Below are 57671 nucleotides of genomic sequence, written 5' to 3' on the forward strand. Positions count from 1 at the left end.
CCTGGTGCACGCCATCGGCAACGCGGTATTCAGGCACAACCCCCGTGCGGTGATCCGCTACGTGCACGTCGAGGACTACTACGCCGACGTCGTGCGCGCCTACCAGCAGAAGAGCTTCGACGCCTTCAAGCGCTACTACCGCTCGCTGGACATGCTGATCATCGACGACATCCAGTTCTTCAACAACAAGAACCGGACGCAGGAAGAATTCTTCCACGCCTTCAACGCCCTGACCGAAGCGCGCAAGCAGATCGTCATCACCTGCGACACCTACCCCAAGGACATCCAGGGCCTGGAAGACCGCCTGATCTCCCGCTTCGACTGGGGCCTGACGGTGCAGATCGAGCCGCCCGAGCTGGAAATGCGCGTCGCCATCCTGAAGAAGAAGGCCGAGGCCCTGCGGGTGGCGGTGGACGACGACGTCGCCTTCCTGATCGCCAAGAACCTGCGCTCGAACGTGCGCGAGCTGGAAGGCGCGCTCAACAAGGTCGTCGCCTATGCCCGCTTCCACGGCCGCCAGATCGGCCTCGAAGTGGCCAAGGAAGCGCTCAAGGACCTGCTGCACGCGCACAACCGCCAGCTTTCGATCGAGCACATCCAGAAGACCGTCGCCGACTATTACAAGATCAAGGTCGCCGACATGCACTCCAAGAAGCGCACCCGCGTCATCGCCCGGCCGCGCCAGGTGGCGATGTGGCTGGCCAAGGAGCTGACGCCGATGAGCCTGCCGGCGATCGGCGAAGCCTTCGGCGGCCGCGACCACACGACGGTGCTGCACGCCTGCCGTACCATTACCGAGCTGCGCCTCGGCGACCACCAGCTCAACCACGACGTCCACGTGCTCACCCAGGTGCTGCGCGGCTGACCCGAAACTGTTTCCTTCCGATCAACTCAACGACCCGATCTGACGCCATGCTCCTGCTCACCACCACCCGCGATGCGCTCCTGGCCCCGCTGCAGTCGGTTGCCGGCATCGTCGAAAAGCGCCACACGCTCCCGATCCTGTCCAACGTGCTGATCGAGAAGCGCGGCGACCAGCTCACGATGCTGGCCACCGACATCGAAATCCAGATCCGCACCATCACCGCCGGCCACATCGGCGGCGAAGACGCCTCGATCACCGTCGGCGCGCGCAAGCTGCAGGACATCCTGCGCGCCCTGCCCGACGGCGTCGACATCAACCTGACGCTCGACGACAAGCGCCTCACCGTCAAGGCCGGCCGCAGCCGCTTCCAGCTCCAGACCCTGCCCGCCGCCGACTACCCGCGCCTGTCGCCGCCGGACGAAGCCGCCGCGCGCATCACCATCAGCCAGCGCAGCTTCAAGCGCCTGCTCGCCCAAGTGTCGTACTCGATGGCGCAGCAGGACATCCGCTACTACCTCAACGGCCTGCTCATCATCGCCGACGGCGGCGAACTGCGCATGGTCGCCACCGACGGCCACCGCCTGGCCTATGCCGCCGCCGACCTCGACGCGCCGGTGGAGCAGCGCACCGAAGCCATCCTGCCGCGCAAGACCGTGCTCGAACTCGCCCGCCAGCTCGCCGACAGCGAAGACCCGCTGGAAATCGTCCTCGCCGGCAACCAGGCAGTGTTCCGCTTCGGCCCGATCGAGCTCGTCACCAAGCTGATCGACGGCAAGTTCCCCGACTACGAGCGCGTGATCCCGCAGGCCCACCCCAAGCTGATCAACTTCGCCCGCCAGCCGCTGCTGGCCGCGCTGCAGCGCGCCGCGATCCTGACCAACGAGAAATTCCGCGGCGTGCGCATGGTGCTCGAGGACGGCCTGCTCAAGATCGTGTCGACCAACGCCGAGCAGGAAGAGGCGATGGAAGAGCTCGAAATCGACTATCACGACGACAAGCTCGACATCGGTTTCAACGTCACCTACCTGCTCGACGTGCTCAACAACCTCTCGTCCGAGACGATGGATTGGCGCTTCAACGACGGCAACTCCAGCGCCCTGATCACCCTGCCCGGCAACGACAAGTTCAAATACGTCGTGATGCCGATGCGCATTTAGTGGAGCGCGAATAAACCTGTTGCGCGGGTCGGCGTCGCCGCTGTGATGCTCGCCATACAGCAGTATGGCTGCGCTTCTCGCGCCGACGCCGACCCGCTCGCTACGGTTTCTTCACGCTCCACTGTGGCAATTTTGTTTCTTAGCAGCAGCGTTCTTTGAATCACCGAGATGACCATGTCCGAACCGCAAAACACGCCGGCCCCGCAAGGGAGCAACGACTACGACGAATCCAGCATCCAGCAGCTCGAAGGGCTGGAGGCGGTGCGCAAGCGCCCCGGCATGTACATCGGCGACACCTCCGACGGCACCGGCCTGCACCACATGGTGTTCGAAGTCGTGGACAACTCCATCGACGAGGCCCTGGCCGGCCACTGTGACGACATCGTCATCACCATTCACGCCGACAACTCCATCTCGGTCACCGACAACGGCCGCGGCATCCCGGTCGGCGTCAAGATGGACGACAAGCACGAGCCCAAGCGCTCGGCGGCCGAAATCGTCATGTGCGTGCTGCACGCCGGCGGCAAGTTCAACCAGAACAGCTACAAGGTCTCCGGCGGCCTGCACGGCGTCGGCGTGTCCTGCGTCAACGCGCTGTCGAAGTGGATGAAGGTCATCGTCTCGCGCGACGGCAAGAAGCACCAGCTCGAATTCGAGCGCGGCAAGCCGCAGAACCGCGTCATCGAAGTCGTCGACGGCGTCGAGGTCAGCCCCACGCGCATCGTCGGCGAAACCAGCAAGCGCGGCACCAAGGTGCATTACCTGGCCGACGACGAAATCTTCGGCACCGTCGAATACCACTACGACATCCTCGCCAAGCGCCTGCGCGAACTGTCCTTCCTCAACAACGGCGTCAAGATCCGTCTCGTCGACCAGCGCACCGGCAAGGAAGAAGACTTCGCCTTCGCCGGCGGCGTCAAGGGCTTCGTCGAATACATCAACCGCGCCAAGACGGTGCTGCACCCCAACGTCTTCTACGCCACCGGCAACACCCGCATCCCCACCGGCCAGGGCCACGACGCCGAACTCACCGTCGAAGTCGCCATGCAGTGGAATGACAGCTACCAGGAACAGGTGCTGTGCTACACCAACAACATCCCTCAGGCCGACGGCGGCACCCACCTCACCGGCCTGCGCGCGGCGATGACACGCGTCATCAACAAGTACATCGAAGAAAACGAGATCGCCAAGAAGGCCAAGGTCGACATCACCGGTGACGACATGCGCGAAGGCCTCGCCTGCGTGCTGTCGGTCAAGATGCCCGACCCCAAGTTCGCCAGCCAGACCAAGATGAAGCTGGTGTCCTCCGAAGCCCGCCCGGCGGTCGAAGAAGTCGTCGCCAGCAAGCTCGCCGACTTCCTGCTCGAAAACCCGATCGATGCCAAGACCATCTGCAACAAGATTGTCGAAGCCGCCCGCGCCCGCGACGCCGCCCGCAAGGCCCGCGAAATGACCCGCCGCAAGGGCGTGCTCGACGGCGTCGGCCTGCCCGGCAAGCTCGCCGACTGCCAGGAAAAAGACCCCGCGCTGTGCGAGCTCTACCTGGTCGAGGGCGACTCCGCCGGCGGCTCGGCCAAGCAGGGCCGCGACCGCAAATTCCAGGCCATCCTGCCGCTCAAGGGCAAGATCCTCAACGTCGAGAAGGCCCGCTTCGACAAGCTGCTGCAGAGCCAGGAAATCGCCACCCTGATCACCGCGCTCGGCACCAGCATCGGCAAGGACGACTACAAGCCCGAAAAGCTGCGCTACCACCGCATCATCCTGATGACCGACGCCGACGTCGACGGCGCCCACATCCGCACCCTGCTGCTCACCTTCTTCTACCGCCAGATGCCGGAACTGGTCGAGCGCGGCCACATCTACATCGCCCAGCCGCCGCTGTACAAGATCAAGCACGGCAAGACCGAGATCTACATCAAGGACGACCACGAGCTCAACGGCCACCTGCTCAAGCTCGCCCTCGACGGCGCCAGCCTGACCCCGCGCGAAAGCGCCGCGCCCATCGTCGACGAAGCCCTCGGCGGCCTCGCCCGCAGCTACCTGCTGGCCGAAGCCGTCATCAGGCGCCTGGCCAACTACATCGACCCCGAAGTCCTGCAAGTCATGCTCGCGCACGACCTGCAGGTCAGCCTCGACGACGAAGCCGCCGCCCGCAGCTCCGCCGACAGCATCCAGGCCCACCTGCCCGAAGGCCTCAGCATCTACCCCGAGTACAACGAAGAAGCCGAAGCCTGGCGCCTCGTCATCGAGCGCCTGCATCACGGTAACCTCAAGTACGGCTGGGTCGAGCAGGAGTTCCTCGCCTCCGGCGACTACCGCAGCATCCGCAACGCCGCCGAAGCCATCGCCGGCCTGATCGGCCCCGGCGCCGAAATCCGCCGCGGCGAAAAGCGCCAGCCCGTCACCCGCTTCGCCGAAGCCATCACCTGGCTGCTGCGCGAAGTCGAACGCGGCCTCACCAAGCAGCGCTACAAAGGCCTGGGCGAGATGAACCCCGAGCAGTTGTGGGAAACCACCATGGACCCTGCGGTTCGCCGCCTACTGCGCGTGCAGATCGATGACGCGATTGCGGCGGATGAGATTTTCACGACGCTGATGGGGGACAACGTGGAGCCGAGAAGGGCGTTCATCGAGGGGAATGCGCTGTATGCGCAGAATATTGATGTGTGAGAAAGAAATTTAAATTTATGCCATGTATGTGAGGTTCTCATAGCGCGGCTATTGAAATGAGCTCCGTAACTGGAGCTCATTTCAATTATTGCCTTCATACCGTCAAGCTAGCTAACCAGGTTACTCAAAGTCAGAATAGCTGCGTCGGCTGCGCGATCTTCTGGAACGGCTCCCCATAGATCGACTGGTAGTCGATCTGTACCTTCAGGCGGTTCAGTCTGGTCATCAGCTTTGTAAACTCTGTCTCACATGTTTCCGATATTGGAGTCTTGAGACCAATCAGCGGCTCATCCACTTCAGGCCCAAAGCTGAGCGATGTTTCAGGGGCGGTCCAACTGGTAGAAAAACAATCTCCGCGAAGATCCAACTTGGTCAGCACCTCCTTCCATCCGCCCAGGGCTGTCGACCCAATCGGCTCATCATCCACAAATAGCTTGAATCCAGTGAAATAGGCCGGTCCAAGGCCGTTGTTGGACAAATACCAACCGTAACGACCACGTTTGGAGTCCGAGTGGAATGCAAGTGTGATTCTAGGTTGGACCGAAATCCGATCGTGCCGTTTGGAGAGCTCGATTTGATAGTATGTGAAAACCAAGGAAATGAGGCCAAGCGCGATACCGCACACGCCAACGACAAGCTCCCAATTAAATTTCCGTGTTCTCATACTTTGTCTCCATCGAGAAAATTCCTCCCCAACTGTATTGCCCCTGCTAACCGCAGCGCATCCGGCAAAAACTCCATGAAATCCTCCTCAAACCCCGCATAGTTCGCCAGCAGTTCTTCCCCCGCCCCCTTCAACTGATTCGGTTGCCGCAAGCGATACTCCCCGATCCGATCGAGCGCCAAAGCCACCGAAGCCGGATCGCGATAACTGGCCAGCCAGTCCTGCGCTGCCATGCGGGCGAACACCTCACGGAACGCCGGCGGCAAGGGCTCGGAATGCGTGGCGATGAGTCGATAGGTGTTGGCCGTGAAACATTCCAGTTCACTTTCCCCAGGCAGATCCTTCGCCAGTTCCGTCCAATGCACCGCGAGGAAATGGTCGTAGAACAGATCGACCATGATGCCGCCGACACGGCGGCGCTGGGCGCTGACGCGAGCGCGGCTGCGCTTGAAGGCGGGGTGGATGTCCGCGTAGGCGTCGATGCGGCGATGCAGGACGAGACCAGCGCCAAGCAGGGGGCCGATGCCCGGCGGCAGTGGATCGAGCGGGCCGCGGACAAAATCGCCGGCAATGCCGCCGACGCGGTCGGAGGACACGGGACCGGCGAGGAAAGCGTGGGCGAGGTAGTTCATGGCGCTATGGACGATAGTGAAAACCGGCGTCAGGCATTGTGCTCCCCATCCTTGCGTTCCTTCGCCTCCGCTGCCAGCAGATGCGGAAACACGTCCATCCTCGCCAGCACCGGAAACAGCTTCATCCACCCACCTGCCACGGCGAGCGTCGCCGCGCCGCCGAACACGACCGCCGGCACCAGGCCGAGCAGGCGCGCGGCCACACCGGATTCGAAGTCGCCGAGCTGGTTCGAGGCGCCGATGAACACCGAATTGACCGCGCTGACGCGGCCGCGGATTTCGTCCGGCGTTTCGTGCTGCACCAGGATCTGGCGCACATAAACGCTGACCATGTCGCCCGCGCCGCTCAAGGCCAGCGCAACGACGGACAGCCACAGGCTGGTGGACAGGCCGAACAGCACCATCGAGACGCCGAACAGGGCCACGCCGCCGAACATCCAGGGCCCGACCTTGTGGCGGATAGGCCGCCATACCAGCATCACTGCGGCCAGCGCGGCACCCACCGCCGTCGCTGCACGCAGCAGGCCGAGGCCAGCGGCGTCGGTATGCAGCACGTCGGTCGCCATTGCCGGCAGCAGCGCCACGGCGCCGCCGAACAGCACCGCGAACAGGTCGAGCGATACCGCACCCAGCACCACCGGGCGCGAGAACACGAAGCGCAGGCCCTCGAACACCGCGCCGGCACCGCGATCACTTTCCTGTGTAGACACGTGGCGCAAGCCGCTGCGCACCCGGCTCATCAGCAGCACCGCGCAGCAGAACAGCGTGGTCGAGGCGATATAAACCGCGTGCGGCCCGCCGAGATAGACCACGCCGCCGAGCACCGGACCGACGATCACCGCGATGTGGAAGGACGAGGAGTGCAGCGCCACCGCCTGGGCGAAGCGCGGCGCCGATACCAGGTTGATCAGCACCGCCTGGCTGGCCGGCATCATGAAGGCCCGCGCGCAGCCGAGCAGCACCAGCACGGCGTAGATCAGGCCGACTTCGCGCCAGCCCGACAGCGTGATGGCCAGCAGCGCGGCCGATGCCAGCCCTTGCAGGGCGAAGCACACGGCGATGATGCGGCTGCGTTCCTTGCGGTCCGCGACCTGGCCGGCGGGCAGGATCAGCACCACGAACGGCAGGAACTGCGCCAGCCCGACCAGGCCGAGCGCGAGCAGGTCGCCAGTCAGTTCATAGACCTGCATGCCGACCGCGACGCTGACCATTTCGGCGGCCAGCGTGACCAAGATCTTTGCGCTCAGGAAGAAGACGAAATCGCGCTCCTGCAATACGTCCAGCCGATCGCCCAGGCTCAATGCCGTCTCCGGGAGTGTTTCTCAAGACCGACGATTATCCCGCAGCGGCTTAGAATTCCGCTCATCGAGTCTCACTCACCGAATCCATTCCCCTGACATGCAGAATTCGCTTTTCGACGATGACGGCGCCGGCCTGCCGCCGGTGGTCGAGGCCGCGACACTAGATCCGGCGCTGCTCGAGCTGGCCGCCGCGCTGCCTCCTCGGCTCCGCTTCGGCACTTCGTCGTGGAACTACCCCGGCTGGGCCGGACTGGTGTGGAAGCGCGACTATCCGGATGCGGTGTTGTCCAGCCACGGCCTGCCGGCCTATGCGCAGCATCCGCTGTTCCGCACGGTCGGGCTCGACCGCAGCTTCTACCGGCCACTGAGCGCAGCCCAGTACGCCGACTACGCCGCGCAGGTACCCGAGGATTTCCGCTTCGTGATCAAGGCGCCGGGCGCCGTGACCGATGCCATGCTGCGCGACTCATCGGGCCGCGGGCGGCAGCCGAATCCCGATTTCCTCGCCACGGAACCTGCGCTGCGGGATTTCATCGAGCCCGTGCTGGCCGGCATGGGCAAGAAAGCCGGCGCGCTGGTGTTCCAGATCAGCCCGCTGCCCACCGACTGGCTGCCGCGGATACCCGAATTGATCGCACGCCTGCACACGATGCTGGCCGCCATTCCCGACCTGCGCACCACTGCGCCCGACGCCGTGGTGGCAGTGGAAGTACGCGATGCGCAATGGCTGGTGCCGGCTTTCACCCAGGCGCTGCGCGACACCGGCGCGACCTACTGCATGGGCCTGCATGCCAAGATGCCGCGCATCGCCGATCAGCTTCCGGTTCTGCGTGCGCTGTGGCCGGGGCCGCTGGTGTGCCGCTGGAACCTCAATCCGCTGCACGGCGCCTTCGGCTACGAGGAGGCGCGCCGGGTGTATGCGCCCTACGACAAGCTGGTCGATCCGGACCTGGACACCCGCGCCGCGCTGGCACGGGTCATTGCCGGCACGGTCGGCGCCGGCCAGAACGCCTACGTCACGCTCAGCAACAAGGCCGAAGGCAGCTCGCCGCTGTCGATACAGGCCCTGGCCGACGCCGTCCGCACATTGCGACACTAAGCGCACGGAGCAGACCGTCTTTCACTGCTCGCGCTTCTTGTTGGCATACATGGCCTGGTCGGCATGGGCGAGCAGGGTCACGCTGCTGGTGCCGTCAGTGGGGAAACAGGCCGCGCCGATGCTGGCGCCGACCTTGAGGATATGCCCGCCATGCTCCAGCGGTGCGGAGATGGCCTTGTACAGCTTATCGATCAAAACCTGGGGCTCGTAGGGCTCATGGAGGTTTTCGGCAATGACGACGAACTCGTCGCCGCCAAGGCGGACCACGGTGTCGGAGCAGCGCACGTTGTTCAGCAGGCGGCGCGCCATTTCCTGCAGCACGGCATCCCCTGCCGCATGGCCATAAGTATCGTTGACCGGCTTGAAGCGGTTCAGGTCGATCAGCAGCACACAGCCGATGGTGTCCTGCCGCTCGGCGCGCGCGACCGCACTCGCCAGTTCTTCTTCCAGCACCAGCCGGTTGCCGAGCTTGGTCAGCGGATCGAGGCGGGCAATTTCCATCAGCATCTGCTCGTTGTCGCGCAGCTTGTCGATCACGCTGGCGAGCTCGGTCATCAATTCGTCATAGGCATACATGACGTCGCCGAGCTCGTCGTTGTGCTTGCGGATTTCGTCGTCGAGCCGCGGAGAGTCCTCGCCGACGAAGTCCACGCCAGTGTGGATGGCAGCCTGGAAGCGCGCCAGCCGCTGGCTGATGGTGCGCCTGAAGACCAGGATCGCACCCGCCATCATCACCCCGAGCATGACGAAGAACAGCACCAGGTAGCGCCACAGCATGTCGAGCGCGGCATTCACGATGGAAGCCGGGCGGAAAGCCACTTCCAATTCACCTACGGCGTACTGGCGTCCCTGCGGGTCGACATAGGTCACGCGCTCGCTGTACTGCTGCTCCTGCGCTTGCTCGGACACGCTCCCGCCAGCCATCAGCGACAGGTTGTTGCAGAAATCCCGCACCTGGGCGCCTGATACCGTCGGCAGCGAAACCAGCGCATCGATCACGCCCTGCGAGGTCGTGCTGTCGCAATCCCACAGCGGCTTGACCATGGCATCCGAAAAGACTCGGACGATTTCCTGCCGGTGCGAAACCTGTGCCGCAAGCTCCACCCGGTAGCCGATGAATACCGTACCGGCAGCAGCCAGCAGGAAAGCAATGACCAGTGGCACCAGCAGCTGGCTGATGAACTGGAGATACAACGGCCGACGAGGCTGTGCGTTGCGCCACGGCGATTCGAGGCTCACTTTGCCCTGTCCTCGAAAAGTAGATGGCGGTATTTCGGCGGAACCAGGTCGTAGCCGTAGAACGGATTGGGGATGTCGATGATGACGCGGTCCTTGAAGACCGAGTTCGGCGGCGGCTTGCGGTACTGCTGCCAGATCTTCAGGAAGCGGCCGTTGGCAGCCATTTTGTCGAAGCCGCGCTGCAGCGCATCGAAGACCTCGTCGGCATCGGGCCTGGGCGACACCCACACGAAGCGGAACCAGGGATAACGCACGATCACGTGCGGATCGATGGTCAGCTGCGGATATTTCTTGCGGAAATGGGGCAGGAAATGGGTGAGCGTCTCTTCCAGCCCGAGCGGAAAAAGGTCGAGAAAGCCGGCCTCCATCTGCAGGGCGAACTCGCCGTCGGCCCAGTCCTTGATTTCCTTGGTCTGGATGCCCGCCGCGCGGTAGATCTCGACATCCATCCAGCCCACGTTCTGCCCCAGGCTGAAGGCCCGCAGGTCTTCCGCGGTGCGGACGCCGGCAAGCATGTCGCGCCGGCTTTCCAGCAGCAGATTGACCCGGTAGCCCAGCAGGCCGCGATCGAGCGGAATCGGGATCATCCTCAGCTTGCCGCTGCGCACCAGCTCGAGACGGATGGGCGTGGCCGGCATCATGTCGATGTGGGTCAGCCCTTCGGTGATCAGGGCCACGTTGCGCCGCTCGTTGCCCTTGGACGCATCGACCAAGTCGACGGTCAGCCCGCCGCTGCGGAGCGCCTCCTGCACCAGCGCACGGGCATGCGCAAGATGGGGTTCGTTCTGCACTGTCAGCGTCGCCGCGGCAGCGCCGGCAGCCATGAACAAGCCGCAGAGGAACAGGCAGAAACGAGTCGGCAAGGCCATGCTCACTTGCTGGTCAGAATGCCTTCAGAAACCTTCTTGCCCTTGGAATAGAGCGCGATCTGGCCGTCCTCGGACTCGACTTCCATGCAGCCGGAGTTGCCTTGCAGCTTGCCGTCCAGCCATTCACGGCAGTAGCGGCCCTGATCGTCCACCCACCAGCGGCCGTTGGCACCCGAAGCGTCGGTCAACTTGCCGTCGGCCCCGAAATTGAGCGTGTAAGCGGATTCGGTGCGCAGATAGACACCGATGAAGGTCGCCCCGCTCAGCATCTTCTCGACTTCGGCCCTGTCGGTGATGATGTTCTGCGCCATTGCGCTGCCCGTGGCGGCAGACAAAGCCGTTGCGGCCAGCAACACACGTCCTGCAGTACGGATATCTAGTTTCATGCCTGTCTTCCTGTTGCCTGGTTTGCTTCGATTCATGGAACCGCGGCTTTCAGCCGCGCGCGCCCAGCTTGCCGACGAGGCCGCGCAGGGTTTCCTGCAGGTCGGCCGGCATCACCACCACCTTGGAGCCGCTGCCTTCACCCAGCTTCTCCAGCGAAGCGATGTACTTCTCGCCCAGCAGGTAGAGCATCGGCGTGGTCTGGTCGCCGATGCTGGCCGACACCCGGCGGATGGATTCGGCAGAAGCCTCGGCCAGCATCACCTGGGCATTGGCGTCGCGCTTGGCCGCCTCCAGCCGGGCCTCGGCCTCGAGGATCGCCGCCTGCTTGGCGCCTTCGGCCTTGGTCACCGCGGCCTTGCGCTCGCGTTCGGCGGCAGCCTGCAATTCCATCGCCTTCTGCATCGACGGCGATGGCTTGATGTCCTGGATCTCGACCGATTTCACCGTCAGCCCCCAGTCCACTGCCTCGTCGGCGATGCTCTCGCGCAGCCTGGCCTTGATCTTGTCGCGCGACGATAAGGCCTCGTCCAGCTCCATTTCGCCGACGATCGAGCGCAATGTCGTCATGATCAGGTTGCGGATCGCTTCGGAGAAGTCGGTCACGCCATACACCGCCTTGACCGGATCGGTCACCTTCACGAAAGCGATCGCATTGGTCAGGATCACCGCATTGTCGCGGGTGATCACTTCCTGCTCCTGCACATCGAGGATGATGTCCTTGGTCACCAGCTTGTAGGCGACGTTGTCGAGATAAGGGATCAGGATGTTGAGGCCGGGCCGCAACGTGGCGTGGTACTTGCCGAGCCGTTCGACCACCCATTCCTCGCCCTGGGAGACGAGCCGCACGCCCTTGGCAATGGTGATGACGATGAAGATCAGGACGGCGAGCGCAATGGCGAGGCCTTCGGTCATGGATGTGTTTCCCGTGGATTGAAACGATCAGGCCTTCGCCACCTTGACGAAGCTGCCCTCGACGCTGACGACACGCACCCGCTCGCCGGCCGCGATCGGGCTTTCTGCCATGCAGGCCCATTCCTCCGCCCCCAGTACCGGGCGCTGGAAGCGTACCTTGCCGCGCTCGAACGGCGCCACCGCACTGACCAGCAAGCCGATTTCACCGATGACTTCGCCCGCCGCGGTGCCGATCAGGGTCTTGTGCTGTGAACGCTTGAACACCTTGAACCACAGCACCGCCATCGCCACCGATGCGGCCGTCCAGGCAACGATCTGAGTCGGCAGGGACAGGTCCGGCACTGCCAGCAGCAACAGTCCGACCAACAGCGCGCCGAGGCCGAACCAGATGACGAAAAAGGCCGGAATCACCAGCTCGAGCAGCACCAGCCCGACACCGACGATTTCCCAATGCCACCATTCGATGAGCGATGTGTAGTCCATGGCGCGACTTTAGCGCAGCTCGGCGGCTGCCGGTTCGATTCCTCAGTACGGCTGGGTATCTGGTGCAGTGGAAAAACTGTGGTCCAGAAGGGGAGGAAACTGTGGACAAAGCCGGTTCTGCTGCACATGGTGTTTTTCATCAACAAAGCATCCAGTGCTTCCAGGCGAACCATGCACGGCCTTATGCAGTACACAAGAAACTGTTTTTAAAGTGATAAAGAAGCTTATCCACAGAAACGGGACCTACATGATGTTTACAGTCTTTTAAATATATAAAACCTGTGTACACCAAAAAGAAAAAGCCCTTTCCTTGCGGGAAAGGGCCTGAAAGAGGTCAGAACGGCGGATCGTCTGCCGCCACGCCTGTTGCTGTTTCAGGAGTCGGCACCTTCATCGCCGGCGTGGCGTCCGGTTTTGCCTCGGCCGGTGTGGCCACGATCTCGCCACCCAGTGCCTGCACGATTGCCGGCAGCAGATGGGCAAGTTCACCGGTCATCAGCGCGAATTCAGCGTTGAACAGCGCTTCGGCGTCATCCTGCTCGCCGTCGATCTGGTCGCGCACGACGTCGAGGAAATCCAGGCGCTTGACCTCCAGCTTCTCGGTCAGCACGAAGCTGATGCGGTCGTCGAAGGTCAGCGCCAGCCGGGTCGGCAGTTTGCCGGCCTCGAGGTGGCCCTTCACTTCCTCGCCTTCCAGGGTATGGCGGACGTAGCGCACCGCGGCCTTGTCCTCGCCGATCGAGCGCAGCTCGCAATCCTGGTCGATGGTGAAGCCTTCCGGCGCCTCGCCGCCGGCCAGCCAGTCGGCCATCGCCGAAGTCGGCGAGCGTTCGGTGCGCAGCAGGCTCAGCGGGAAGCTGTCGAGGGTGTGGCGCAGCTGTTCGAGCACGTCCTCGGCCTTGCTCTGGCTGGCCGCATCGACCACCAGCCAGCCATTGACCGGGTCGATCCAGGCGAACATGCGGCGGCGGCGGGTGAAGGCGCGCGGCATCAGCTCCTGCGTGATCTGCTCGCGCAGTTCCTTCATCTGCTTGCGGCCGAGCTTGTAGCCCTGCTGCTCGGCCATCTCCTCGGCGCGCCCATCGGCTTCCTGCTTGACCACCGCCGAAGGCAGCAGCCGGTGCTCGAAGCCCAGCGACACCAGCCACTGGCCGCCGACGGCATGCACCAGCACCTCGTTGTTCAGCGGCGACAACCAGCCGCGGCTTTCCATGTCCTGGCTGCCGCAGGAATGGAAGGGTTTCTTCGCCAGCTGCTCTTCGAAGCGTTCGGCACTCATGTCCCAGTTGGCTGGCAGGCGATAGATCTGCAGGTTCTTGAACCACATTGCTTGGGGTCTTCCTTGTCGTGAACGAAAACACGCCCGCCACGGCTGCAGCGGGCGCGATGAAAGATGGATTTACTGCTGCAAGCCGCCGGACGCGGCGATCATGCGGATGACACGGACGGTATCGACGTCGGACTGGTGATAGGCCGAGCGCACGAACTCCGCGTAGCGGCCGTCCTCGCTGCCGGCGCCTTCGGGCAGCGTGGTGCGGTAGCGGAAGCGCAGGAACAGCGAACCGGCTTCCGGCTCCTCGATGCTGATCGTCAGGCTGCCGCCGGCGTGCTCGTCGTTGGCTTCGGATTCGAAGCAGATCCACTCCATCGTCTTGAAGCTCACGCGGTCACGGACGATCGCATGGCCGAAATGCAGGTCGCGCACCAGCTCACCCTCCCTGCGCTCGACGATGTTGCAGGCTTCCAGGCCGGGCAGGAAGGCACGCGCGTCTTCCGCCCTGCACAGCAGGCCGAACCACAGCTCCTCGCGTGTCAGCACGTCCTGCTGCGGATCGGCAAGATCATTGACTTCGACCAGGTGTTCGAAATTCACGGGCATCTCCTGAACGGCGAGCGCGACAGTTTACCCCGATGCCCGCCATGGCCGGGATAACATGCGCCCCATGCAGATCGAACGACTCCTCCATTCCCAGGGATTCGGCAGCCGCAAGGAATGCCGCGCCCTGATCCGTGCCGGCCACGTCAGCGTCGCCGGTGTTCCGTGCGAAGACCCTTCCGCCGATTTCGCCCCGGGCAGCAGCGACGGCTCGGCCGGCCTCGAATTCAGCGTCGGCGACGAAAGCTGGCACTACCGGGCCAAGGCCTACCTGATGCTGCACAAGCCCGCCGGCTACGAGTGCTCGCACAAGCCGACCTTCCATCCGTCCGTGTTCACCCTGATGCCGCAGCAGATGCTGCTGCGCGGCGTGCAGTGCGTCGGCCGGCTGGACCAGGACACGACGGGCCTGCTGCTGCTGTCGGACGACGGCCAGTTCATCCACCAGTGGAGTTCGGGCAAGAAGCGCACGCCGAAAGTGTATGAAGTGACGCTGAAGCATCCGGTCGATGAAAGCTTCACTGCCCGTCTGCTCGCAGGCGTCGAATTGCACGACGAACCGGAGCCGATCGCCGCTGCCGCCTGTGTGCTGATCTCGCCGACACAGCTGCAACTGACCATCTGCGAAGGCAAGTACCACCAGGTCAAGCGCATGATCGCTGCCGCCGGCAACCGGGTGGAAGCCTTGCAACGCAGCAAGGTCGGCGGCTTGGCGCTCGATCCGGAACTTGCGCCGGGGCAGTGGCGCTGGCTGGAAGCTGACGATCTGCAGACTTTGGCCGATTTCACCTGAACCACTTCTGGTATGGCGCGTGAGCGCCTTTCCAGCCCTGCCCCGGGCCTTTCACTTTGTTTTTTCACCTGCAGGTCGTGTGTAAGGAAAGGGGGCAGGTTTGTTCTATATGTTTTTCTTTTTATTTAAAGATAAAGATGTAAACAGTCGGACGAAATCTGTGGATAAGTCCATCAAGGCCTTGAGGCCCGCTGCTTCCAGGACTGTAGAACAGCGTGGACAAGGCTGCTGGATCCCTGTGTGCCGATTGTCCATGGTTTTTTCGGTAATGCGCTTTTTCCCCTTTGTTCACAAGCTTTCCCCTTTTTCTGCGCAAAACTATCCACATTCATGAATGCCGCCCATGTAGATTCCGTACCCACGTGGGAGATCTTCTGCCAGGTTGTGGATAATTTTGGGGATATCGGCGTGTGCTGGCGGCTGGCGCAGGATCTGGCGGCGCGTACGGGTGCCGGCGTCCGGTTGTGGGTGGATGACTGGGCGGTGCTGTTGCGTCTCTGTCCGGCAGCCGAAGGCATCGATCCGGCCGTAGGCGGTGTCATTGCTGGCGTGGAACTGCGCCAGTGGACAGAACCCTTGCCTGCGGCTGAAGCGGCCGGCATTGTCGTCGAGGCCTTTGCCTGCGAACTTCCAGACACGCATCTGCAAGCCATGGCGCGGCGGCAGCCGGCGCCGGTGTGGATCAACCTCGAGTATCTTTCGGCCGAGGACTGGGTGGCGGGCTGCCACGGCATGGCTTCACCGCATCCGCGCCTGCCGCTGACCAAGCATTTCTTCTTTCCGGGCTTTGGCCGCGGGACTGGCGGTTTGCTGCGCGAACGCGGGCTGTTGGAGCGCCGCGATGCCTTCCTGAGCAATCGCGAGGAATGGCTTGCGCGCCGAGGCGTCCGGCCCGGCGCAGGCGAAACCTGTGTGTCGCTGTTTGCCTACGAACAGCCCGCCCTGCCTGCTCTGCTGCAGGCCTGGATGCATGGTCCACGGCGGACGCATCTGTTCGTTCCCGAAGGCCGGGTGCTGGCGGACGTGGCGCGTGCCTTCGGCCGTGGCGGGCTCGGTGCTGGCGATGTCGTGAGCGAGGGGGCACTGGACCTGCATGTGCTGCCTTTCACCGACCAAGGCGGCTACGACGAACTGCTGTGGGCCTGCGATCTCAACTTCGTGCGCGGCGAGGATTCCTTCGTCCGCGCCCAGTGGGCGGGCAAACCTTTCGTCTGGCACATCTATCCGCAGCAGGACGGGGCCCACTTCGACAAACTCGAAGCCTTCTTGGCGTGTTACACCGCCGGTCTGGCGTTGCCGGAGAAGGCTGCGTTGGGCGATTTCTGGCAAGCCTGGAATGGCCGCGGCGATCCTGCTGCAGCCTGGCCGGCATTCGCCGCTGTGTTTCCGGCGCTGGGCCGTCACGCGGCCGCCTGGGGGGATTCGCTCGCTGCCCAGCCGGATCTGGGGACACGCCTGGTGGAATTCTGTTCGCACAGCAGGGCGCCGGCAGGGTAGAATCCTGCGGCTAAATTTTTCAAGGACATGCGGCGCCTGCGCCGCATCGATTCAATCAGGAAACAGCATGAAAACCGCTCAGGAACTCCGCTCGGGCAACGTCATCATGGTCGGCAGCGACCCGCTGGTGGTGCAGAAGGCCGAATACAACAAGTCCGGCCGCAACTCCGCGGTCGTGAAGATGAAGCTCAAGAACCTGCTCACCGGCGCGCCGTCCGAGTCGGTTTACAAGGCCGATGACAAATTCGAAGTCGTGGTGCTCGACCGCAAGGAAGTCACCTACTCCTACTTCGCCGATCCGATGTACGTGTTCATGGACGCCGACTACGAGCAGTACGAAGTCGAAGCCGAGAACATGACCGACGCCCTGAAGTACCTCGAAGACGGCCTGCAGTGCGAAGTCGTGTTCTACAACGGCAAGGCGATCTCGGTCGAGCTGCCCAACAGCGTCGTGCGCGAAGTGGTCTATACCGAACCGGCCGTCAAGGGCGACACCTCGGGCAAGGTCATGAAGCCGGCCCGTATCGGCACCGGCTTCGAGCTGCCGGTTCCGGCCTTCGTCGAAATCGGTGACAAGATCGAAATCGACACCCGTACCGACGAGTACAAGAACCGCGTCAAGTAAGCACCGCTCGCATGCCGCACGAGAGGCCCCGTCATGGGGCCTTTCCTTTTTCGGGCTTCATTCGCGACCGGGCCGCCACACTGCGGCGAAAGCCTTGAACTTGCTCCAGGTTGACAGGCGTTCGTCCGATACCGCGTCGAGGAAGTCCGACAGGCGCTTCGATTTCACCATCGTGTAGATCGTCAGCCCGCTGAAGATTGCAGCGACCAGCACGAACAGGAGCAGCCGCCGGGACAGCGGCGAATTCGCTTCCGCCAGCAGGTTCATGCCGAGGAAGCCGGTGGTCATCGAGCCGATCAGGCCGAAGATCGTCACCACCGTCAGCCGCACCACCGTGTTGGCCTGGCGGCGCAGGCCGTCGGCGTCGAGATAGGTATTCATGTCGGCAGTGCGTTCCTTGACTTCGGCGTACAGCGAATCGGTCTGCAGGTGCTCGGTGGTCATGCGGAACAGCGCGCGCGTCTGTGCCTGTTCGGCGATGTCGTGGAACCAGTAGCGGTGGGTGAAGCGCAGGAAGCCCTCGAAACTGGCGCGGATCGCACGCTTGAAGCGCCGCACGCTGGCCGGATCGCTGACCCGCAGCGGCTTCAGCGCTTCGACCAGGCGCTCGGAAAAGGTCAGCAGGGCTGCTTTCTGGAAGTGCGCGATCAGGAACAGCAGGAAATGCTGGTGGCGGAACTGCGCCAGCACGCCGCGCTGGCGGTCGGTGAAGAAGGCCGAGCGGGCGTCGCCCACCACGATCAGGGCATGGCCGCTGCACAGGTAACGGGTATGGGGCGCGGAGCCGCCGGCGCTCCAGAAGCGGTCATAGCAGTAGCGGCGCTCGAAGTCCGCGAGATGGAGTTCGGCGTAGGGCGCCGTGGCCTTGTCCGTCCCGCTTTCGCTGTTGTCATCGCTGCTGGGTGTGGCTGGTCTCCTGCGCGGCGCGGCGCCAGTCACCAGGCCTAGGCGGATGAAATCATTGCGCGTCAGCGCGCCGGGATCGTCGAGCGCCAGGTAGGCCGCCAGCGGCATGCGGTGGTATTCGATCTGGCGGTAGCGCAGCGCGCCTTTTTCGTCGGCATGGGCGCTGACCAGCGGGCGCATCAGGAAAGCCCAGTTCGCCGCGATGCGCGGTGAGCGATGGCGGCTGACGTGAGTCAGGAAAGCCTGCCTGTCGTGGGCGTCGGAGCGCGCCAGCACCGTGCCGTCGGCGGCCAGCCATTCGGATCGCGCCAGGCCGTGCAGCGCCTTGCCGTGCTCGTCCCAGCCCGAGGGGTAGGCGCGGCCGATGCGGTACATCAGGTCCTGCACCTGCGGCAAGGGCATGTCCTCGCCCCTGACTTCGACGTTGAGGATCACCACATCGATGTCGAAGAAGAAGTACAGATGCACATGCACGACGTCCAGCGTCACCGGCTCGTCGTGTTCGTGCGCGGCGATGCGCATCCTGGTCACGTCGCGGCGCTTGAAGACCCGTACCGGCGCGCCTGCGCCGGGCTCGCCGCCAGCTGCCGAGCGGCCTTCGCCGTACAGGAACTGCTGAACGTAGGGCAGGAAGGTGATGAACTCGCTGTAGTGGCGCTCCTCGAAGAAGCTGCCTTCGCGCTCGATGTCATGCTCCACTTCGCGCCACGGCGAGCCCTCGCCCATGTCGCGCAGCACCTCCCATGGCCGTAGCTGTGCCTCTGCCATGCCAGGCGCGGGCAGCAGGCGCAGCGGCCACAGCAGGGCCAGGCGGAATTGGGACACCCTCGGTTCGGCGGCGGATTCGTCCATCGCCTGTCTCCTGTTCATCGTTTTTTGCGGCGGGGCCTTTGCAGTGCAGTGTAGCGGTCCTGCCGCTTCACTGCTGGCCCGCGGCTGGTAACGGTTCGGTGAGGTGCGGGCCAAGCCTTAGAATGTCGCCTTGTGTCACTTTTCCGCGAGCCATGTCCGCCGCCGACCACGATCCCGCCGCCATCCGCATCCGCGGCGCGCGCCAGAACAATCTGCGCAACCTTTCGCTCGATTTGCCGCTGAACCGCCTGACCGTGGTTACCGGCGTGTCCGGTTCGGGCAAGTCCTCGCTGGTGTTCGACACCTTGTACGCCGAGGGCCAGCGCCGCTACGTCGAGACCTTCTCGCCCTACGCGCGCCAGTTCCTCGACCGCATGGACAAGCCGCAGGTCGACCGCATCGAAGGTGTGCCGCCGGCGATCGCGATCGACCAGACCAATCCGGTGCGCACCTCGCGCTCGACGGTCGGCACCATGACCGAGCTGGCCGACCACTTCAAGCTGCTGTATGCGCGCGCGGCGCATCTGCACTGCCGCTGCTGCGGCAAGCCGGTGCGGCGCGATTCGGCGGCCAGCATCGCGGCCAATCTCAAGGAGCGTGCGGCGGCAACGGATGATCCGCGGCTGGTGGTGTGCTTCCCGGTGCCGGTGCCGGCCAACTTCAGCGAGGAAGAAGTCGCTAGCCTGCTGAACGCCCAGGGCTACACCCGCATCCAGCAGCGCATTGCCGGCCGGAACGGCGAAGGCGACGTGCTGCAGGTGGTACAGGACCGCTTCCGCGCTTCCAATGTCGATGATGCCCGCCTCGCCGAGGCGCTGGAAACCGCGCTGCTGCGCGGCAATGGCCGCATGTCGGTTCATGCCTCGGGCGAGGGCGTGAAGCCGGATTCCGCTTCGGCGGCCGGCGAAGCCGTGTGGCGCTATTCGTCCGGCCTGCACTGCGCCGAATGCGACATCCACTATGCAGAAGCCACGCCCGGCCTGTTCTCGTTCAACTCGCCGATCGGTGCCTGCGAGACCTGCCGCGGCTTCGGCCGCGTGATCGGCGTCGATTACGGCCTGGTGGTGCCGGACGAGTCGAAGACGCTCGCCGAGGGCGCGGTCAAGCCCTGGCAGACCGAAAGCTACCGCGAGTGCCAGGGCGACCTGGCGAAGATGGCGAAGAAGTACGGCGTGGCGATGGACATCCCGGTGCGCGACCTGCCGCCCGAGCATCGCGAGTGGCTGTTCGAAGGCGATCCGAAGTGGAAGAGCTGGGACAGTTCCTGGCCGCGCATGTGGTACGGCGTGCGCCACTTCTTCGACTGGCTGGAGAGCAAGGCCTACAAGATGCACATCCGCGTGCTGCTGTCGCGCTACCGCAGCTACACGGAATGCCCGGCCTGCCACGGTGCGCGGCTGAAGCCCGATGCCTTGCTGTGGCGCCTGCCGGTGGCGTTTGATGCCGCGGGCGACTCGCGAGGGCTGGCGATCCACGAGCTGATGGCGCTGCCGATCGATCGCGTCCGCGAGGCGGTGGCGGCGCTCGGCCTGCCCGGCGCGGCCGACGAGGCCACCGAGCTGGTGCTGGGCGAGATCCGCAGCCGGCTGGACTACCTCGCCGACGTCGGCCTCGGCTACCTGACGCTGGACCGCCAGTCGCGCACGCTGTCGGGCGGCGAGGTTCAGCGCATCAACCTGACCACTGCGCTCGGCACTTCGCTGGTGAATACCCTGTTCGTGCTCGACGAGCCTTCGATCGGCCTGCACCCGCGCGACATCGGCCGCATCCTCGGCGTGATGACGCGGCTGCGCGATGCCGGCAACACCCTGGTGGTGGTGGAGCACGACCCGCAGGTGATGGTGGCTGCCGATGAACTGCTGGAGATCGGCCCCGGCCCCGGCGAACGCGGCGGCAACATCGTCGCACGCGGCACGCCGGCCGAGATTGCCGCCGATCCCGGCTCGGTGACCGGGCCGTGGCTGGCCGGCCGCAAGCGTATCGACATCGACCGACCGCCGCGTCCGGTCGATGCGAGCACGCCGCGATTGATATTGGCCGGTGCGCGCCAGCACAACCTGCGCAACATCGACGTCGCTTTCCCGCTGGGTCGGCTGAGCTGCCTGACCGGGGTGTCCGGCTCGGGCAAATCGACGCTGATCCAGGACGTGCTGTATCCGGCGCTGGCCAAGCATTTCGGCGAGTCGATCAGCGAAGCGCCGGGCGATTTCGACCGCCTGGAGAATGTGGATAACTTGCGCGGCGTGGTCATGGTCGACCAGTCCCCGATCGGCAAGAGTTCGCGCTCCAACCCGGTCAGCTACGTCGGCGCCTGGGACCCGATCCGGGCCTTGTTCGCTGCCCTGCCGGAAGCCAAGCAGCGCGGCTACAGCCCCGGCACCTTCAGCTTCAATGCCGGCCACGGCCGCTGCCCGACCTGCACCGGCTCGGGTTTCGAGCATGTCGAGATGCAGTTCCTGTCCGACGTCTGGCTGCGCTGCCCGGACTGCGACGGCAAGCGCTACCGGCCGGAAGTGCTTGAATTGAAATGGAACGGCCTGTCGGTCGCAGACGTGCTCGAACTCACCGTGCATGAAGCGCTGGACGTCTTCCGCGAGCATCCCAAGGCGCTCGCCGCGCTGGCGCCGCTGGCCGACGTCGGCCTCGACTACCTGCGCCTCGGCCAGCCGGTGCCGACGCTCTCCGGCGGCGAAGCCCAGCGCCTGAAGCTGGCCGGCCATCTGGCCGAGGCGGCGCAGAAAAAGACTGTACGCAAAACCAGGCCTGTGGATAATTCTGGGGGTAAAGCTGGGGACAAACCAGCACCCGGCCTGCTCTTCCTGTTCGACGAACCCACCACCGGCCTGCATTTCGAGGACGTCGCCAAGCTGCTCGGCGCCTTTGACAAGCTGCTGCAGGCCGGGCATTCGCTGATCGTCATCGAGCACAACCTGGACGTGATCGCTGCCGCCGACTGGATCATCGACCTTGGTCCGGAAGGCGGCGAGGGCGGCGGCATGATCGTGACCGAAGGTCCGCCGGAGGTGGTGCGTGCCCATGAAACCTCGTTTACCGGTGCCGCGCTGCGTGAATACGCCGAGGCGCTCGCGCGCACGCGCAGCGAAGCGGCCGAGCAGGTTTCCGGCGCCGCGTTGCTGGCCGCCGAACCGGCCGTGCGCTACCGCGCGATTGCGGCGCCGGCGATCGAGATCCGCCATGCGCGCGAGCACAACCTGAAGAACGTCAGCCTGAGCATTCCGCGCGACCGCTTCAGCGTCATCACCGGCCTGTCGGGCTCGGGCAAATCGACGCTGGCCTTCGACATCGTCTTCGGTGAAGGCCAGCGCCGCTACCTGGAATCGCTCAATGCCTATGCGCGCCAGTTCGTGCAGCCGGCGAGCCGGCCCGACGTTCACGGCCTGTTCGGCATTCCGCCGACGGTGGCGATCGAGCAGCGCACCAGCCGCGGCGGGCGCAAGAGCACGGTGGCGACGCTGACCGAGATCCATCCCTTCCTGCGCCTGATGTACGTGAAGCTGGGCACCCAGTTCTGCCCGGACTGCAACGTGCCGGTGACGCCGCAGAGCTTCGAGGCCATCGTCGCCCAGATCCAGCGCGAACTGCGCGGCGCGTCGGTCGAAGTGCTGGCGCCGCTGGTGGTCAACCGCAAGGGCTTGTACACCGATCTCGCCAAGTGGGCGCGCAGCAAGGGCCACACGCAGCTGCGCGTCGATGGCGAATACCTGCCGACGGCGAAGTGGCCGCGGCTCGACCGCTACAAGGAACACAACATCGAGCTGCCTACCGGCATGGTGGTGGTCGAGCCGGAGCACGAGACGACGCTGCGCGAGTTCGTCCGTCAGGCGCTGGACATCGGCAAGGGCGTGATCAAGGTGCTGGCCCTCGGCAGGCTGGGTGCGGAGCCGATCACCTTCTCCACGCTGCGCGCCTGCCCGAGCTGCGGCACCGGCTTCCCCGAGCCCGATCCGCGCCTGTTCTCGTACAACGCCAAGCACGGCTGGTGCCTGAAGTGCTTCGGCACCGGGCTGAAGACCGCGCCGCGCATCGAAGACCCGGATGCGCTCGATCTCGGCGATGCCGAAGGTGTCATCGTCAGCGACGAGCCCTGCCCGGCCTGCCACGGCGCGCGGCTGAATCCGGTGGCGCGGTCGGTGCGCTTCCGCGATCTCGGCCTGCACCAGCTCGCGGCCTGGCCGGTGGATAAAGCGGCCGTCTTCTTCAACGATCTGGCGCTGAACGAGCGCGAAACCGATATCGCACGCGACCTCGTCGCCGAAATCCGCGGCCGGCTGGCCTTCCTGCAGCACGTCGGCCTGGGTTACCTGGCGCTGGATCGCGCCGCACCCACCTTGTCGGGTGGCGAAGCGCAGCGCATCCGCCTGGCGGCCCAGCTCGGCTCCAACCTGCGCGGCGTCTGCTACATCCTCGACGAACCGACGATCGGCCTCCATCCGCGCGACAACCGCCTGCTGCTCGATACCCTGGAAGCCCTGCGCGACCGCGGCAACACGCTATTGGTGGTCGAGCACGACGAGGACACCATCCGCCGCGCCGACCACGTCATCGATCTCGGCCCCGGCGCCGGCGTGCGCGGCGGCCAGGTGGTGGCCGAAGGCGGCATCGCCGATCTGCTTGCTTCACCTGCGTCGGCGACCGGCGAGTGCTTCCGCCATCCGCTGCAGCACCCGCTGCGGCCGCGCCGGCCGGTGCTCGAGGATCATCCGTCGATCCGTATCGAAGGCGCCAGGCTGCACAACCTGCAGGACGTCTCGGTGCGTATCCCGCTCGCCCGCCTGAGCGTGGTCACCGGCGTGTCCGGCTCGGGCAAGTCCAGCCTGGCGCGCGACGTCATCCATGCCAACCTGTGCGCCCGCCTCGGCGACCCCGAAGCCACCCGCGCCCGCCGCCGCGGCCAGGCCCAGCCGGCCGAAGTCGATCAGCCGCTGGTCGGCTGCAAGGCGATGCACGGCTGGCAGCAGGTCGGCCGCGTGCTGGAAGTCGACCAGACCCCGATCGGCAAGACACCGCGTTCCTGCCCGGCGACCTACGTCGGCTTCTGGGATGCGATCCGCAAGCTGTTCGCCGACACCTTCGAGGCCCGCACGCGCGGCTGGAATGCATCGCGCTTCTCCTTCAACACCGGCGCAGGCCGCTGCCCGGTATGCGACGGCGCTGGCCAGACCACGGTCGAGATGAACTTCCTGCCCGACGTGAAGACGCCCTGCGAAGGCTGCGGCGGCGCCCGCTTCAACCCCGAGACGCTGGCGGTGCGCTGGAAGGAGCGGACGGTGGCCGAAGTGCTGGCGATGCCGGTGGACGAGGCGGTCGATTTCTTCGCCGCCCATCCGGCCATCGCCCACCCGCTGCAGCTGCTGCAGGACGTCGGCCTCGGCTACCTGACCCTGGGCCAGCCCAGTCCGACGCTGTCCGGCGGCGAGGCCCAGCGCATCAAACTGGTCACCGAGCTGGCCAAGGTGCGCCGCCGTCCCGGCGATGCCGAGGATACCGGCGGCGTGCCGCTGCCGGCCGACAAGCACAGCCTGTACGTGCTCGACGAGCCGACCGTGGGCCTGCACATGGCCGACGTTGACAAGCTGATCCGGGTGCTGCACCGCCTCGCCGATGCCGGCCATACCGTGCTGGTGATCGAGCACGACCTGGATGTGATGGCCGAAGCCGACTGGCTGATCGACCTCGGCCCGGAAGGCGGTGACGGCGGCGGCCGGGTGGTGGCCGAAGGCCCGCCGGAAACGGCGATGGCGACGAAGGGCTCGCACACCGGCCGGTACCTGAGGGAATTCCTCGCCAGCCGGGCGAAAGGCGTGGAGGCCTGATTACTTCGCGGCCCACCCTGGCCGTGGATCGCGCTCGAAGCGGTAGAACAGGTTGGGCTCCGACAGCACGTAGATTGCGCCGTCCGGACCAGTGGCGAGCCCCTCGGCCTGCGGCACCATCTTCGACAGGCCGTGCCAGCCCCGCCACATCGGCAGCATGCTGACCGGGCTGCCGTCCGGTGCGTATTCGACGATCAGCGCCGATTCGTCGCTCAGCAGCAGCACGTTGCCGGTCTGTTCGTGAAAAGTCAGCGAGGACAGATCGGTCATGAACAGCGCCGATGCTTTCGACGAGGTCCATTCGCTGATTTGCAGATCGAAGGCGCTGCCGTTCAATAGCCCGGGCAGCCCGCTGATGATGAATACCCGTAGCGGCGCTTTCTCCTTGGCGACGAACAGGCGCTGATTGGTGGAGTCCCATGACACGCCTTCGAAGCCGCGATTCTTGTACAGATCGACCGCCAGCCCCATACGCGGCGCGCCGCGCAGGTCGATGCTGTGGGTGCCGGCATCGATGATGACGCGGTAGAGCTGCTGGTCGGGCTCGTCGGCAATCACGAAGATGTCGCCGTCGATGTGGGCGATACCTTCCGGATCCTGGCTGCCGTGGATCGGAATCCGTCGCAGCAGCTGGCCTTCGGTGTCGAGCTCGATGACCTCGGGCGGTGCGTTGGTGATGGAAAACAGCGTGCCGGTCTTGGCATTGAAGGTCAGCCCTGAAGCATTGCGCTCGATGCCCTCGATCGGCCGGGCCTCGACCACGACGCCGTAGAAGGGCAGCCAGACGCCCTTCTCCTGCCATTCGGCCGACCGGCTCTTCATCGTCATCCAGTAATATGCGAACGGAACGGCCTTGAAGTGCCAGGCGCCGAAGGCCAGGATGGCGAGCAGGGTGGCCAGGCCGAGGATTCGTCTTGCTTTTTTGGTCATCGCGGGAAGCCGCAGGAAAGTGGAACTGCCGGGGCGCCGATTCTAGCTGGCCTCACCGGCAGGCGGCGATCGCCCGTTTGCTACAGTCTGTGCGGGTGCTCGCGTGCTGCGGTGCGGAACTTTGGTCGGCCGCATCTGTCGTTTTCCGGATCATCCAACACGGACAATGAACAATTCATGAACATACGCAAGATACTTGTCTGGGATATGCCCACGCGCATTTTCCACTGGACGCTGGTGCTGCTCGTCGTTGCGGCCTACTGTACGGCGCTGATCGGCGGCAACCTGATCGTCTGGCATGGATGGCTGGGCATTGCCATTGCCGGGCTGCTGGTCTTCCGCCTGGTGTGGGGTGTGGTCGGCTCGACCTATGCGCGTTTTGCCAATTTCGTGCCGGGGCCGGGGGGCATCGTTGCCTACCTGCGTGGGCAGTGGCGCGGCGTCGGGCACAACCCGCTCGGCGCGCTGTCGGTGCTGGCACTGCTGGCGATCCTTGGCTTCCAGGTGGTCAGCGGGCTGGTGGCGAACGACGACATCGCTTTCGAGGGGCCGCTCTACGCACTGGTGAGCAAGGACACCAGCGACTGGCTCAGCGGCCTGCACCGGCAGAACTTCTGGATCATCATCGCGCTGGTTGCGCTGCACGTGCTGGCGATCATGTTCTATGCGCACGTGAAGAAGGACAACTTGGTGAGGCCGATGATCACTGGCTTCAAGGAAGTGTCCGACCCCGGGTTGAAGTCGGCACAAGGCGGCGGCACGGTCGCTTTCATCGCGGCGGTGGCCGTGGCGGGCTTCGCGGTGTGGGCGGCGATGGGTGGCCTGCTGCCGCCTCCTCCGCCACCGCCTCCGGCTCAGGAAGTTCCCGCCTGGTGATTGCGGGCGTCAAGCCTGCCCTGCCTGAGTGTTCTGCCTGCCGATGGGCAAAATGAAAAAAGCCGCAGTTCAGTTTTGCGGCTTTTTTCATTATGTCGGGCCCAGCCTGGCGGGCCTGGCCCGGCGAGTGCTTACTTGGCGCGATACTTGTCGTGGCAGGCCTTACAGGTGCCGCCGGTGTCGCCGAACGCCTTCTGCACCGCAGCCTTGTCACCGGTGGCAGCAGCAGCGGCCAGCGCAGCGGCGGCGGTGTTCAGATCGGTGGCGAGCTTGCCGACGTCTGCCATGTTCTGGAAGAGCTCGGGTTTGGCACGGGTCTTGACGTTGCCGATGTCCTTGTCGGTGCCGGGGCCGAACAGGGCGCCCATGCCGGAGCTGGAGATGGCGGCGATGGCGTTGGCAGCGGCCTGGACTTGCTGGGCGTTGAACTCGCCTTCGAGGTTGGCCTTGATCTTGCCCATGTTCCAGGACATGAAGCTGTAGCCGGCCTGGCGATACTTGATCTGGTCTTCCGGCTTGACCTGGGCGGAAGCGGTGCCGGCGATGGAAAGGGCGAGGATGCCGAGCGCGATGATTTTCTTCATTGTTACCTCGTTGCGTGGAAGCGTGGTTGGAAAGGGGGCGCCGAAAGGGGGACGACGGGTTTGTTCCGGGAGCCGCGTGCCGGAACCCGGACCGCCCTCCGACAGCGCAGGTTCCGGTTTGGTTCAATGCATCTTATATCAGCGCTGAATGATATGCGGTTTGCGCGCTGCCGGGCAAATCCCCTGATGCCGGCTCAAGAATGTGTGCCAGGCAGCCGTTCGACGGAAAGCGGGCCCGTCGATGGAGCATTCCGGCCCGCCATCATGAATGGGGAGCGAACGATGCGCCGCTTTGCGGATACTCCGATCTGGTTCAGGCTGACAGCCGCGATCTGGCTGATGCTGGTGCTTGCCTGGGGCGGCATGATTGCCTGGGAAACGCGTGTGAGCCGCGACATGGCGATCGGCCAGGCGAGGGACTTTGCCGCCACGGTCAATGAGATGACCATGGCCGGGCTGACGGGCATGATGATCACCGGGACCGTGGCCCAGCGCGACGTGTTTCTCGACCAGATCAAGGAACTGTCGGTGGTGCGCGACCTGAAGGTGATCCGCGGCGAGGAAACCAGCCGGATCTTCGGTGCGGGCGAGGCCGGCGAGCTCCCGCTCGACGAGGCCGAGCGCCGTGCGCTTGCCGATGGCCAGACCCACATGATGGTGGAGCACAGCGCGGAACACGGCGAGCATCTGCGGGTGGTGATGCCTGCGCTGGCGTCCAGCAACTGGCTGGGCAAGGACTGTGTGGCCTGCCACCAGGTTGCCGAAGGCGTGCCGCTGGGCGCGGTCAGCATGCGTGTCTCGCTCGACCGTGCCGAGGCAGCGGTGGTCGAGTTTCGTGACAAGAGCATCGTCTTCGCTGCGCTGGTGTCGCTGCCGCTGCTGGGCTTCGTGTTCTTCTTCATCCGCCGCTTCGTTGCCAGGCCATTGTCCGGGCTGGCGGCCAGTCTCGCCGAGATCGCGCAAGGCGGCGGTGATCTGACGCGCCGTCTCGACCGGGCAGGCAAGGATGAAATCGGCCGTACCGCCGCCTCCTTCAACGACATGATGGGCACCATCGCCGCGCTCGTGCGTGAAGTCGGCACGGCAGCCGATGAGGTGGAAAGGGCGGCGCGGCACCTGGCGGAAGGCGCGGGCGATCTCGGCCAGCGCTCGCACCGGCAGAACGAGCGCTCGGCAACGGCCAGCGCCGCGGTCGAGCAGATGAGCGGCAGCATTACCCATATTGCCGACAATGCCGCCGAAGTGCGCGAACGTTCGCACGCCAGCCTGCAGCATTCGCGCGAAGGCGAGCAGAGCGTGCGCCAGCTGATCGGCGAGATGGGGCAGATCGAGGCGGCCGTGCGCCAGATGGCGGCCACGGTGGGGGATTTCATCGAATCGACGCGGGCGATCTCCCGCATGACGCAGGAAATGCGCGAGATTGCCGAGCAGACCAATCTGCTGGCATTGAATGCCGCAATCGAAGCGGCGCGTGCGGGTGACCAGGGGCGCGGTTTCGCCGTGGTCGCCGACGAAGTCCGCAAACTGGCCGAGAAGTCGGCGCGTTCGGCGGGAGAAATCGACGGCATCACGTACGAAATCGGACAGCGTTCGGATTCGGTCAGAGGAGCGATCGAGAACGGTCTGGCTCATCTCGAATCGAGCCGTGCGGTGGCAGATGGCGTTTCGCGCGTGCTGGGCGCGGCCAATGCACTGGTCGCCGAAGTGGGCGACGGGCTGGACCGCATTGCCGCAGCGACCGCAGAGCAGCGCCGTGCCAGCGCATCGGTGGCATCCGGCATCGACGACATTGCCGGCATGGCGAGCGAGAACGATCTTGCCATCGGCCAGACGGTGGAAGCGGCGCGGGAACTGGAAAGGCTCGCGGTACGGCTGCAGGAGTCGGTCGGGCGATTCCGGGTTTGAGCGGGAGGCGGGTCCAAGCCCCTTCGTTCAAGCGGAAACACCCATCCCTGCAGGAGCGGCTTAGCCGCGACTGAAGTCGCTCCTACGACATCAGGGCGCTGATTTCACTCCAGCCGCAACGGCACGTAGATGCGTGCTTCGCCCCGCTGGATGAGCAGCGCGAAGCGCTTGCCGGCAGCCTGGACCTGCTTGCGGAATTCGGCGGCGCTGCTCACCGGCTGGTTGTCGAGCGCCAGGATGATGTCGCCACGCCGCAGGCCGGCACGCGCAGCGGGACCATCTGCACCTTCCACCACCAGGCCGCCCCGCAGCCGCAGCTGGGCGGCTTCCTGCGACGTCAGTTCGCGCGCGTTCAGGCCCAGGCCGGCGTCGATGCTGTCGGGCTGGGTGGTCGACGGAGCGCCGGCGATGTTGTCGTTGGTCATCTCGTCCAGCGTTGCCGTCACGTCACGGCTGCGGCCGTCGCGCCAGATTTCCATGCGGATGCGCGTGCCGGGGCGCTTTTCGCCGACCTCGCGCGGCAGGTCGGCCATGTCGTCGATGCGCTTGCCGTCCAGGCTCAGCACCACGTCGCCGGCCTGGATGCCGGCCTTGTCGGCGGCGCTGCCCGGTTCCACGCTGGCAACGAGAGCACCGCGCGCGTCCGGCAGGCCGAAGGACTGGGCGAGATCCTTGTCGACGCTCTGGATGCCGATGCCGAGGCGGCCGCGCTGCACCCGGCCATGAGTGGCGAGCTGATCCTTGACGTTCATGGCGACGTCGATCGGGATCGCGAACGAAATCCCCATGAAGCCGCCCGAGCGCGAATAGATCTGCGAGTTGATGCCGATGACCTCGCCGGCCAGGTTGAACAGCGGCCCGCCGGAGTTGCCGGGGTTGATCGCGACGTCGGTCTGGATGAAGGGCACGTAGGTCTCGTCCGGCAGGCGGCGCGCCTTGGCCGAAATGATGCCGGCGGTGACGGTGTTGTCGAAGCCGAAGGGTGAGCCCATTGCCACCACCCACTCGCCGACGCGGGCGTCGTCGGCCTTGCCGATCTTCACCGCCGGCAGATTCTTGGCGTCGATCTTCAGCAGCGCGACGTCGGTGCGGCGGTCGATGCCGATCACCTTGGCCTTGAACTCCCGCTTGTCGATCAACGTCACGGTGACTTCGGACAGCGCCGCGTCGCCGTCCTCGCCGGCAACGACGTGGGCGTTGGTCAGCACGTAGCCGTCCTGGCTGACGATGAAGCCCGAACCGATGCCCTGCCGGGTGCGCGGCCCGATGCCGGGCTGGCCGGGGAAGCCCGGCATCGGCACGCCGAAGCGGCGCAGGAAGTCGTAGAAAGGATCGTTGGCGAACGGATTCTGCCCGCCCGAAGCCTGCTGCTGCGTCTGCACCACGCTGATATTCACCACCGCCGGGCCGACCTGCTCGACCAGGTCGCCGAAGTCCGGCAGGCCGTAGCGGTTGGGCGACACCAGTGAGGTTGCCGGTGCGGCCTGCGCGTGGACGGCGGGAATCAGGGCCGTGCCGGGCAGCGCGGCAGCGATGGAGAAGGCGAGAACAGTGGTCACAAGATGTTTGCGCATGATCGATTCCGTAGTTGGTCAGTGCCGACGACAGCAGTGGACGCCGATTCGCCGAGACTGTTCCACTGCACACATCTGATTGCAAATTAAGGGCAGAGCAAGGCGCAATCAAGCACCCTCGCTTTTTTTTGCCGGACGGGCGAGTTTCTTCAAACGGACATTCGCCCGACCATGGGAATCTGGCGGGTTCGTCGTGGCGGGCAGCCATCGAGGTGCGCAGGGGCTTGGCGGGCGAGGTAACATCGACGGTACATCCTGGAGGAAAACCCATTTTCAGCGGGAGCAGACCATGACATTGACCGATCTGCGCTATCTCGTCGCGCTCGCCCACGAGCGCCATTTCGGCCGCGCTGCGGAGAAATGCCACGTCTCCCAGCCGACCCTGTCGGTGGCGGTGAAGAAGGTCGAGGAAGAACTCGGCATCCAGCTCTTCGAGCGAAGCGCGACCGAGGTCAAGATCACCGAGACCGGCCGGCGCATCGTCGCCCAGGCCGAGAAGGTGCTGATGGAGGCGAGCCAGATCCAGGAGATTGCCGCGGCGGGCAAGGATCCGCTGGCCGGCCCGCTGCGCCTCGGCGTGATCTACACGATCGGCCCCTACCTGCTGCCGCGGCTGATCCCGCGCATGCACCAGCTGGCGCCGCGCATGCCGCTGATCATCCAGGAGAACTACACCGCCAGGCTGGCCGAGGCGCTCAAGCGCGGCGAACTCGACGTCATCATCATCAGCCTGCCGTTCGAGGAGGTGGGCGTCGTCGCCCAGCCGGTGTATGACGAGCCGTTCCGCATCCTGATGCCGGCCGATCATGAATGGACGAAGGAGGAGGCGGTGGATGCCCGCCATCTTGCCGAGGACCAATTGCTGCTGCTCGGTTCAGGCAACTGCTTCCGCGACCAGGTGCTGGAAGTCTGTCCGAGCTGCCGCAACGTCGGTGGCCTGCAGCGCACGCTGGAAGGCAGTTCGCTGGAGACGATCCGCCACATGGTCGCCACCGGCCTCGGTATCACCGTGCTGCCGAGCTCCGCGGCGGACGATGCGACGATGCAGAATCCGCTGGTGGCGGTGCGGCCGTTCTCGCAGCCCGAGCCGGCGCGCCGGGTTGCGCTGGCGTGGCGCGTCACCTATCCGCGCAGCGGGGCGATCGACATCCTGCGTACGGCGATCCTCGAGAGCGGTTTGCCGGGCGTGCGGCCGGTCGGCCGGATACCGGTGAAGGAGCCTGCCTGATCGGCGGAGTCGACAGAACGGCAGACCGCCGCCGTCGGGCGGCGGTGGATGCTGCAAGGTCGGCCTGAAGCCGTATCCGGGCTTGAGCCAGCTCAGCTGGCCTTGCGAGTGGTGCGTTTTTTCGCCGGTGCTTCGGCCTTGGCGGCCGGGGCTTCCTTGTCGGATTTCTCGGCTTTTGCTGCACCGGCAGCCTTGGCGCCGGCTTTCGGCGTCTTGGCCTCGAACTCGAAGCCGACCTTGCCGTCCTTGCCGCGCACCAGGAAGGCCGAGAACTTGCGCCGCGTGCGGGCCGAGACGAAGCCCTTCAGCAGCTCGGTCTTGCCTTCGGCCAGCAGCTTGCTCATCTGCTCGCGTTCGATCGGCTGCTGCAAGATGATCTTGCCGGAGCGGAAGTCGCAGCTCTTGCCGGGGCCGACCGATTTCTCGCAGACGTAGGCCATGCCGTGCTCGAACACCCGGCTGCTGCATTTCGGGCAGGCGCCGACGCTCTGCTGCTCGGAGAAATCGACCGGCTCGGCTTCCTCGCCTTCCTTGGGCTGGCCGAAGTCGAAGGCAGGCTGCTTGTCCTCGTTGAGCACGATATCGGCGTTGAACAGCCGGCCCATCTTGTTGCGGAAGCCGAGCAGCGGGCCGACCTTGCCATCGCGCAGCAGGGTTTCGATCTCGTCGTATTCGAACTGGCGGCCGGCGACGATCTTCCAGGTGCTCCAGTCGCAGCTCTGGCAGGCGAACTTCTTGTAGTTCTCCTTCACCACGCCGCCGCACTTCGGGCAGGGCGTCTTCAGCGTGACGAAATCGCCCGGCACGGTGTCGGATTCGTAGCGCTTGGCGCGTTCGACCACTTCGCGCGCCATGTCGGCGATTTCCTGCATGAAGGCTTCGCGGCTCAGCTCGCCCCGCTCCATGCGCGACAGCTTGTATTCCCAGCCGCCGGTCAGTTCGGGCGAAGTCAGCGCGCTCACGCCCAGGCCCTTCAGCAGCGTGATCAGCGAGAAGGCCTTGGCGCTGGGGATCAGCTCGCGGCCTTCGCGGTGGATGTACTGCTCGGTGATCAGCCCTTCGATGATCTGCGCGCGCGTGGCTGGCGTGCCGAGGCCGCGTTCGGCCATCGCTGCGCGCAGTTCCTCGTCGTCCACCATCTTGCCCGCGCCTTCCATCGCCGACAGCAGCGTGGCTTCGTTGAAGCGTGCCGGCGGCTTGGTCTGCAGGGACTTGAGCAGAATGCTTTCGGTGGCGACCGTCTCGCCCTGTTTCACCGGCACCAATTGCGGGCCGCCGTCCTTGCCGTCCCCCGTCTTGCCATCCTTGTCGTCGCCGGCGGCTTCCTTGCCGTAGATCGCCAGCCAGCCCGGATTGACCAGCACCTTGCCCTCGGTCTTGAAGGCTTCGCCTTCAACGCGGGTGATGCGGGTGGTGATCTGGTACTCGGCCGCCGGGTAGAACACCGCCAGGAAGCGCTTGGTGACCAGGTCGTAGATCTTCTGTTCGGCCTCGGACAGGCTCTTGGGCAGCGTGCCGGTCGGGATGATGGCGAAGTGGTCGGAAATCTTGGCGTTGTTGAAGATGCGCTTGTTCAGCTTCACCCAGCCGTTTTTGGCGATCTCGGCGGCGAAAGGCGCGTACTGCGCGGGAAGGTTGCGCATGACCTCGCCGACCGTGCCGAGGTAGTCCTCGGGCAGCGCGCGCGAATCGGTACGCGGATAGGTCAGCACCTTGTGCTTTTCGTACAGCGCCTGTGCCAGCTGCAGCGTGACGCGGGCGGAGAAGCCGAAGCGGCCGTTGGCCTCGCGCTGCAGGCTGGTGAGGTCGAACAGCAGCGGCGACAGCTGCGTCGAGGGCTTGGATTCCTCGGTGACCACGCCCGGCTTGCCGTCGCACTTGGCGCGGATGGCTTCGGCCCGGGCCTTGTCCCAGATGCGGTAGGCGGTGGCGTGTTCGTCGCCTTCCGGTTTCTTGAACTTCTCGTCGAACCAGCGTCCGAGGTAGTGCCCGGCCGCGGCAGCGAAATCGGCTTCCAGCTCCCAGTAGTTGCGCGGCTTGAACTTGCGGATCTTGTCCTCGCGCTCGACCACCAGCGCCAGTGTCGGCGTCTGCACGCGGCCGACGGTGGTGAGGTGGAAGCCGCCGGTCTTGGAGTTGAAGGCGGTCATCGCCCGCGTGCCGTTGATGCCGATCAGCCAGTCGGACTCGGCGCGGCAGACTGCGGCGTTGCGCAGGCCTTCGACGTCCTGCGCGGCGCGAAGGTGGGCGAAGCCGTCGCGGATCGCCTGCGGCGTCATCGACTGCAGCCACAGGCGCTGCATCGGCTTCTTGGTGCCGGCGTGCTGGGCGATGAAGTTGAAGATCAGCTCGCCTTCGCGCCCCGCGTCACAGGCGTTGATGAGGCCGGTGACGTCCTTGCGCTTGATCAGCCGGGTCAGCAGCTTGAGGCGGTCCTCGGTCTTTTCGATCGGCTTGACCGCGAAGTGCGGTGGGATGACCGGCAGGTGGGCGAAGGTCCATTTGCCGCGCTTGACCTCGAACTCCTCCGGCACCACGAGTTCGAGCAGGTGGCCGACGGCCGAGGACAGCACGTAGTCGTCGGACTCGTAGTAGTCCTTTTCCTTGGTGAAGCCGCCGAGCGCACGGGCGATGTCCTGTGCGACGGAAGGTTTTTCCGCGATGATCAGTTGCTTGCTCATGCTCTCTGGCTATCGGACGGGCCGGCATATGCCGGTCGGGGGGTCGGGGGGCTGGAGCCGCGGATGATAAAGAGGCCGCGTCGCGCCATGCAAGCAGCCGGGGCTGCCGGGGTCTGTCTGGCTAATGTACCGTGGGACTGTAGTCCCAGTCTTCGTTGACGCTCAGCAGCTCATCGACCATCAGCGTGTCGATGGGCTGCTCCTGCTGCCACAGCACCATCAGCACGATGACTTTCAGGCGTTCGAGCGTGATGTTGACACTCTCCAGCGCGAGCGCGCGTTCGATGATCAGCTCGCGATGCACGCCATCCAGCACGCCGGCGTTTTCCATCAGCGCCAGGAAGCCGCGGCAGTCGGCATTCAGGTGAAGCTGTTCGTCCTCGGTGTAGATGCGGAGCGAGCGTTCGTCGGGTGCGCCGGCCGGATGGGTTTCGCGCGCAACATGCTGCAGCCCGGCCAGCCATTCCAGCGCCCTGGCGATTTCCGCTTCCTCGAAGCCGGCGGCGGACAGCTTGCGTGCAAGCTGTTCGGACTCCGGACAGGCGTCGGCGTGGATGTAGCTTTCGTAGAGATAGACGAGGATGTCGAACAAAACGGTCTCTCAATGGGACGGCAAGGGGAACGGCTGGAGGCGGGCAAGGCTGCCACAGGTCGTGGCGCAGGTGAAAGGGAGAACGGCGTGGTTCAGCGCCCGACTCTCTGGATGCGGCTACCGGGAAGACTGGCGATCCGCCCATCCAGTTCAAGCGGCAGCAGGATGGCGTACAGGGCATCGACCGTCAAGCCGCAGCGTTGCGCGAGCGTGTCGAGGTCGACGGGATTGTGGCCGATCGCCTCCATCACCCGGGCGGCATCATCGTCATGTCCATCGATTGCCAGGCTGGCCTGGAGCGTGGTGCCGTGTTTCGCTGCACGGGTGGGCAACCGGGCGCCGAGCCGGCCCCTGAGCTCCTCAACCACGTCCTCCGCGGTTTCCACCAGCTTGGCGCCGTCGCGGATCAGGCGGTGGCAGCCGCGCGACAGCGGCGAGTGGATGGACCCTGGAATGGCGAAGACCTCGCGTCCGCCCTCGGCCGCCAGCCGCGCGGTGATCAGCGAGCCGCTGTTGAGCGCCGCCTCGACCACCAGCACGCCCTGCGCCAGGCCGGCGATGATCCGGTTGCGGCGAGGGAAGTTGTGCTGCAGCGGCGGCGTGCCGAGCGGGAATTCGCTGACGATGGCGCCGCAGGCGGCGATTTCCCTTGCCAGCGTGGCATTGCGGGCCGGATAGATGCGGTCGATGCCGGTACCGACGACGGCCACTGTGCCGGCGCCTGCCGTTCCCGCGATCAGGGCACCGCGGTGGGCGGCGGTATCGATGCCTGCCGCCAGGCCGCTGACGATGGCGAAGCCCTGGGTCGCCAGATGCTGGGCAAAGGCTTCGGCGTTCGAGTCGCCCTGGGGTGTGGCAGTGCGGGCGCCGACGATGGCGAGCATGGGGCGCTGCAGCAGGGCGGGATCACCCTTGACGTAGAGCATCACCGGCGGGTCGGCGATGTCGAGCAGGGCGCGCGGATAGGCTTCGTCGGCCAGGGTCAGGATGTGGCTGCCGTCTTCGGCAGCCCAGGCCCGCGCGCGTTCGATCCAGTCCTGGCGGGGCTGGGCGAGCAGCGCGTCGGCCGCCGCGCTGCCAACGACGCCGGTGAGGGCGCTGCGCCCCGCGGCGAAGATGTGGCGTGGCAGGCCGAAGGCGGCGAGCAGGCTGCGCTGGCGGTCGGCGCCCAGGCCGGGCGTGGCGGCCAGCCGCAGCCAGTCGATGAGGTCGTCGTCTTCCGTCAATGGCGGCTGGGGACGTGCGTCAGGGTTTGCGGACGGCGTCGCCGACCGTCACCGGTCCGTCGGTTTCCATCACCAGGGCGTAGGACACGCGATCGAAGACGCGGAACACGAACAGCAGGCCGTAGCGCTTTTCAGGCAGGGCGAAGGTTTCCTTGCCGTTGTCGCCGCGATAGACGGCGGTGCCGCGGTTGCGGAACAGGCTCAGCACGTGGCCCGGCTCGATGCCTTCGCGAGCGCCGCTATCGAGAGCGACGACATGCAGGCGGCCGGTCTCCTGTACGCCGCGGTAGATCGACACCACGTGGCCGTTGATTGCGTGCTCGGGTGCATGGGGCACGTAGGAGAAAACGTTGGGCGGTTCGCTGGGCAGCAGCAGGTCGCCCGTGCCCACTTCCTCGATCGCCGAGAGGATTTCGAGCGTTGCCGGTTCGCCATGCGCGGTGACGCGGGCGCTGCCCAGGTTGTCGGCCTCGTACGCGATCAGCTCACCGGTCAGCGGGTGCTTCAGCGGGCGTGCCGGGCGCATGATCTGCCAGACTTCGACGCCGGGGTCGACGTTCTTGGCGAACACGGTGTCGCCGGCACCGGTCATCACGCGGCTGGTTTCGGTGGCGACGATGGTCGCCGCGCCTTCGAGATTGGACTGGTCGATGACCAGCGGCTTGTTCAGGAAGGGCTCGATGACGTGCACCGGGATGCTGGGTACCGCATTTTCGAGCGTTTCCTCATATACCTGCGGCTGCAGCTTGCCGCTGCCGCCGATGCGCCGGCCGATCGTCAGCCATGGCCCGCTGCGGTCGAGCAGCACGACCTGGCCGGGGTAGATCAGGTGCGGGTTGCGGATCTGCTCTCGGTTCATGCGCCAGACTTCCGGCCAGCGCCAGGGTTCGCTCAGGAAGCGGCCCGAGATGTCCCACAGCGTGTCGCCCTTGACGACGGTGTAGCTGTCGGGCGCGTTGTCGGCAAGCCGGACGTTGGACTGGGCGATCGAGGCGCTGCTGAACAGTGCCGAGATGCCGACGAGGAGAGGGAATATAATTCGGATCATCGATCGCTTCCGGTTGGGTGGGGCACGGAACGCCCGCGGCCTGGCTGGGTCGAAACCACGGTGGGCGCGTGGTGCCCAAAACGCCCGTGTGACCGCCCCGAGATCATCGCGCATTACATGTGCATATGCGCGAAATCACTTGAAATTCTGCACTCAAAGGTTTATTGCGGCAAGCATTCATGGCTTTACTACCTATCCTCCGCTATCCCGATCCCCGGCTCCACACCATTGCGCAGCCGGTCGAGTCGGTCGACGACGAAATCCGCCAACTGGTCGCCGACATGGCCGAAACCATGTACGAAGCGCCGGGCATCGGACTGGCCGCGACCCAGGTCAATGTCCATAAGCGCGTCGTCGTCATCGACGTGTCCGAGGACAGGACCGACCTGATCGCGCTGATCAACCCCGATATCCTCGAACGCTCCGGCGAACAGGTGTGCGAGGAAGGCTGCCTGTCCGTACCCGGAATCTACGAGAAAGTGACCCGTGCCGAGCGTGTGAAGGTTCGCGCTCTGGACGAAAAAGGCCAGTTGCGCGAAATCGAGGCCGACGGCTTGCTCGCGGTCTGCATCCAGCACGAGATCGATCACCTGGACGGCAAGGTCTTCGTCGAGTACCTGTCCTCGCTGAAGCTCAGCCGGATCAAGAGCAAGCTGGCCAAGAAGGCCCGGATCACCGCCTGATGGCCGCCCCGCTCCGCGTGGCGTTCGCCGGCACGCCCGAATTCGCCGCCTGTGCGCTCGACGCCATCCTGGCCGCCGGCCACGAGGTGGCGCTGGTGCTGACCCAGCCCGACCGCCCCGCCGGCCGCGGCATGAAGCTCACGCCCAGCCCGGTCAAGCAGCTGGCGCTGGCGCGCGGCATCGAAGTCGACCAGCCCGAGCGGCTGCGCACCGACGAGCAGCGCGCCCGCCTCGCCGCGTGTGCGCCCGACGTGCTGGTGGTGGCGGCCTACGGCCTGATACTGCCGAAGGCAGTGCTCGATCTGCCGAGCCGAGGCTGCATCAACATCCACGCCTCGCTGCTGCCGCGCTGGCGCGGCGCGGCGCCGATCCATCGCGCGATCGAGGCCGGCGATACCGAGACCGGCATCACCATCATGCAGATGGACGAAGGCCTGGATACCGGTGCGATGCTGCTCAAGCGCAGCCTGACCATCCTGCCCACCGAGACCACGGCGACGCTGCACGACCGCCTGGCGGTGCTCGGTGGCGAATGCATCGTCGCCGCGCTGGCCCAACTGGATGAACTGAAACCGGTGCCGCAGCCTGCCGAAGGCGTCAGCTACGCCGCCAAGATCGGCCGTGCCGAGGCCACCGTCGACTGGCGGCGGCCGGCGGCCGAGCTGGAACGCGCGATGCGCGCCTTCGATCCCTTCCCCGGCCTGGCCTCCACATTGCGCGATACGGTGGTCAAGTTCTGGTCGGCCGAAGTGATCGACGCCGAAGGCGAACCCGGCACGGTGCTGGCCGCCGACGAGGCCGGCGTCGTCATCGCCTGCGGCCGGGGCGCGCTGCGTTGCACGGTGTTGCAACGCCCGGGCAGCCGGCGCCTGCCCGCCGGGGAATTCCTGCGCGGCTTTGCGGTCTCTGTCGGCGAACGCTTCGCTTCCGGCGAAGCCGATCCGGCTTGATGTAGGGCGGCTCCGCCCCCATCTACCGCATCGAAGCGAATCTTTACGAAGGAATACGCAATGCTAGGAAACTGGATCAAGACTTCCATCCTGATGGCCGGCATCGTCGCCCTGTTCGGCGCGATGGGCGCGGCCATCGGCGGCCGCGAGGGCATGATGATGGCGCTGGTGCTCGGCGGCGCGATGAATTTCTGGGCCTACTGGTTCTCCGACAAGGCCGTGCTGAAGATGTACAAGGCACGCCAGGTCGATGCCAGCACCTCGCCCTACCTGTACAACATGGTCAGCGAACTGGCGCAACGGGCCCAGTTGCCGATGCCCAAGGTCTACATCATCGACGAAGACCAGCCCAACGCCTTCGCCACCGGCCGCAACCCGGAGAACGCCGCGGTGGCGGCCACCACCGGCATCATGCGCATGCTGTCCGAGCGCGAGCTGCGCGGCGTGATGGCGCACGAGCTGGCCCACGTCAAGAACCGCGACATCCTGATCTCGACGATCTCGGCGACGGTCGCCGGTGCGATCTCGATGCTGGCCAACTTCGGCATGTTCTTCGGCAATCGCGACGGCGAGGACCGCCCCAACCCGATCGTGTCGATCGCGATGATGATCCTCGCGCCGCTGGCCGGCATGATCATCCAGATGGCGATCAGCCGCACCCGCGAGTTCGGTGCCGATCGCGGCGGCGCGGAGATTTCCGGCGACCCCGAGGCGCTCGCCAGCGCGCTGGCCAAGATCGACGCCTACGCCCGTGGCATCCCGATGCACACCGCCGAGCAGCACCCGGAAACGGCGCAGATGATGATCATGAACCCGCTGTCCGGCGGCGGCCTGCGCGGCCTGTTCTCGACCCACCCGTCGACCCAGGAGCGCATCGCCCGCCTGCGCGAGATGGTCGGGCGCTGACTGCCCGCGCCTCGGCATTCGAGCCGCCCCGCCGCCTTCGAGGTGGCGGGGCGGTTTTCTTTTGTCGACGGCCAGTTGCCGGCTCGGCGCCACGATAGCGAGAAAGGCTCCTGGCCGGAGGGTATTCCGGCCGGAAGCGCGCATGGGCTTGGCCGTCCTGGCCGAACGAATTCCGTATCGGGTCCGCATCTACCGCCATCCGCCGGCTCTCCTGCGGATGCCCTGCCCGAGGGGGCGGTGATCAGGGCCGGGACGACGCATGGCGGGTGGCAACGTCGGCTGTGCCGCGCGCAAGGCAGCGAGTGTCTGCCGGGCGGCCAGCGTCGGCAATGGATCGTGTTACGCTCGTCCATATCCGATTGTTCGTAGATTCTTTCCACGCATATACCTTTTCTGGACAAAGGTATTGCATTTCAGCCCGGCGTCCGCCGCGCTGTTTCAGGGTTCCCGTATGGAAATCAAGGTCAATTTCCTCGACAAGCTTCGTCTCGAGGCCAGGTTCGATGACTTCACGGTGGTGGCCGATCAGCCCATCCGCTACAAGGGCGACGGCTCGGCGCCCGGTCCGTTCGACTATTTTCTGGCGTCATCGGCGTTGTGCGCGGCTTACTTCGTGAAGCTGTACTGCGAAACACGCAACATCCCCACCGACAACATCCGCCTGTCGCAGAACAACATCGTCGATCCCGAAAACCGCTACAAGCAGATCTTCAAGATCCAGGTCGAATTGCCGGCGGATATTTCCGCCGCTGACCGGCAGGGCATCTTGCGCTCCATCGAGCGCTGCACGGTGAAGAAGGTGGTGCAGACCGGGCCCGAGTTCGTGATCGAGGAAGTGGAGAATCTGGATGCCGATGCGCAGGCCTTGCTGACGCTGAATCCGGATGCCGGGGCAGGCACCTACATCACGGGAAAGGATCTGCCGCTGGAGCAGACCATCGCCAACATGTCGGGGGTTCTGGCGGACCTGGGCATCAAGATCGAAATCGCGTCATGGCGCAACCTGGTGCCCAACGTGTGGTCGCTCCACATCCGCGACGCGCATTCGCCGATGTGCTTCACCAACGGCAAGGGCGCGACCAAGGAAAGCGCCCTGGCGTCGGCGCTGGGCGAATTCATCGAGCGGATGAATTGCAATCATTTCTACAACGACCAGTTCTGGGGGCAGGACATTGCCGGCGCGGAGTTCGTCCATTATCCGGACGAACGCTGGTTCAAGCCCGGCCCTGGAGATGCGCTGCCGGCTGAAATACTCGATGAATACTGCCTGCGGATCTACGACGCCGATGGCGAGCTGCGTGGCTCGCATCTGTACGACACCAATTCCGGCAATGTGCAGCGTGGCATCTGTTCGCTGCCCTACGTGCGCCAGTCGGACGGCGAGGTGGTGTATTTCCCCCCCAACCTGATCGACAACCTGTTTCTCAGCAATGGCATGAGCGCCGGCAATACGCTGGCCGAAGCGCAGGTGCAATGCCTGTCGGAAATCTTCGAGCGGGCGGTGAAACGCGAAATCCTGGAAGGTGAAATCGCACTGCCTGACGTGCCGCACGAAGTGCTGGCGAAGTACCCCGGCATTCTGGCCGGCATCGACGCGCTGGAGAAACAGGGCTTTCCCGTGCTGGTGAAGGATGCGTCGCTGGGCGGGGCGTTTCCGGTGATGTGCGTTACCTTGATGAACCCGCGCACGGGCGGCGTGTATGCGTCGTTCGGGGCGCATCCGAGCCTGGAGGTGGCGCTGGAGCGCAGCCTCACCGAGCTGCTGCAGGGGCGCAGCTTCGAAGGCCTGAACGATCTGCCGCGGCCGACCTTCGAAAGCAACGCCGTGACCGAGCCGAACAACTACGTCGAACATTTCATCGATTCCAGCGGCGTGGTGTCGTGGCGCTTCTTCAGCGCCAAGGCCGGTTTCGATTTCGTCGAGTGGGATTTTTCCGGCCGCGGAGAACACGCCAATGCCGAGGAGGCCGCCACATTGCTCGGCATTCTCGAGGACATGGGCAAGGAAGTGTACATGGCGGTGTATGACCAGCTCGGCGCAACGGCCTGCCGCATCCTGGTGCCGGGTTATTCGGAAGTCTATCCGGTGGAAGACCTGATCTGGGACAACACCAACAAGGCCTTGTCCTTCCGCGCCGACGTCCTGAACCTGCACCGCCTCGACGATGCCGGCCTGGAGGCGTTGCTCGAACGCCTGGAGGACAGCGAACTCGATGATTACACCGACATCATCACGCTGATCGGCATCGAGTTCGACGAAAACACGGTCTGGGGCCAGTTGACGATTCTGGAGTTGAAGCTGCTGATCAATCTCGCCTTGCAGCAATTCGAAGCGGCGCACGAACGGGTGAAGGCCTTCCTGCAGTACAACGAGAACACGCTCGAACGCGGATTGTTCTACCAGGCCCTGGACGTGGTGCTGGAAGTCGTGCTGGACGACGACTTGGAACTGGACGATTACGAGGCCAACTTCCGCCGCATGTTCGGCAATCCGCGGATGGATGCGGCGATGGGATCGGTGGACGGCAGCGTGCGCTTCTTCGGCCTTACGCCGACGAGCATGGCGCTGGAAGGGCTCGACCGGCACCAGCGCCTGATCGACAGCCTCAGGAAACTGCACACGGCGCGGGCCAGGGTGGCGGCTTCATCCCGCCAGGGAAGTTCTGAAAAAGCCTGTCATGCCCGCGAAGGCGGGCATCCAGTGACCCCCTGAGGCCTTGACGTCAAACGCACTGGGCTCCCGCCTTCGCGGGAGCGACGAATAAAACCGAATTATTCAGATCTTCCATAGGGCGGGCGGCCGCTTGCCGGTGTTCCGCGGTCTCCTCGGCGGCGCGGGCCCGATGACGGCCGTGGCCGAACGGCCGCCATCCTGTTTCACCCCTGGGCGCCCGGTGTCTTCCCCGCATCCGCGTCCGCCGAAGCGGCGGCAGCATGGTTGATGGTTTCCAGCCGGGTTTCCTTGCCGTCGATGCTGCGCACATGCACGTCGACCGTGTTGAAGGCGATTTCGATGCCGTATTCGCGGAACAGCGCGTCGATGCGGCGGTTGATCTCGTCCACCACCGCGCCGCGATCGCCGATCTCGCGCACGTGCAGGCTCAATTGGTGGTCGAGGGTACTGGCGCCGAAGGCGACGAACTGCGCCTTCGGTGCGGGCTCCTCGAGTACGCGCGGGTTTTCGCGGGCAGCCTGCAGCAACAGCTTGCGGGTCAGTTCCAGGTCGGAGCCGTAGGCCACGCCGACCGCCATCGTCACCCGTGTCACGGTGTCGCTCAGCGACCAGTTCACCAACTGGCCGGTGACGAAGGTCTTGTTGGGGACGATGATCTCCTTGCGGTCGAAGTCGGTGATCGTCGTGGCGCGGATCTGGATGCGGCTGACCGTGCCCGACAGGTTGCCGATGGTGACGACGTCGCCGATGCGCACCGGGCGCTCGAACAGGATGATCAGGCCGGAGATGAAGTTGGCGAAGATCTCCTGCAGGCCGAAGCCCAGCCCCACCGACAGCGCCGCGACCAGCCACTGCAGCTTGTCCCAGCTCACCCCCAGCGTGCCCAGCGTGGCGACGATGCCGATGCCGCCGATGATGTAGGACAGCAGCGTGGTGATGGCGTAGGCGCTGCCCTGCGCCAGCCGCATGCGCGACAGCACCAGCACTTCGAGCAGGCCGGGCAGGTTGCCGGCAAGCACGAAGGCGAGCGCGGCGATCAGCAGCGCGCCGAGCAGGTCGCCCAGGCTGATCGGGATCAGCGTGGCCGCCTGGCCGCTGCCGCTGGCGTATTCGTACAGGGTGACGTTGTCGAGGTAGGCGAACACCGTGATCAGGTCGGCCCACACCCAGTACAGCGCGCCCAGCAGGGCGCCGAGCAGGCCGAGGCGGATCAGGCGCAGCGACTGCTGGTTGACCTGGTCGATGCCGATCATCGGCGTTTCGGGCAGCTCGGTGCCGGCCGTGCCGTTTCCTTCGGCCTCGTGCTCGGCGGCTTCGCGCCGTTCGACCGCGCGCTTGTATTCGAGGCGGCGGGCGGCCACGGCGAGGCCGCGGACGGCGGTGGCGTTGGTGATGGCCCAGACGATCAGGATCAGCTGGGTGTCGATCAGGCGGCCGGTGAGCTTCAGCGCGGTGTAGTAGTAGCCCAGCACCAGCGCGACGATCAGCGCCAGCGGCATCAGCGCGAGGACGAGGCTGACGACCAGTTGCAGGGGCGAACGTGCCGAATCGCCGGGGCGCTGGTGCGACAACAGGCGGCTCATCAGCCAGGCCATCACGGCATAGCCGGCCAGCAGGGTCAGGATGCCGAGCACGTCGTGCTCCAGCCCTTCGGGCTGGCGTTCGGCGACCGCGACCACCAGCACCACCGCCAGCACCACCAAGCCGAGGTGGCGCAGCCTGCGGTGCAGCGTCCGGGTCAGTGCCGATGGCCACTCGAAGTGTCGCTCGGCGACGCCGCCCGGCTCCAGGATGCGGTAGGCGGTGTAGAACACCAGCCATGCCTGCGCCATGTTCATCATGCCCACGCCCAGCGCCAGGTTCTGGCCGCGGCCGTCCATCTGCAGGGCCAGGCCGGCCATCGCCAGCAGCAGGCTCACCGGCAGTGCCAGCAGCAGGTTGAGCAGGATCGCCAGCGGGGTGTGGAGCTGGGTATCGCGGCGCACGTAGCCGATGTCGGCATTCAGGCGCTCCAGCGTGTCACGCAGCCAGCGCCGGCGCACCAGCAGCAGCACCGAGATCAACAGCACCGGCAGCATCACCAGTGGCTGCGCCTTCAGGCCTTCCCACAGCTGGACCGCAGTGGCGCGCCACGGCATCGCGGCGAGCTGGCGCTCGAGTGCGACGGGAAGGCGCTTGAGCCAGCCGAGATCGAGCGGCGGGTTGCTGGGTACCCAGAACAGTTGTTCATCCACCGTGGTCCGCAGGCGTGCGGCAGTCGCCAGCAACTGGGTCTCCTGCAGCTGGAGGTGGACCGATTCGCTGAGGATGGCGTTGAGTTCCTGACTCAGGCGTTCCAGCAGTTCGGCACGGCTCTTGAGCAGGGTTCGCAGAGCGTCGCGCTCGGTAGCGTCCGGTGCTGGTTCCTGGGTGGCGAGCAGCGCATCGGCATAGGCTTCCGGTTTGCTCAGCGCTTCCCGCTGCTTGTTGATCTCGAACTGGTAAAGGCGGACGTCGGCGATCTGGTGTGTCAGCGCGTTGTCGGGCTGAGGGGTCGGCAAGGCCCGGCGCTGTTCGTTGAGAATGCGCGGCAGCAGCGGGCTGTCCTGCAGCACTTCGATCTGCTCGGCGATCAGCATGCTGCTGCGGTTGAGGGCGTCCAGGCGCTGCTGGGCGTCCAGGTTGCGCTGTTTCAGATCGGCAAGATGTTCTGTGGCGCGCAGCAGATAGGCCGACAAGGTCTGGTTGCTGTCCGTCTCGCGCGCCATCAGGCTGCCGCCCGTCGCCGTGTCCGAGTCGACTCGACTGAGCTGTTGCACGGTCTCCAGCATGTCCGCACGCCGGCGCTGGTTGATGGCAGACTGGATCAGTTCCATGTCGTGCTCGATCCGGCCGAGTTCGAATTCAGCCAGTTCGCGCTGGGCCTGGGTCAGTTCCTGCAGCAGGCCGCTGCCCGAAAGCTCCGCCAGGCGCAGCGCCGAGCGTGCATCGAGCGCGTACCATTCCGCGGCCAGGGCGGCACGGTGTTCGGCGCCGAAGCTGCGGCCACCGTCGCGCCCGCTGCGCAGCGCGGCATCGATGGCCTGCATGCGGGCCTGCATGTCGGCGATGCCGGCCTGGGTGCGTTCGGTGGCAGTGCGCAGACCCGGTGTGCCGGCCTGATCCAGCATGGTGCGCCAGTGGGCGAGCCGCGTTCTGGCCTGGCCCAGACGGGTTTCGAGCGAAGCCAGGGTGGCATTGGCCGTGACCGCCGTCGTGGCCGGCTGCGACTGGCCGTGCGTCAGCTCGTTGCGCATCTTGTCGATCAGCGCCGGGGCCTGCGCCAGCTGCTTGCGCAAGTCGTCCAGTTGCTGCCGGCTGTTTTCGGCGTCCGCCAGATGCGCCAGGGCCTGCTGCAGATCCTGCCGGGCTGCGGGCTGTTCGGCTTCGGGCAGCTTGCGCTCGGCGAGTGCATCGAGCTGAACCTGCAGTTCGGCGGCAGTGGGAAGCGGCGCCGGCTCGGCGAGGGCGAGCAAGGGCATGAGCAGCAGGACGCAAAGCAGGGTACGCAGATGGCACATCGGAAGCGGCTCCCGGAACGAAAGGGAGAAGGAACGAAGGAGCTGCGTGGCCGGTGGGCGGCAACCAACCGGGCAGCCTCGGGCCGGGGTGTCGCCATTGCCCGGCGTGGAGGGCTGCAGTTTAGCCGTGTGACAGGTGACCAGGCAGCCGGCGCGGTGGCTTCATGTCATTTGCCGGAGCTGCCGGCGATGCGGATGACGGCCTGTGTAAGCGTGTCGCGCAGCCGCGGCGGCATGTCGGTTTGCCGATACACCATGCCGGTCGGCACCATGCCGATGTCGGCCGATACCTCACGAGTCGCCAGGTGCTGGGCGTGGGACGACTGCTGGACGATGCGGCGTGGCATCAGCGTCCAGCCGAGCCCGACCGAGACGCAGCCGAGGATGCCTTCGAGCGTGCCGAACTCCATCGCGTCATTGTGCACGTGGCCGAGCGTGCGCTGCAGCGCGAGCGCGCGTGCGCGGTAGGCACAGCCCTCGCGGAAAAGGATCAGCGGGCAGCGTGCCGGATCGGTATCGGGGGCGAAGACCTGGACCAGCTCTTCCCGGGCCAGTTCGTCGAACTGCAGCGCCGGATGCAGCAAGGGGCCTGCGATGAAGGCGCAGTCCAGCTTGCGGGACAGCACTTTGTCGATCAGCACGGCGCTGGTATCCGTCCTGATGTGCAGCTCCAGCGTGGGGTGTGCCTGGCGCAGGTCGTGCAGCACGGCCGGCAGATAGAGCGCGGTGAAGGTTTCCATGGCGCCGATGCGCAGTTCTCCCGCGTCCTCGCCCGCCTGGCGCACCGCCGCCATGGTCTGGCGTTCGAGGCTCAGCATGCGGCGGGCGTAGTCGAGCAGCACGCGGCCTGCCGGGGCGAGCTCCACGCCGCGGCCGGAGCGGAAGAACAGCTCGGTGCCCAGCTCTTGCTCGAGCCGGCGGATGCGGTTGGTGACGTTGGACTGGACGGTGTTGAGCTTGCGCGAGGCGGCAAGGATGCCGCCCTCATCGACGACGGCCTCGAAGGTGCGCAGGGCGAGAAGTTCCATGCACTTATCTCTTAAGCAGAACGGTCTATTCTTAAATAATCGCTTGAAGGGATATCTTACGCCGACTATCTTTCCTGCTCCAGCAGGAGACAGGACACAAGAACATGGATGATCAGATCCAGCGGATGAAAGTACTGGGCGCAGGCGTCTTCAGCCTGATCCTGGCGATGGGGGTGGCGCGCTTCGCCTATACCCCGCTGTTGCCGATCATGCAGGCCCAGGCGGGGCTGGGCCTTGCCGAAGGCGGCTGGCTGGCAGCGATCAACTACGCCGGCTACCTGACCGGAGCCTTGATCGCGGCATCGATCAGCGATCTGGTGCTGAAGGACCGGCTGTACCGCGCCGGCCTGGTGCTGGTGGTGCTGACCACGGCGATGATGGGATTGTCCGACAGCGTGGTGGTATGGGCGGTGTCGCGCTATCTGGCCGGGCTGGCGACCTCGGCGGCGATGCTGCTGGGCACCGGCCTGATCCTGAACTGGCTGATCCGCCATGGCCACCGCAGCGAGCTTGGCATCCACTTCGCCGGCATCGGTATCGGCATCGCCGCGTGCTCGATGGCCGTGGCGCTGATGAGCAGCGTACTGGACTGGCGTGAGCAGTGGTTCGTGTTCACCGCCATTGCCTGCGTGCTGCTGGTGCCTGCGCTGGCCTGGCTGCCGGCGCCGGACACCAGTGCGCTGACCAGGAGCGGTGCGCCGATGCACGACAACCCGCCGAGCCCCCTGTTCCTGCGCCTGTTCATGATCTCGTATTTCTGCGCGGGGGTCGGCTACGTCATCAGCGCCACCTTCATCGTCGCCATCGTCAACGGCCTGCCCGGACTCGAAGGCAAGGGCAACTGGACCTTCTTCGCCATCGGCCTGGCGGCGGCGCCGACCTGCATCGTGTGGGATCTGGTCGCCCGCCGCACCGGCGAGCTCAATGCCCTGATCCTGGCGGCATTGCTGCAGATCGTCGGCATCCTGCTGCCGGTGACGCTGGGCGGCACGGTCGGCACGGTGGCGGGGGCGCTGCTGTTCGGCGGCACTTTCGTCGGCATGGTCAGCCTGGTGCTGACGATGGCCGGGCGCTACTACCCGACGCGGCCGGCGAAGATGATGGGCAAGATGACGATCTCCTACGGCGTGGCGCAGATCATCGGCCCGGCAGTCACCGGCTGGCTGGGGGCCCACTTCGGCAGTTATGCCGGCGGGCTCTACTTCGCCGCCGCCATGATGGTGCTGGGCTGTGTGCTGCTGCTGATGCTGAAAGCGGTGGAGAGGCGTGACGCGGCTGCGCGTGCGGCGGCCGCGCCCTGCATGCAGGGGTGAGGGCCGGAGACCCCGTCCGGAGTGAAACTGGCCGACGAGATTTAGGGGCTGCTTTTGATGTTTACGGCCCCCGGGGGGCGGCGTTGCGTGGTATTTTCCTGCCGACATGCGCGAGCATGCCCACGCGTCGTGCAAGGCGACCGGGTACCGCCATCGGCTTGGCGGCAAGAGACCAGAACATAGGGGAAAAGAATGGCTGAGGGGAAATCCAAGATCATCTACACGCTCACCGACGAAGCGCCGCTGCTGGCCACGTCGGCCTTCCTTCCGATCATCCGCACTTTCACCGGCCCTGCAGGCATCGACGTCGAAGAGGCCGACATCTCGGTGTCGGCCCGCGTGCTGGCGGAGTTCCCGGAGTTTCTGAGCGAAGAGCAGCGCGTGCCGGACATGCTGGCCGAACTCGGCCGCCTGACCCTGCTGCCTGACACCAACATCATCAAGCTGCCGAACATCAGCGCCTCGGTGGCGCAGTTGAAGGCGTGCGTCAAGGAACTGCAGGGCAAGGGCTACCCGGTTCCCGATTATCCGGAAGATCCCAAGACCGACGAGGAAAAGGCCATCCGCACGCGCTACGGCAAGTGCCTGGGCTCGGCGGTCAACCCGGTGCTGCGCGAAGGCAACTCCGACCGCCGCGCGCCCGCCGCGGTCAAGAACTTCGCCAAGAAGAACCCGCACTCGATGGGTGAATGGAAGCAGTGGTCGCAGACCCACGTCTCCCACATGCACCACGGCGACTTCTACCACGGCGAAAAGTCGATGACGCTGGACAAGGCGCGCGACGTCAAGATGGAGCTGATCACCAAGTCGGGCAAGACCATCGTGCTCAAGCCCAAGGTCTCGCTGCTGGACGGCGAGATCATCGACTCGATGTTCATGAGCAAGAAGGCGCTGTGCGAGTTCTACGAGCGCGAGCTGGAAGACTGCCGCGAGGCCGGCATCCTGTTCTCGCTGCACGTGAAGGCGACGATGATGAAGGTCTCGCACCCGATCGTCTTCGGCCACTGCGTCAAGATCTACTACAAGGATGCCTTCGAGAAGCACGGCAAGCTGTTCGAGGAACTGGGCATCAACGTCAACAACGGCATGGTCGACCTGTACGAGAAGATCAAGACCCTGCCCGACTCGCTGCGCGAAGAGATCGAGCGCGACCTGCACGCCTGCCAGGAACACCGTCCGGCGCTGGCGATGGTCGATTCGGCCAAGGGCATCACCAACTTCCACTCGCCCAACGACATCATCGTCGATGCGTCGATGCCGGCGATGATCCGCCAGGGCGGCAAGATGTGGGGCGCGGACGGCAAGACCTACGATGCCAAGGCCGTGATGCCGGAATCGACCTTCGCCCGCATCTACCAGGAGATGATCAACTTCTGCAAATGGCACGGCAACTTCGACCCGCGCACGATGGGCACGGTGCCGAACGTCGGCCTGATGGCGCAGAAGGCCGAAGAGTACGGTTCGCACGACAAGACCTACGAAATCACCGAGGACGGCGTCGCCAACATCACCGACCTCGCCACCGGCGAAGTGCTGCTGACCCAGAACGTCGAGGAAGGCGACATCTGGCGCATGTGCCAGGTCAAGGACGCGCCGATCCGCGACTGGGTGAAGCTGGCCGTGACCCGCGCGCGCAACTCGGGCATGCCGGCGATCTTCTGGCTCGACCCCTATCGTCCGCACGAGAACGAGCTGATCAAGAAGGTCAAGACCTACCTGAAGGACTACGACACCAGCGGCCTCGACATCCAGATCATGTCGCAGGTGCGCGCCATGCGCTACACGCTGGAGCGCGTGATCCGCGGCCTCGACACCATCTCGGTGACCGGCAACATCCTGCGCGACTACCTGACCGACCTGTTCCCGATCATGGAGCTGGGCACCAGCGCCAAGATGCTGTCGATCGTGCCGCTGATGAACGGCGGCGGCATGTACGAGACCGGTGCCGGCGGCTCCGCGCCCAAGCACGTGCAGCAGCTGACGCAGGAAAACCACCTGCGCTGGGATTCGCTGGGCGAGTTCCTCGCGCTGGCGGTGTCGATGGAAGATCTCGGCATCAAGACCGGCAATACCAAGGCCAAGATCCTCGCCAAGACGCTCGACCTTGCCACCGGCAAGCTGCTCGACGAGAACAAGTCGCCGTCGCCCAGGACCGGCCAGCTCGACAACCGCGGCAGCCAGTACTACCTCGCCACCTTCTGGGCCCAGGCCCTGGCCGAGCAGACCGAGGATGCCGAACTGGCGAAGCACTTCGCGCCGATCGCGCAGAAACTGGCGGAAAACGAGCAGAAGATCATCGCCGAGCTCACCGAGGTGCAGGGCAAGCCGGCCGACATCGGCGGCTACTACAAGGTCGATCCGGTCAAGTGCGGTGCGGTGATGCGTCCGAGCACCACGCTCAACGGCATCCTGGAGGCGGTCAACGCCTGATCCCGCAAGCCTGAGTCCGGAGGGCACAGCCTTCCGGGCGCGGAACCGATGCCGGTGTTTCCCCGCAAGGGGACACCGGCATATTCACGTTTACGGCCCCGGGTGGCTGCCGGCTTGCCGGGAGGGCATGCAGGATCGATAAAGCGGCGTGTATACTGCCGCCCTTGCTGCCATGGCATCACGGAGGATGCACCGCGTGCCCTTTATCTGGAGTTCCGATCTCGATACCGGCATCGATGTGATCGATCAGCATCACCGCCGCATCGCCGACTACATCAACGCGCTCGAAGTCGCCAATGCCTCGGGCAACAGGAACGAGGTCGGAAACACGCTCGATGAGCTGGTCGACTACACCGTGTCGCACTTCGCCTTCGAGGAAAGCCTGCAGGAAGAAGCCGGCTATGCCTTCTGCAAGCCGCACAAGCGGGTGCATGAACTGTTCGTGCGGCGGGTCAACGAATACGTTGAGCGGCATCGTGCAGGCGAGGACATCGGCGCCGAGCTGTACAAGCTGCTGTCGACCTGGCTGGTCAACCACATCAAGCGCGACGACGCCGACTATGTCGCGGCGGTCAAGGCCAACATGATCGGCATCATCGCCGAGAAGCGCGAGCGCAAGGATACCGGCTGGTTCAGCCGCTTCTTCCGCCGCTGAGCGGCGGCGAAGCCTCGCCGCCGCATGCCGCCCGGAGTTGGATCAGCTCGCCTTGCAGTCGTTGGCGAGCGGCGCGTGGGTGCGGCCGTCCAGCAGCAGCCCTTTCCATGGCAGGTCGATCCAGACCAGGCCGCTGGCCGCATCTTCGAAGCGCGGCAGGCCTGATTCGGAAAAGTCGCGTTCGAGCTGATAGCGACGCCCTTTCCAGTCCAGCTGCAGGCGGTGGTTGACCTTGCCCTGCATCTCGCGCTGCAGCCCGAGTTGAAGGCCTTGGTCGCAGTTGTATTTGCCGCTGGGCAGGACGAAATGGAATTGCCCGTGCTGGCTGGAAATTCCGTCGTCCTGTTCGACCACCGGCGGCTGCAGGCTGCAGGCGGAGATCAGCAGCGCGAGGCTGGCAAGGAGGGCGCGCGTCATGGTCACTTCACCACCAGCAGGCTGTCGTCCCATTTGTCGTGCTTCTGCAGGCCGAGCAGGTTCGCCACGGTCGCGGCGATGTTGGACAGGCCGGCGGTTTCACCTTGCTTCAGGCCCAGCTTGCCGCCGCTGACGTTGTCGTACAGGATCAGCGGCACCGGGTTCAGCGTGTGGGCGGTCTTGGCCTTGTAGGAGCCGTCCTTGTTCAGCGCCGGCTGCTTGGTCTTCTTGTCCAACTCGAACATCTCGTCGGCGTTGCCGTGGTCGGCGGTGACGAGGGCGACGCCGCCGGCCTTGTCCACCGCTTTCAGCAGGCGGCCGAGCGCCAGGTCGACCGCTTCGACCGCCATCGTCGCGGCGCGGAAGTTGCCGGTGTGGCCGACCATGTCGCCGTTGGCATAGTTGCAGCGCAGCACCTTGTACTGGCCCGACTCCAGCGCGGCAATCATCGCATCGGTGATCTCGGCGGCCTTCATCCACGGACGCTGCTCGAAGGGCACGACGTCGCTGGGGACTTCCTGCCAGGTTTCGCCGTCGAACTTGTTCGAGCGGTTGCCATTCCAGAAATAGGTCACGTGGCCGAACTTCTGCGTCTCGGAGCAGGCGAACTGTGCCAGCCTGGCCTTGCTGAACCATTCGCCGGAGGTGTCCCTGATCGCCGGCGGCGGCACCAGGAAGCGCTTGGGCAGCTGCAGGTCGCCGTCATACTGCAGCATGCCGGCGTAGGTGACGTGCGGGCGGCGGACGCGGTCGAACTCGTTGAAATCGTCCTCGACGAAGGCGCGGGTGATCTCGATCGCGCGGTCGCCGCGGAAGTTGTAGAGCACCACCGCGTCGCCATCCTCGATGGTGCCGATCGGCTTGCCGGCCTCGGCAATGACGAACTCCGGCAGATCCTGGTCGATGGTGCCGGGATGGCTCGCGCGCAAGCCTTCGACCGCCGCGGTGGCGCTGGCGAACTGCGGGCCTTCGCCCAGCACGTGGGTGCGCCAGCCGCGCGCGACCATCGGCCAGTTGGCGTCGTAGCGGTCCATCGTGATGTACTGGCGGCCGCCGCCCGAGGCGATGCGGGCATCGAAGCCGCCGGTGCTGATTTCGTTCAGGAAGGCCTCGAAAGGCACGACGTATTCCAGCGCGCTGGTCTCGGGCACGTCGCGGCCGTCGAGCAGCGCATGGATGCGCACCTTCTGCACGCCTTCGGCCTTGGCCTGCACCACCATCGCCTTCAGGTGGTCGATGTGGCTGTGCACGTTGCCGTCCGAGAACAGGCCGATGAAATGCAGCGTGGCGCGCTTGCCGGCGGCGACGATCTCCTGCCAGGCGGCGCCCTGCCAGATCGCGCCGTCGGCGATCGCGTTGGCGACCAGCGCCGCGCCCTGGGCATAGACCTGGCCGGCGCCGATGGCGTTGTGGCCGACTTCGGAGTTGCCCATGTCGTCGTCCGACGGCATGCCGACCGCGGTGCCGTGGGCGCGCAGCGTGATGTTCGGATACTCGGCGAACAGGCGGTCCAGCGTCGGCTTTTGGGCAGCGTCGATGGCGCTGCCGACCGTGTGCCTGGGAATGCCGTAGCCGTCCATGACGATCACGACGACAGGGCCCGGGACGCCGGCGAAGGCGGGGTTCTTTTGCAGCATGGTCGCTTCCTGAACAAGAAAATCGATGCCGGCGCGTCGAGCCGCGCACGGCCAAACCGCTATTTTCCTTCAAATCTGCGCTGCAGTCGCATGGGAGTTGTCACGTCCTGCCACCGATCCAGCGCCGATTTCATGCCTGTGGCCTATTTCCGAAAGCCGCGGTGGCAGGACTTGCAGCTTGCCTGGACCTTGTCATAGGCCGCCTGGGCACCGTTCCTGCCATGTGTCTGCGCTGCCTGGGCGAGTGCCTCGGTGGCGTCGAGGAACGCCTGCCGTTCGCGCTCGAAGTCCTGCGGATGCTCCCACACCGCGGCCTTGGCCTTGGTCGGCGGCTGCAGCGTGCCGGGTGTGAAGTATGGCCACGGACCGTCGCGCAGGGTGACCAGCTCGGCGGCCAGGCGGGCGAATTCCTCGGCCTGGTAGCGATCCTCGCGCAGCATCTTGCCCATCGGCTCGAAGCTGCGCAGCATGGCCTTGAAGGCATCCTGGCGATGCTTGATCGGCTGCCCGGGAAGCGTGTCCTCTACCGGGCCGCCACAGCCGGAGAGGGTCAGGAGCACGACGAAGGCGGAGAAGGCGAAGGGCGAGCGGGCGAAGGGCGGCAGCGCAGGAAACGGGAAACGGGTTCTGGACATGGGCGGGGAGCTGAAGAATTTCAAGGATTGGGAAAGCGTTCGCAGGGCGGTGGTTCCGACCGCGCCGGCCGCAGGTCGTTCGGGGCCGGGCGCTCAGGCACGCAGCCGTGCCGGGGTGAGCCTGCGCAAATGGCGCCCGACGATTGCGCGGAAGCGCGCATTGTGCAGGCAAAGACCGCCCGCCAGCCCGATCAGGCAGCCGAGCAGGGTGTCGATGAAGCGGCTCTGCAGCAGCTCTGCTGCCGGCAGCTGCTCCAGCGTGGGCGCTTCGGCGAGCAGGATCGTCAGAGGTGTGATGAAGATGACGGCTAAGCCGTAATGCCGCACCACGGTGCTTTCGATGATGAAGGTGAGCACGATCACGATCGGCGCGATGCTCCACGGCGACAGCGGCAGCGAGATGATGCCCCAGGCCAGCAGCATGCCGATGGCGGTGCCCAGCACGCGATGCAGCTGGCGGTTCCACACCGCGCGCAGCGACACGCCCTGGATCACCGCCATGCAGCTGATCGGCACCCAGTAGGGGCGGTCGAGCTGGAGTGCCTGGGCGATGGCGAGCGACAGGAAGACGCAGGTGCCGATCACGATCGAGTCCAGCACGATGAAATCGAAGTCCGCCGGCGGCAGCGGCGCGGCGGCCTCGGGCGCTTCCAGGCGCAGCACGTGCAAGCTGTAGAAGAAGGCGATCAGGCTCGCGAGCAGCGTGCCCATCGTCAGCAGCCCGACCCTGAGCGGAATCTCCTCGATGGTGGCGGGCGTGTAGGCGGCGATCGATGCCGCCATGACGAAGAACAGGCTGCCCGGTGGCCCGATGCGGTAGAAGCGCGCCACCATCGACACCAGCAGGGTGATGAAGCCCAGCATCACCGCCTTCGCCAGCGGCAGGAAATGGACGATCGCGCCCAGCGTGTAGCTCGCCGCCATGCCGAAGGAACAGGCCATCAGCCAGGTCATGCGGTGCGACAGCGGCGTGTTGGGCTGGTACAGGAATACCAGGCCGCCGAGCGAGGAGATCAGTCCATATTGCAGATGGCCGAAGTAGGCCCCCACCAGCAGCGGCAGGCCGGATGACAGCGCCGCGGCGAATGGCATCTGCCAGCGCCGGTTGCTGGGCGTGATGGCGGTGAGCTGCTGCCATTCGCTGCGCATCAGCGTCTTGAGTCGGTGCAGTGCGGATGGAGGGTTCATGGTCCGGTACCGGTGACGTGCCCCGATGTGTAACACACCCTCGCCGATGCTTGCGATAGCATCCTGCCGTATCACCTTTCTTTCCGGATCTCCACATGAGAGCACCCACGCTGATTGCACTGATTTCGCAGAAAGGCGGGTCGGGCAAGACCACGGTGGCGATGCAGCTGGCCGCAGGTCTGGCGACGGCCGGCCATCGTGTCGCCCTGGCCGATCTCGATCCGCAGGAAAGCGCATCGCGCTGGGCCGAATCGGCGCCGCCCGATGCGCCTTTCCCGGCGCAAACGCTGCGCCTCCAGGGCAGGGCGAAGGACATGGCCAAGACCCTGAAACCGGTTGTCAGCAGCGTCGACGTCGTGGTCATGGATTGCCCGCCGTCCATCGAGCATCCGCACACGATGAGTGCGCTGGAACTGTGCGACCTCGCGCTGGTGCCGGTGGTGCCCAGCCCGACCGACCTGTGGGCGACGCGCGGCATCGAGCGCCTGATCCTCGACCGACAGCGCAAGCGTCCGGCCCTGCGCGGCGCATTGCTGCCCAACCGCGTCATGCGCACCGCGCTGGCGGGGGACGTGCTCGACGTGCTGCACGATTTCGAGCTGCCGGTGCTCACTGCCGCGCTGTCGCAGCGCAGTGCGTATGCGCTCAGCGCCGTGCGCGGCACTTCGGTGTTCGGGCTCGGGCGTACCGCCGCCGCTGCCCAGGAAGAAGTCGAGCAACTGGTGGCGGCCGTTCTCAAACTGATCGAGGAATGAGCGATGACCACGCCCAGGAGCACCTTGTCGAAGCTGCGTGAAACCCTGAAGCAGGAAGATGATGCACTGTCCGAGCGTCTCCCGGCGGTGGCAGTGCCGCCGGCCATCCGTGCGAAGGCACGGTCCGGGAGCGCAAGGGCCGGGAAGTCGGTAGCGGCGCGGAAGGTCGCCAGCTCAGCCGCAGCGTCGAAGGCTGTACCGAAGCCGGAATCGACGCCCGGGCCGGCGAACCTTGCCCAGCCGGAGCCGCCGCGTGCCAAGGCAGGCAGTGAGCGTCCGGCCGAAGTACTGGCCATCGAGGACAAGAAGGCAAAGTCCGGCAGGGCAAAGCTTGCCAAGCCGGAAAAGGTCGAGCGCGACTCTTTCTCGATGCCCGCAGGCGAACACAAGCGCATCAAGACGCTGCGGGCCGCACTGGCCGAGGCAGGGTGCGAAGCGAGCAAGTCCGAAGTGCTGCGGGCCGGGCTGGCCTTGCTGGCGGCGCGGGACGTACACGAAGTTGCCCGGATCGTCGCTGCTTTACCCAAGGTGCCCAAGGGCAGGCGCGGCAAGAAGGCCTGAACCTTCCGCGACGCTCGCCCGCAATACCGGCCGGATCAGCGCAGCAGGAAGTTCTCGTCGGGCTTCGGCGCCGGCGGCGGCGTCTCGCCCAGCAGTTCGCGCAGACTGGCATCGATGCCGGCGACGATGCTGTCCAGGGCGAGGTCGTTGGGCATGGTGCCGAACGGCTCCTCGATTTCGTCGCTGAGCGCTTCGAGGGCGAAGAAGGTGTAGGACACGAAGGCCACCACCAGCGGCATCATCAGGCCGATCGAATCGACCAGGCCGAACGGCAGCAGCATGCAGTAGCAATAGGAACTGCGATGCAGGATCACCGTATAGGTGAAGGGCAAGGGCGTGTTGGCGATGCGCTCGCAACCGCCCAGCATCGCGGACAGATCGTCCAGCCCGGCCTCCATGTGCTGCGCCAGGATGGGGGTCAGGCTGCCGTCCTCGCGCCGTTCCCGCAGCCATTCGCCCAGCCAGGCGAGGATCAGCGTCGGCGCCGAGCGCGCACCTTGCAGGCGGGCAGCGACCTCGTCCGGCAGCAGCCCGGCGAGGCCGACGTCTACGGGCTGGCGGCGCAACTGGTTGCGCATGGTGGTCACGAAGGCGATCAGGCCGAGCACAAAAGGTCGGGCAGCGTCAGGCCGCGTATCGCCGCCACGTGGCAGCGTCAGCGCCTGGCGGGCCAGGTTGCGCGCCGCGACCAGCGTTCCGCCCCACAGCTTGCGTGCTTCCCAGTAGCGGTCATAGCTGGCGTTGATGCGGAAGCCGAGGAAGATCGCGAGCGAAACCCCCATCAATGAGAACGGTGCGGCCGTCAGCGTGACTTTCCAGTCGAAAAATTCGCCATGCGCCAACAGCACTGCACAGGACAGCAAAAAGACGAAGAGCTGTTGCGGCATGATGCGGCGCACAATGGAGCCGCGGCGGATCAGCAGAAGGTGTAGCCAATGTGGCCGGGGGCGGACGATCACGATGAGGGCTTGTCAGGAGAAAGCGGAATTCTGGCA

General features: G+C 65.4%; 45 protein-coding genes (1 of these 45 only partly in view). 20 read left to right on the forward strand and 25 right to left on the reverse strand.

Going from position 1 to position 57671, the window contains the following annotated elements; genetic code table 11:
• The 3 genes from dnaA to gyrB all read left to right on the forward strand — a co-directional run.
• Positions 1 to 865, forward strand: partial view of a chromosomal replication initiator protein DnaA gene (dnaA, locus tag QM748_RS15330; RefSeq protein WP_415247772.1) — the 3' portion only. It extends 662 nt beyond the left edge of the window; the window shows 865 of its 1527 coding nt (coding positions 663-1527); its start codon lies beyond the left edge, outside the window; it ends in the stop codon at positions 863 to 865.
• Positions 866 to 912: 47 nt separating this feature from the next.
• Complete coding sequence (gene dnaN, locus QM748_RS15335) at positions 913 to 2022, forward strand: DNA polymerase III subunit beta (protein WP_415247773.1); 1110 nt, start codon at positions 913 to 915, stop codon at positions 2020 to 2022.
• Between the two features lie 174 nt (positions 2023 to 2196).
• Positions 2197 to 4692, forward strand: a complete 2496-nt coding sequence (gene gyrB / locus QM748_RS15340; protein ID WP_415247774.1) for a DNA topoisomerase (ATP-hydrolyzing) subunit B — start codon at positions 2197 to 2199, stop codon at positions 4690 to 4692.
• Positions 4693 to 4822: 130 nt separating this feature from the next.
• On the opposite strand, the gene QM748_RS15345 is transcribed toward gyrB, so the two are convergent.
• The 3 genes from QM748_RS15345 to QM748_RS15355 are packed head-to-tail and all read right to left on the reverse strand — an operon-like array spanning position 4823 to position 7289.
• Complete coding sequence (locus QM748_RS15345) at positions 4823 to 5356, reverse strand: hypothetical protein (RefSeq protein WP_415247775.1); 534 nt, start codon at positions 5354 to 5356, stop codon at positions 4823 to 4825.
• Entirely contained in the window at positions 5353 to 5988 is a 636-nt protein-coding gene (locus tag QM748_RS15350) for an ACP phosphodiesterase (RefSeq protein WP_415247776.1), read from the reverse strand. The genes QM748_RS15345 and QM748_RS15350 overlap by 4 nt, the downstream gene beginning before the upstream one ends.
• A gap of 29 nt (positions 5989 to 6017) precedes the next feature.
• Positions 6018 to 7289, reverse strand: coding sequence for an MFS transporter (locus QM748_RS15355; RefSeq protein ID WP_415247777.1), 1272 nt, complete (start codon positions 7287 to 7289; stop codon positions 6018 to 6020).
• A gap of 97 nt (positions 7290 to 7386) precedes the next feature.
• Here QM748_RS15355 and QM748_RS15360 point away from each other — a divergent pair, with 97 nt between their 5' ends.
• Complete coding sequence (locus QM748_RS15360) at positions 7387 to 8388, forward strand: DUF72 domain-containing protein (protein ID WP_415247778.1); 1002 nt, start codon at positions 7387 to 7389, stop codon at positions 8386 to 8388.
• A 21-nt stretch (positions 8389 to 8409) separates the two neighbouring features.
• On the opposite strand, the gene QM748_RS15365 is transcribed toward QM748_RS15360, so the two are convergent.
• The 7 genes from QM748_RS15365 to QM748_RS15395 all read right to left on the reverse strand — a co-directional run bounded on the left by QM748_RS15365 (position 8410) and on the right by QM748_RS15395 (position 14151).
• Complete coding sequence (locus QM748_RS15365; protein ID WP_415247779.1) at positions 8410 to 9627, reverse strand: diguanylate cyclase domain-containing protein; 1218 nt, start codon at positions 9625 to 9627, stop codon at positions 8410 to 8412.
• Complete coding sequence (locus tag QM748_RS15370) at positions 9624 to 10496, reverse strand: amino acid ABC transporter substrate-binding protein (protein WP_415247780.1); 873 nt, start codon at positions 10494 to 10496, stop codon at positions 9624 to 9626. Before QM748_RS15370 ends, QM748_RS15365 begins: the two co-directional genes overlap by 4 nt.
• A gap of 2 nt (positions 10497 to 10498) precedes the next feature.
• Complete coding sequence (locus QM748_RS15375; protein WP_415247781.1) at positions 10499 to 10882, reverse strand: hypothetical protein; 384 nt, start codon at positions 10880 to 10882, stop codon at positions 10499 to 10501.
• A gap of 49 nt (positions 10883 to 10931) precedes the next feature.
• Complete coding sequence (locus tag QM748_RS15380) at positions 10932 to 11795, reverse strand: SPFH domain-containing protein (protein WP_415247782.1); 864 nt, start codon at positions 11793 to 11795, stop codon at positions 10932 to 10934.
• 27 nt (positions 11796 to 11822) lie between these two features.
• Positions 11823 to 12278 (reverse strand): NfeD family protein, encoded by a 456-nt coding sequence (locus tag QM748_RS15385; protein ID WP_415247783.1) that lies wholly within the window; start codon positions 12276 to 12278, stop codon positions 11823 to 11825.
• A 334-nt stretch (positions 12279 to 12612) separates the two neighbouring features.
• Positions 12613 to 13605: a recombination-associated protein RdgC gene (locus tag QM748_RS15390; protein ID WP_415247784.1), complete on the reverse strand. Its 993-nt coding sequence runs from the start codon at positions 13603 to 13605 to the stop codon at positions 12613 to 12615.
• Positions 13606 to 13677: 72 nt separating this feature from the next.
• Complete coding sequence (locus QM748_RS15395) at positions 13678 to 14151, reverse strand: SRPBCC family protein (RefSeq protein WP_415247785.1); 474 nt, start codon at positions 14149 to 14151, stop codon at positions 13678 to 13680.
• Positions 14152 to 14212: 61 nt separating this feature from the next.
• Here QM748_RS15395 and QM748_RS15400 point away from each other — a divergent pair, with 61 nt between their 5' ends.
• The 3 genes from QM748_RS15400 to efp all read left to right on the forward strand — a co-directional run bounded on the left by QM748_RS15400 (position 14213) and on the right by efp (position 17069).
• Positions 14213 to 14947, forward strand: coding sequence for a 16S rRNA pseudouridine(516) synthase (locus QM748_RS15400; protein ID WP_415247786.1), 735 nt, complete (start codon positions 14213 to 14215; stop codon positions 14945 to 14947).
• Positions 14948 to 15187: 240 nt separating this feature from the next.
• Complete coding sequence (gene earP, locus QM748_RS15405) at positions 15188 to 16444, forward strand: elongation factor P maturation arginine rhamnosyltransferase EarP (protein WP_415247787.1); 1257 nt, start codon at positions 15188 to 15190, stop codon at positions 16442 to 16444.
• A gap of 67 nt (positions 16445 to 16511) precedes the next feature.
• Entirely contained in the window at positions 16512 to 17069 is a 558-nt protein-coding gene (gene efp / locus QM748_RS15410) for an elongation factor P (RefSeq protein WP_004342278.1), read from the forward strand.
• 57 nt (positions 17070 to 17126) lie between these two features.
• On the opposite strand, the gene QM748_RS15415 is transcribed toward efp, so the two are convergent.
• A complete protein-coding gene (locus QM748_RS15415; protein WP_415247788.1) occupies positions 17127 to 18827 on the reverse strand; it encodes a hypothetical protein in 1701 nt (566 codons plus the stop codon).
• Between the two features lie 152 nt (positions 18828 to 18979).
• On the opposite strand from QM748_RS15415, the gene uvrA reads away from it, so the two are divergent.
• Positions 18980 to 24661: an excinuclease ABC subunit UvrA gene (gene uvrA, locus QM748_RS15420; RefSeq protein ID WP_415247789.1), complete on the forward strand. Its 5682-nt coding sequence runs from the start codon at positions 18980 to 18982 to the stop codon at positions 24659 to 24661.
• On the opposite strand, the gene QM748_RS15425 is transcribed toward uvrA, so the two are convergent.
• Positions 24662 to 25591 (reverse strand): SdiA-regulated domain-containing protein, encoded by a 930-nt coding sequence (locus QM748_RS15425; protein ID WP_415247790.1) that lies wholly within the window; start codon positions 25589 to 25591, stop codon positions 24662 to 24664.
• Between the two features lie 177 nt (positions 25592 to 25768).
• Between QM748_RS15425 and QM748_RS15430 the strand changes: the two genes are divergently transcribed.
• Entirely contained in the window at positions 25769 to 26467 is a 699-nt protein-coding gene (locus QM748_RS15430) for a cytochrome b/b6 domain-containing protein (RefSeq protein ID WP_415247791.1), read from the forward strand.
• Positions 26468 to 26598: 131 nt separating this feature from the next.
• Here QM748_RS15430 and QM748_RS15435 read toward each other — a convergent pair whose 3' ends face one another.
• Positions 26599 to 27051, reverse strand: a complete 453-nt coding sequence (locus tag QM748_RS15435; RefSeq protein WP_415247792.1) for a c-type cytochrome — start codon at positions 27049 to 27051, stop codon at positions 26599 to 26601.
• A gap of 282 nt (positions 27052 to 27333) precedes the next feature.
• Here QM748_RS15435 and QM748_RS15440 point away from each other — a divergent pair, with 282 nt between their 5' ends.
• Positions 27334 to 28956 (forward strand): methyl-accepting chemotaxis protein, encoded by a 1623-nt coding sequence (locus QM748_RS15440; RefSeq protein WP_415247793.1) that lies wholly within the window; start codon positions 27334 to 27336, stop codon positions 28954 to 28956.
• A 104-nt stretch (positions 28957 to 29060) separates the two neighbouring features.
• Here QM748_RS15440 and QM748_RS15445 read toward each other — a convergent pair whose 3' ends face one another.
• Positions 29061 to 30530: a DegQ family serine endoprotease gene (locus QM748_RS15445; protein WP_415247794.1), complete on the reverse strand. Its 1470-nt coding sequence runs from the start codon at positions 30528 to 30530 to the stop codon at positions 29061 to 29063.
• A gap of 289 nt (positions 30531 to 30819) precedes the next feature.
• Between QM748_RS15445 and QM748_RS15450 the strand changes: the two genes are divergently transcribed.
• The gene (locus tag QM748_RS15450) at positions 30820 to 31758 is read left to right on the forward strand and encodes a LysR substrate-binding domain-containing protein (RefSeq protein ID WP_415247795.1); all 939 of its coding nucleotides are present in this window, start codon (positions 30820 to 30822) and stop codon (positions 31756 to 31758) included.
• Between the two features lie 92 nt (positions 31759 to 31850).
• Here QM748_RS15450 and QM748_RS15455 read toward each other — a convergent pair whose 3' ends face one another.
• The 4 genes from QM748_RS15455 to QM748_RS15470 all read right to left on the reverse strand — a co-directional run bounded on the left by QM748_RS15455 (position 31851) and on the right by QM748_RS15470 (position 37305).
• Complete coding sequence (locus QM748_RS15455) at positions 31851 to 34439, reverse strand: DNA topoisomerase III (protein ID WP_415247796.1); 2589 nt, start codon at positions 34437 to 34439, stop codon at positions 31851 to 31853.
• A gap of 121 nt (positions 34440 to 34560) precedes the next feature.
• Positions 34561 to 35031: a DUF494 domain-containing protein gene (locus QM748_RS15460; RefSeq protein ID WP_415247797.1), complete on the reverse strand. Its 471-nt coding sequence runs from the start codon at positions 35029 to 35031 to the stop codon at positions 34561 to 34563.
• Positions 35032 to 35123: 92 nt separating this feature from the next.
• A complete protein-coding gene (gene dprA, locus QM748_RS15465; RefSeq protein WP_415247798.1) occupies positions 35124 to 36257 on the reverse strand; it encodes a DNA-processing protein DprA in 1134 nt (377 codons plus the stop codon).
• A gap of 19 nt (positions 36258 to 36276) precedes the next feature.
• Positions 36277 to 37305 (reverse strand): LysM peptidoglycan-binding domain-containing protein, encoded by a 1029-nt coding sequence (locus QM748_RS15470; protein ID WP_415247799.1) that lies wholly within the window; start codon positions 37303 to 37305, stop codon positions 36277 to 36279.
• Positions 37306 to 37484: 179 nt separating this feature from the next.
• Between QM748_RS15470 and def the strand changes: the two genes are divergently transcribed.
• The 4 genes from def to QM748_RS15490 all read left to right on the forward strand — a co-directional run bounded on the left by def (position 37485) and on the right by QM748_RS15490 (position 42557).
• Positions 37485 to 37988 (forward strand): peptide deformylase, encoded by a 504-nt coding sequence (gene def, locus QM748_RS15475; RefSeq protein WP_415247800.1) that lies wholly within the window; start codon positions 37485 to 37487, stop codon positions 37986 to 37988.
• Entirely contained in the window at positions 37988 to 38938 is a 951-nt protein-coding gene (fmt, locus tag QM748_RS15480) for a methionyl-tRNA formyltransferase (RefSeq protein ID WP_415247801.1), read from the forward strand. Before def ends, fmt begins: the two co-directional genes overlap by 1 nt.
• A gap of 60 nt (positions 38939 to 38998) precedes the next feature.
• The gene (gene htpX, locus QM748_RS15485) at positions 38999 to 39844 is read left to right on the forward strand and encodes a zinc metalloprotease HtpX (RefSeq protein WP_415247802.1); all 846 of its coding nucleotides are present in this window, start codon (positions 38999 to 39001) and stop codon (positions 39842 to 39844) included.
• 451 nt (positions 39845 to 40295) lie between these two features.
• Entirely contained in the window at positions 40296 to 42557 is a 2262-nt protein-coding gene (locus QM748_RS15490) for an OsmC domain/YcaO domain-containing protein (protein WP_415247803.1), read from the forward strand.
• A 164-nt stretch (positions 42558 to 42721) separates the two neighbouring features.
• Here the strand turns inward: QM748_RS15490 and mscK are convergent, their stop codons facing one another.
• Complete coding sequence (gene mscK, locus QM748_RS15495) at positions 42722 to 46057, reverse strand: mechanosensitive channel MscK (RefSeq protein ID WP_415247804.1); 3336 nt, start codon at positions 46055 to 46057, stop codon at positions 42722 to 42724.
• A gap of 167 nt (positions 46058 to 46224) precedes the next feature.
• Positions 46225 to 47085 carry a LysR family transcriptional regulator gene (locus QM748_RS15500; protein WP_415247805.1) on the reverse strand — a complete coding sequence of 287 codons (861 nt, stop codon included), beginning with the start codon at positions 47083 to 47085 and terminating at the stop codon, positions 46225 to 46227.
• 104 nt (positions 47086 to 47189) lie between these two features.
• Here QM748_RS15500 and QM748_RS15505 point away from each other — a divergent pair, with 104 nt between their 5' ends.
• From QM748_RS15505 to QM748_RS15515, 3 genes are all read left to right on the forward strand, one after another.
• A complete protein-coding gene (locus QM748_RS15505) occupies positions 47190 to 48398 on the forward strand; it encodes a YbfB/YjiJ family MFS transporter (RefSeq protein WP_415247806.1) in 1209 nt (402 codons plus the stop codon).
• A 192-nt stretch (positions 48399 to 48590) separates the two neighbouring features.
• Entirely contained in the window at positions 48591 to 50828 is a 2238-nt protein-coding gene (locus tag QM748_RS15510; RefSeq protein ID WP_415247807.1) for an NADP-dependent isocitrate dehydrogenase, read from the forward strand.
• A gap of 187 nt (positions 50829 to 51015) precedes the next feature.
• Positions 51016 to 51483 (forward strand): bacteriohemerythrin, encoded by a 468-nt coding sequence (locus QM748_RS15515; protein WP_415247808.1) that lies wholly within the window; start codon positions 51016 to 51018, stop codon positions 51481 to 51483.
• A gap of 42 nt (positions 51484 to 51525) precedes the next feature.
• On the opposite strand, the gene QM748_RS15520 is transcribed toward QM748_RS15515, so the two are convergent.
• The 4 genes from QM748_RS15520 to QM748_RS15535 all read right to left on the reverse strand — a co-directional run bounded on the left by QM748_RS15520 (position 51526) and on the right by QM748_RS15535 (position 55360).
• The gene (locus tag QM748_RS15520) at positions 51526 to 51900 is read right to left on the reverse strand and encodes a hypothetical protein (protein WP_415247809.1); all 375 of its coding nucleotides are present in this window, start codon (positions 51898 to 51900) and stop codon (positions 51526 to 51528) included.
• Positions 51901 to 51902: 2 nt separating this feature from the next.
• On the reverse strand, positions 51903 to 53537 hold the full coding sequence (gpmI, locus tag QM748_RS15525) for a 2,3-bisphosphoglycerate-independent phosphoglycerate mutase (RefSeq protein WP_415247810.1): 1635 nt from the start codon (positions 53535 to 53537) through the stop codon (positions 51903 to 51905).
• Positions 53538 to 53680: 143 nt separating this feature from the next.
• Positions 53681 to 54172 carry a c-type cytochrome gene (locus QM748_RS15530; protein WP_415247811.1) on the reverse strand — a complete coding sequence of 164 codons (492 nt, stop codon included), beginning with the start codon at positions 54170 to 54172 and terminating at the stop codon, positions 53681 to 53683.
• A gap of 93 nt (positions 54173 to 54265) precedes the next feature.
• Entirely contained in the window at positions 54266 to 55360 is a 1095-nt protein-coding gene (locus tag QM748_RS15535; RefSeq protein ID WP_415247812.1) for an FUSC family protein, read from the reverse strand.
• A 95-nt stretch (positions 55361 to 55455) separates the two neighbouring features.
• Between QM748_RS15535 and parA the strand changes: the two genes are divergently transcribed.
• Both parA and QM748_RS15545 read left to right on the forward strand, forming a co-directional pair.
• Entirely contained in the window at positions 55456 to 56115 is a 660-nt protein-coding gene (gene parA, locus QM748_RS15540) for a ParA family partition ATPase (RefSeq protein ID WP_415247813.1), read from the forward strand.
• Positions 56116 to 56118: 3 nt separating this feature from the next.
• A complete protein-coding gene (locus QM748_RS15545; RefSeq protein ID WP_415247814.1) occupies positions 56119 to 56676 on the forward strand; it encodes a hypothetical protein in 558 nt (185 codons plus the stop codon).
• Positions 56677 to 56711: 35 nt separating this feature from the next.
• On the opposite strand, the gene QM748_RS15550 is transcribed toward QM748_RS15545, so the two are convergent.
• On the reverse strand, positions 56712 to 57635 hold the full coding sequence (locus QM748_RS15550; RefSeq protein ID WP_415247815.1) for a bestrophin family protein: 924 nt from the start codon (positions 57633 to 57635) through the stop codon (positions 56712 to 56714).
• Positions 57636 to 57671: the final 36 nt, after the last annotated feature.

The organism is Thauera sp., assembly GCF_047601425.1.
Classification (GTDB): domain Bacteria; phylum Pseudomonadota; class Gammaproteobacteria; order Burkholderiales; family Rhodocyclaceae; genus Thauera.

Bases quoted from the DNA above. Each gene is read 5' to 3' on its own strand.
- QM748_RS15390 (WP_415247784.1), bottom strand. From the start codon at position 13,605: ATGTGGTTCAAGAACCTGCAGATCTATCGCCTGCCAGCCAACTGGGAC.
- parA (WP_415247813.1), top strand. From the start codon at position 55,456: ATGAGAGCACCCACGCTGATTGCACTGATTTCGCAGAAAGGCGGGTCG.
- QM748_RS15435 (WP_415247792.1), bottom strand. From the start codon at position 27,051: ATGAAGAAAATCATCGCGCTCGGCATCCTCGCCCTTTCCATCGCCGGC.
- QM748_RS15545 (WP_415247814.1), top strand. From the start codon at position 56,119: ATGACCACGCCCAGGAGCACCTTGTCGAAGCTGCGTGAAACCCTGAAG.
- gyrB (WP_415247774.1), top strand. From the start codon at position 2,197: ATGTCCGAACCGCAAAACACGCCGGCCCCGCAAGGGAGCAACGACTAC.
- htpX (WP_415247802.1), top strand. From the start codon at position 38,999: ATGCTAGGAAACTGGATCAAGACTTCCATCCTGATGGCCGGCATCGTC.
- efp (WP_004342278.1), top strand. From the start codon at position 16,512: ATGAAAACCGCTCAGGAACTCCGCTCGGGCAACGTCATCATGGTCGGC.
- QM748_RS15375 (WP_415247781.1), bottom strand. From the start codon at position 10,882: ATGAAACTAGATATCCGTACTGCAGGACGTGTGTTGCTGGCCGCAACG.
- QM748_RS15490 (WP_415247803.1), top strand. From the start codon at position 40,296: ATGGAAATCAAGGTCAATTTCCTCGACAAGCTTCGTCTCGAGGCCAGG.
- QM748_RS15380 (WP_415247782.1), bottom strand. From the start codon at position 11,795: ATGACCGAAGGCCTCGCCATTGCGCTCGCCGTCCTGATCTTCATCGTC.
- QM748_RS15530 (WP_415247811.1), bottom strand. From the start codon at position 54,172: ATGTCCAGAACCCGTTTCCCGTTTCCTGCGCTGCCGCCCTTCGCCCGC.
- QM748_RS15345 (WP_415247775.1), bottom strand. From the start codon at position 5,356: ATGAGAACACGGAAATTTAATTGGGAGCTTGTCGTTGGCGTGTGCGGT.
- mscK (WP_415247804.1), bottom strand. From the start codon at position 46,057: ATGTGCCATCTGCGTACCCTGCTTTGCGTCCTGCTGCTCATGCCCTTG.
- QM748_RS15400 (WP_415247786.1), top strand. From the start codon at position 14,213: ATGCGCCCCATGCAGATCGAACGACTCCTCCATTCCCAGGGATTCGGC.
- QM748_RS15370 (WP_415247780.1), bottom strand. From the start codon at position 10,496: ATGGCCTTGCCGACTCGTTTCTGCCTGTTCCTCTGCGGCTTGTTCATG.
- QM748_RS15535 (WP_415247812.1), bottom strand. From the start codon at position 55,360: ATGAACCCTCCATCCGCACTGCACCGACTCAAGACGCTGATGCGCAGC.
- dnaN (WP_415247773.1), top strand. From the start codon at position 913: ATGCTCCTGCTCACCACCACCCGCGATGCGCTCCTGGCCCCGCTGCAG.
- QM748_RS15515 (WP_415247808.1), top strand. From the start codon at position 51,016: ATGCACCGCGTGCCCTTTATCTGGAGTTCCGATCTCGATACCGGCATC.
- fmt (WP_415247801.1), top strand. From the start codon at position 37,988: ATGGCCGCCCCGCTCCGCGTGGCGTTCGCCGGCACGCCCGAATTCGCC.
- QM748_RS15450 (WP_415247795.1), top strand. From the start codon at position 30,820: ATGACATTGACCGATCTGCGCTATCTCGTCGCGCTCGCCCACGAGCGC.
- QM748_RS15510 (WP_415247807.1), top strand. From the start codon at position 48,591: ATGGCTGAGGGGAAATCCAAGATCATCTACACGCTCACCGACGAAGCG.
- QM748_RS15445 (WP_415247794.1), bottom strand. From the start codon at position 30,530: ATGCGCAAACATCTTGTGACCACTGTTCTCGCCTTCTCCATCGCTGCC.
- QM748_RS15425 (WP_415247790.1), bottom strand. From the start codon at position 25,591: ATGACCAAAAAAGCAAGACGAATCCTCGGCCTGGCCACCCTGCTCGCC.
- QM748_RS15385 (WP_415247783.1), bottom strand. From the start codon at position 12,278: ATGGACTACACATCGCTCATCGAATGGTGGCATTGGGAAATCGTCGGT.
- QM748_RS15455 (WP_415247796.1), bottom strand. From the start codon at position 34,439: ATGAGCAAGCAACTGATCATCGCGGAAAAACCTTCCGTCGCACAGGAC.
- def (WP_415247800.1), top strand. From the start codon at position 37,485: ATGGCTTTACTACCTATCCTCCGCTATCCCGATCCCCGGCTCCACACC.
- QM748_RS15505 (WP_415247806.1), top strand. From the start codon at position 47,190: ATGGATGATCAGATCCAGCGGATGAAAGTACTGGGCGCAGGCGTCTTC.
- QM748_RS15500 (WP_415247805.1), bottom strand. From the start codon at position 47,085: ATGGAACTTCTCGCCCTGCGCACCTTCGAGGCCGTCGTCGATGAGGGC.
- QM748_RS15430 (WP_415247791.1), top strand. From the start codon at position 25,769: ATGAACATACGCAAGATACTTGTCTGGGATATGCCCACGCGCATTTTC.
- QM748_RS15415 (WP_415247788.1), bottom strand. From the start codon at position 18,827: ATGGACGAATCCGCCGCCGAACCGAGGGTGTCCCAATTCCGCCTGGCC.
- uvrA (WP_415247789.1), top strand. From the start codon at position 18,980: ATGTCCGCCGCCGACCACGATCCCGCCGCCATCCGCATCCGCGGCGCG.
- QM748_RS15520 (WP_415247809.1), bottom strand. From the start codon at position 51,900: ATGACGCGCGCCCTCCTTGCCAGCCTCGCGCTGCTGATCTCCGCCTGC.
- gpmI (WP_415247810.1), bottom strand. From the start codon at position 53,537: ATGCTGCAAAAGAACCCCGCCTTCGCCGGCGTCCCGGGCCCTGTCGTC.
- QM748_RS15360 (WP_415247778.1), top strand. From the start codon at position 7,387: ATGCAGAATTCGCTTTTCGACGATGACGGCGCCGGCCTGCCGCCGGTG.
- QM748_RS15470 (WP_415247799.1), bottom strand. From the start codon at position 37,305: ATGATCCGAATTATATTCCCTCTCCTCGTCGGCATCTCGGCACTGTTC.
- QM748_RS15350 (WP_415247776.1), bottom strand. From the start codon at position 5,988: ATGAACTACCTCGCCCACGCTTTCCTCGCCGGTCCCGTGTCCTCCGAC.
- QM748_RS15440 (WP_415247793.1), top strand. From the start codon at position 27,334: ATGCGCCGCTTTGCGGATACTCCGATCTGGTTCAGGCTGACAGCCGCG.